General features: G+C 43.3%; 64 protein-coding genes and 1 tRNA gene (1 of these 65 only partly in view). 12 read left to right on the top strand and 53 right to left on the bottom strand.

The features are described from left to right. The 4 genes from VYM24_RS18675 to VYM24_RS18660 form a co-directional block, all read left to right on the top strand. Positions 1–269 carry the 3' portion of a 2-amino-4-hydroxy-6-hydroxymethyldihydropteridine diphosphokinase gene (locus tag VYM24_RS18675; protein WP_291553463.1) on the top strand. The gene continues 97 nt to the left of window position 1, outside the view, so only the last 269 of its 366 coding nucleotides appear in the window; its start codon lies off the left edge, out of view; it ends in the stop codon at positions 267–269. A 45-nt stretch (positions 270–314) separates the two neighbouring features. Beyond that, the gene (gene kdsB / locus VYM24_RS18670) at positions 315–1,064 is read left to right on the top strand and encodes a 3-deoxy-manno-octulosonate cytidylyltransferase (protein WP_330942272.1); all 750 of its coding nucleotides are present in this window, start codon (positions 315–317) and stop codon (positions 1,062–1,064) included. Then, positions 1,058–2,347, top strand: coding sequence for a M16 family metallopeptidase (locus tag VYM24_RS18665; protein ID WP_291553461.1), 1,290 nt, complete (start codon positions 1,058–1,060; stop codon positions 2,345–2,347). Before kdsB ends, VYM24_RS18665 begins: the two co-directional genes overlap by 7 nt. 125 nt (positions 2,348–2,472) lie before the next feature. Continuing rightward, complete coding sequence (locus tag VYM24_RS18660) at positions 2,473–3,630, top strand: MORN repeat-containing protein (protein ID WP_291553459.1); 1,158 nt, start codon at positions 2,473–2,475, stop codon at positions 3,628–3,630. A gap of 87 nt (positions 3,631–3,717) precedes the next feature. On the opposite strand, the gene VYM24_RS18655 is transcribed toward VYM24_RS18660, so the two are convergent. Continuing rightward, positions 3,718–4,656 carry a ribose-phosphate pyrophosphokinase gene (locus VYM24_RS18655; RefSeq protein ID WP_007214035.1) on the bottom strand — a complete coding sequence of 313 codons (939 nt, stop codon included), beginning with the start codon at positions 4,654–4,656 and terminating at the stop codon, positions 3,718–3,720. Between the two features lie 178 nt (positions 4,657–4,834). Between VYM24_RS18655 and VYM24_RS18650 the strand changes: the two genes are divergently transcribed. The 5 genes from VYM24_RS18650 (at position 4,835) to VYM24_RS18630 (ending at position 12,888) form a co-directional block, all read left to right on the top strand. Further along, positions 4,835–9,181, top strand: a complete 4,347-nt coding sequence (locus VYM24_RS18650; protein WP_330940629.1) for a DUF5113 domain-containing protein — start codon at positions 4,835–4,837, stop codon at positions 9,179–9,181. A gap of 11 nt (positions 9,182–9,192) precedes the next feature. Further along, positions 9,193–9,921: a DUF5932 domain-containing protein gene (locus tag VYM24_RS18645; protein WP_291553453.1), complete on the top strand. Its 729-nt coding sequence runs from the start codon at positions 9,193–9,195 to the stop codon at positions 9,919–9,921. After that, the gene (locus VYM24_RS18640) at positions 9,914–11,368 is read left to right on the top strand and encodes an AbgT family transporter (RefSeq protein ID WP_330942271.1); all 1,455 of its coding nucleotides are present in this window, start codon (positions 9,914–9,916) and stop codon (positions 11,366–11,368) included. Before VYM24_RS18645 ends, VYM24_RS18640 begins: the two co-directional genes overlap by 8 nt. A gap of 100 nt (positions 11,369–11,468) precedes the next feature. Next, positions 11,469–11,542 (top strand) — tRNA-Arg (locus VYM24_RS18635). Positions 11,543–11,721: 179 nt separating this feature from the next. Then, a complete protein-coding gene (locus tag VYM24_RS18630; RefSeq protein WP_330940628.1) occupies positions 11,722–12,888 on the top strand; it encodes a site-specific integrase in 1,167 nt (388 codons plus the stop codon). A gap of 115 nt (positions 12,889–13,003) precedes the next feature. Here VYM24_RS18630 and VYM24_RS18625 read toward each other — a convergent pair whose 3' ends face one another. The 12 genes from VYM24_RS18625 to VYM24_RS18570 all read right to left on the bottom strand — a co-directional run bounded on the left by VYM24_RS18625 (position 13,004) and on the right by VYM24_RS18570 (position 23,213). Further along, on the bottom strand, positions 13,004–13,300 hold the full coding sequence (locus VYM24_RS18625) for a hypothetical protein (protein WP_330940627.1): 297 nt from the start codon (positions 13,298–13,300) through the stop codon (positions 13,004–13,006). Beyond that, complete coding sequence (locus VYM24_RS18620; protein WP_330940626.1) at positions 13,297–13,542, bottom strand: hypothetical protein; 246 nt, start codon at positions 13,540–13,542, stop codon at positions 13,297–13,299. The genes VYM24_RS18625 and VYM24_RS18620 overlap by 4 nt, the downstream gene beginning before the upstream one ends. Then, positions 13,535–13,897 carry a hypothetical protein gene (locus VYM24_RS18615; RefSeq protein WP_330940625.1) on the bottom strand — a complete coding sequence of 121 codons (363 nt, stop codon included), beginning with the start codon at positions 13,895–13,897 and terminating at the stop codon, positions 13,535–13,537. The genes VYM24_RS18620 and VYM24_RS18615 overlap by 8 nt, the downstream gene beginning before the upstream one ends. Next, positions 13,894–14,091, bottom strand: coding sequence for a hypothetical protein (locus tag VYM24_RS18610; protein WP_330940624.1), 198 nt, complete (start codon positions 14,089–14,091; stop codon positions 13,894–13,896). The genes VYM24_RS18615 and VYM24_RS18610 overlap by 4 nt, the downstream gene beginning before the upstream one ends. A gap of 317 nt (positions 14,092–14,408) precedes the next feature. Beyond that, entirely contained in the window at positions 14,409–15,092 is a 684-nt protein-coding gene (locus tag VYM24_RS18605) for a hypothetical protein (protein ID WP_330940623.1), read from the bottom strand. A 159-nt stretch (positions 15,093–15,251) separates the two neighbouring features. Continuing rightward, a complete protein-coding gene (locus VYM24_RS18600; protein WP_330940622.1) occupies positions 15,252–15,680 on the bottom strand; it encodes a DUF5053 domain-containing protein in 429 nt (142 codons plus the stop codon). A gap of 38 nt (positions 15,681–15,718) precedes the next feature. Further along, on the bottom strand, positions 15,719–15,913 hold the full coding sequence (locus tag VYM24_RS18595; RefSeq protein ID WP_330940621.1) for a diguanylate cyclase: 195 nt from the start codon (positions 15,911–15,913) through the stop codon (positions 15,719–15,721). 105 nt (positions 15,914–16,018) lie between these two features. Next, the gene (locus tag VYM24_RS18590) at positions 16,019–17,794 is read right to left on the bottom strand and encodes a hypothetical protein (protein WP_330940620.1); all 1,776 of its coding nucleotides are present in this window, start codon (positions 17,792–17,794) and stop codon (positions 16,019–16,021) included. Next, positions 17,791–21,435 carry a phage tail tape measure protein gene (locus tag VYM24_RS18585; protein WP_330940619.1) on the bottom strand — a complete coding sequence of 1,215 codons (3,645 nt, stop codon included), beginning with the start codon at positions 21,433–21,435 and terminating at the stop codon, positions 17,791–17,793. The genes VYM24_RS18590 and VYM24_RS18585 overlap by 4 nt, the downstream gene beginning before the upstream one ends. Then, positions 21,422–21,964 (bottom strand): hypothetical protein, encoded by a 543-nt coding sequence (locus VYM24_RS18580; protein ID WP_330940618.1) that lies wholly within the window; start codon positions 21,962–21,964, stop codon positions 21,422–21,424. Before VYM24_RS18580 ends, VYM24_RS18585 begins: the two co-directional genes overlap by 14 nt. 64 nt (positions 21,965–22,028) lie before the next feature. Then, the gene (locus VYM24_RS18575; RefSeq protein ID WP_330940617.1) at positions 22,029–22,553 is read right to left on the bottom strand and encodes a glycoside hydrolase family 108 protein; all 525 of its coding nucleotides are present in this window, start codon (positions 22,551–22,553) and stop codon (positions 22,029–22,031) included. Between the two features lie 48 nt (positions 22,554–22,601). After that, a complete protein-coding gene (locus VYM24_RS18570; RefSeq protein ID WP_330940616.1) occupies positions 22,602–23,213 on the bottom strand; it encodes a master DNA invertase Mpi family serine-type recombinase in 612 nt (203 codons plus the stop codon). 76 nt (positions 23,214–23,289) lie between these two features. Here VYM24_RS18570 and VYM24_RS18565 point away from each other — a divergent pair, with 76 nt between their 5' ends. After that, a complete protein-coding gene (locus VYM24_RS18565; RefSeq protein ID WP_330940615.1) occupies positions 23,290–23,832 on the top strand; it encodes a hypothetical protein in 543 nt (180 codons plus the stop codon). Positions 23,833–23,993: 161 nt separating this feature from the next. Here the strand turns inward: VYM24_RS18565 and VYM24_RS18560 are convergent, their stop codons facing one another. The 40 genes from VYM24_RS18560 to VYM24_RS18365 form a co-directional block, all read right to left on the bottom strand. Continuing rightward, a complete protein-coding gene (locus tag VYM24_RS18560) occupies positions 23,994–24,404 on the bottom strand; it encodes a hypothetical protein (RefSeq protein ID WP_330940614.1) in 411 nt (136 codons plus the stop codon). 101 nt (positions 24,405–24,505) lie between these two features. Further along, a complete protein-coding gene (locus tag VYM24_RS18555) occupies positions 24,506–25,324 on the bottom strand; it encodes a hypothetical protein (RefSeq protein WP_330940613.1) in 819 nt (272 codons plus the stop codon). 6 nt (positions 25,325–25,330) lie between these two features. Next, complete coding sequence (locus tag VYM24_RS18550; RefSeq protein WP_330940612.1) at positions 25,331–26,365, bottom strand: hypothetical protein; 1,035 nt, start codon at positions 26,363–26,365, stop codon at positions 25,331–25,333. Continuing rightward, positions 26,358–26,705, bottom strand: a complete 348-nt coding sequence (locus VYM24_RS18545) for a hypothetical protein (protein WP_330940611.1) — start codon at positions 26,703–26,705, stop codon at positions 26,358–26,360. The genes VYM24_RS18550 and VYM24_RS18545 overlap by 8 nt, the downstream gene beginning before the upstream one ends. A 16-nt stretch (positions 26,706–26,721) precedes the next feature. Then, complete coding sequence (locus VYM24_RS18540; RefSeq protein WP_330940610.1) at positions 26,722–27,879, bottom strand: immunoglobulin domain-containing protein; 1,158 nt, start codon at positions 27,877–27,879, stop codon at positions 26,722–26,724. Continuing rightward, on the bottom strand, positions 27,876–29,291 hold the full coding sequence (locus tag VYM24_RS18535; RefSeq protein ID WP_330940609.1) for a hypothetical protein: 1,416 nt from the start codon (positions 29,289–29,291) through the stop codon (positions 27,876–27,878). Before VYM24_RS18535 ends, VYM24_RS18540 begins: the two co-directional genes overlap by 4 nt. 1 nt (position 29,292) lies before the next feature. Beyond that, complete coding sequence (locus VYM24_RS18530; RefSeq protein ID WP_330940608.1) at positions 29,293–29,769, bottom strand: hypothetical protein; 477 nt, start codon at positions 29,767–29,769, stop codon at positions 29,293–29,295. After that, on the bottom strand, positions 29,766–30,560 hold the full coding sequence (locus tag VYM24_RS18525; RefSeq protein ID WP_330940607.1) for a hypothetical protein: 795 nt from the start codon (positions 30,558–30,560) through the stop codon (positions 29,766–29,768). The genes VYM24_RS18530 and VYM24_RS18525 overlap by 4 nt, the downstream gene beginning before the upstream one ends. After that, a complete protein-coding gene (locus VYM24_RS18520) occupies positions 30,557–31,588 on the bottom strand; it encodes a DUF6712 family protein (RefSeq protein ID WP_224321557.1) in 1,032 nt (343 codons plus the stop codon). Before VYM24_RS18520 ends, VYM24_RS18525 begins: the two co-directional genes overlap by 4 nt. Continuing rightward, positions 31,588–32,943, bottom strand: a complete 1,356-nt coding sequence (locus tag VYM24_RS18515; RefSeq protein ID WP_330940606.1) for a hypothetical protein — start codon at positions 32,941–32,943, stop codon at positions 31,588–31,590. The genes VYM24_RS18520 and VYM24_RS18515 overlap by 1 nt, the downstream gene beginning before the upstream one ends. Continuing rightward, positions 32,943–33,221, bottom strand: coding sequence for a hypothetical protein (locus tag VYM24_RS18510; protein ID WP_025834352.1), 279 nt, complete (start codon positions 33,219–33,221; stop codon positions 32,943–32,945). The genes VYM24_RS18515 and VYM24_RS18510 overlap by 1 nt, the downstream gene beginning before the upstream one ends. A 10-nt stretch (positions 33,222–33,231) precedes the next feature. Further along, on the bottom strand, positions 33,232–34,308 hold the full coding sequence (locus VYM24_RS18505) for a hypothetical protein (protein WP_330940605.1): 1,077 nt from the start codon (positions 34,306–34,308) through the stop codon (positions 33,232–33,234). Next, the gene (locus VYM24_RS18500; protein ID WP_330940604.1) at positions 34,302–34,802 is read right to left on the bottom strand and encodes a hypothetical protein; all 501 of its coding nucleotides are present in this window, start codon (positions 34,800–34,802) and stop codon (positions 34,302–34,304) included. The genes VYM24_RS18505 and VYM24_RS18500 overlap by 7 nt, the downstream gene beginning before the upstream one ends. Continuing rightward, positions 34,786–35,346, bottom strand: a complete 561-nt coding sequence (locus VYM24_RS18495) for a phage holin family protein (RefSeq protein WP_330940603.1) — start codon at positions 35,344–35,346, stop codon at positions 34,786–34,788. The genes VYM24_RS18500 and VYM24_RS18495 overlap by 17 nt, the downstream gene beginning before the upstream one ends. A 166-nt stretch (positions 35,347–35,512) precedes the next feature. Further along, positions 35,513–36,103 (bottom strand): JAB domain-containing protein, encoded by a 591-nt coding sequence (locus tag VYM24_RS18490; protein ID WP_330940602.1) that lies wholly within the window; start codon positions 36,101–36,103, stop codon positions 35,513–35,515. A 15-nt stretch (positions 36,104–36,118) separates the two neighbouring features. Then, a complete protein-coding gene (locus VYM24_RS18485; RefSeq protein ID WP_330940601.1) occupies positions 36,119–36,685 on the bottom strand; it encodes a phosphoribosyltransferase in 567 nt (188 codons plus the stop codon). Positions 36,686–37,497: 812 nt separating this feature from the next. Further along, on the bottom strand, positions 37,498–39,162 hold the full coding sequence (locus VYM24_RS18480; protein WP_330940600.1) for a hypothetical protein: 1,665 nt from the start codon (positions 39,160–39,162) through the stop codon (positions 37,498–37,500). Between the two features lie 75 nt (positions 39,163–39,237). Then, positions 39,238–39,450 carry a hypothetical protein gene (locus tag VYM24_RS18475; RefSeq protein ID WP_025834342.1) on the bottom strand — a complete coding sequence of 71 codons (213 nt, stop codon included), beginning with the start codon at positions 39,448–39,450 and terminating at the stop codon, positions 39,238–39,240. Between the two features lie 10 nt (positions 39,451–39,460). Then, positions 39,461–40,156 carry a DNA methyltransferase gene (locus tag VYM24_RS18470; RefSeq protein WP_330940599.1) on the bottom strand — a complete coding sequence of 232 codons (696 nt, stop codon included), beginning with the start codon at positions 40,154–40,156 and terminating at the stop codon, positions 39,461–39,463. Between the two features lie 58 nt (positions 40,157–40,214). After that, positions 40,215–40,814: a hypothetical protein gene (locus VYM24_RS18465; RefSeq protein ID WP_330940598.1), complete on the bottom strand. Its 600-nt coding sequence runs from the start codon at positions 40,812–40,814 to the stop codon at positions 40,215–40,217. Then, the gene (locus VYM24_RS18460) at positions 40,807–41,094 is read right to left on the bottom strand and encodes a hypothetical protein (RefSeq protein ID WP_330940597.1); all 288 of its coding nucleotides are present in this window, start codon (positions 41,092–41,094) and stop codon (positions 40,807–40,809) included. The genes VYM24_RS18465 and VYM24_RS18460 overlap by 8 nt, the downstream gene beginning before the upstream one ends. Beyond that, positions 41,066–41,635: a hypothetical protein gene (locus VYM24_RS18455; protein WP_330940596.1), complete on the bottom strand. Its 570-nt coding sequence runs from the start codon at positions 41,633–41,635 to the stop codon at positions 41,066–41,068. Before VYM24_RS18455 ends, VYM24_RS18460 begins: the two co-directional genes overlap by 29 nt. A gap of 20 nt (positions 41,636–41,655) precedes the next feature. After that, complete coding sequence (locus tag VYM24_RS18450; protein ID WP_288259179.1) at positions 41,656–42,546, bottom strand: hypothetical protein; 891 nt, start codon at positions 42,544–42,546, stop codon at positions 41,656–41,658. A gap of 134 nt (positions 42,547–42,680) precedes the next feature. Further along, a complete protein-coding gene (locus tag VYM24_RS18445) occupies positions 42,681–43,280 on the bottom strand; it encodes a hypothetical protein (protein ID WP_118424663.1) in 600 nt (199 codons plus the stop codon). 11 nt (positions 43,281–43,291) lie between these two features. Then, positions 43,292–44,527: a hypothetical protein gene (locus VYM24_RS18440; protein ID WP_330940595.1), complete on the bottom strand. Its 1,236-nt coding sequence runs from the start codon at positions 44,525–44,527 to the stop codon at positions 43,292–43,294. Between the two features lie 19 nt (positions 44,528–44,546). Continuing rightward, positions 44,547–45,674: a Clp protease ClpP gene (locus VYM24_RS18435; RefSeq protein ID WP_330940594.1), complete on the bottom strand. Its 1,128-nt coding sequence runs from the start codon at positions 45,672–45,674 to the stop codon at positions 44,547–44,549. 84 nt (positions 45,675–45,758) lie between these two features. Further along, the gene (locus VYM24_RS18430; RefSeq protein ID WP_025834328.1) at positions 45,759–46,247 is read right to left on the bottom strand and encodes a hypothetical protein; all 489 of its coding nucleotides are present in this window, start codon (positions 46,245–46,247) and stop codon (positions 45,759–45,761) included. Next, the gene (locus VYM24_RS18425) at positions 46,228–46,812 is read right to left on the bottom strand and encodes a hypothetical protein (RefSeq protein WP_073314394.1); all 585 of its coding nucleotides are present in this window, start codon (positions 46,810–46,812) and stop codon (positions 46,228–46,230) included. The genes VYM24_RS18430 and VYM24_RS18425 overlap by 20 nt, the downstream gene beginning before the upstream one ends. 604 nt (positions 46,813–47,416) lie before the next feature. Next, on the bottom strand, positions 47,417–47,746 hold the full coding sequence (locus VYM24_RS18420) for a hypothetical protein (RefSeq protein ID WP_224321542.1): 330 nt from the start codon (positions 47,744–47,746) through the stop codon (positions 47,417–47,419). A gap of 59 nt (positions 47,747–47,805) precedes the next feature. Next, a complete protein-coding gene (locus tag VYM24_RS18415; RefSeq protein ID WP_224321541.1) occupies positions 47,806–48,126 on the bottom strand; it encodes a hypothetical protein in 321 nt (106 codons plus the stop codon). Beyond that, positions 48,126–51,167 carry a CHC2 zinc finger domain-containing protein gene (locus VYM24_RS18410; protein ID WP_330940593.1) on the bottom strand — a complete coding sequence of 1,014 codons (3,042 nt, stop codon included), beginning with the start codon at positions 51,165–51,167 and terminating at the stop codon, positions 48,126–48,128. The genes VYM24_RS18415 and VYM24_RS18410 overlap by 1 nt, the downstream gene beginning before the upstream one ends. 58 nt (positions 51,168–51,225) lie before the next feature. Further along, on the bottom strand, positions 51,226–51,567 hold the full coding sequence (locus VYM24_RS18405) for a hypothetical protein (RefSeq protein ID WP_330940592.1): 342 nt from the start codon (positions 51,565–51,567) through the stop codon (positions 51,226–51,228). Between the two features lie 20 nt (positions 51,568–51,587). Continuing rightward, positions 51,588–51,989, bottom strand: a complete 402-nt coding sequence (locus tag VYM24_RS18400; protein ID WP_330940591.1) for a hypothetical protein — start codon at positions 51,987–51,989, stop codon at positions 51,588–51,590. 2 nt (positions 51,990–51,991) lie between these two features. Then, entirely contained in the window at positions 51,992–52,279 is a 288-nt protein-coding gene (locus VYM24_RS18395) for a hypothetical protein (RefSeq protein WP_330940590.1), read from the bottom strand. 10 nt (positions 52,280–52,289) lie between these two features. After that, positions 52,290–53,318, bottom strand: coding sequence for a hypothetical protein (locus VYM24_RS18390; RefSeq protein ID WP_330940589.1), 1,029 nt, complete (start codon positions 53,316–53,318; stop codon positions 52,290–52,292). A gap of 19 nt (positions 53,319–53,337) precedes the next feature. Further along, positions 53,338–53,532 (bottom strand): hypothetical protein, encoded by a 195-nt coding sequence (locus VYM24_RS18385; protein ID WP_288259187.1) that lies wholly within the window; start codon positions 53,530–53,532, stop codon positions 53,338–53,340. Positions 53,533–53,585: 53 nt separating this feature from the next. Next, on the bottom strand, positions 53,586–54,146 hold the full coding sequence (locus VYM24_RS18380) for a response regulator transcription factor (RefSeq protein ID WP_330940588.1): 561 nt from the start codon (positions 54,144–54,146) through the stop codon (positions 53,586–53,588). Next, the gene (locus VYM24_RS18375; protein WP_138292308.1) at positions 54,143–54,376 is read right to left on the bottom strand and encodes a hypothetical protein; all 234 of its coding nucleotides are present in this window, start codon (positions 54,374–54,376) and stop codon (positions 54,143–54,145) included. The genes VYM24_RS18380 and VYM24_RS18375 overlap by 4 nt, the downstream gene beginning before the upstream one ends. Before the next feature lie 6 nt (positions 54,377–54,382). Continuing rightward, entirely contained in the window at positions 54,383–54,772 is a 390-nt protein-coding gene (locus VYM24_RS18370; protein ID WP_330940587.1) for a hypothetical protein, read from the bottom strand. After that, on the bottom strand, positions 54,759–55,019 hold the full coding sequence (locus VYM24_RS18365) for a hypothetical protein (protein ID WP_138292307.1): 261 nt from the start codon (positions 55,017–55,019) through the stop codon (positions 54,759–54,761). Before VYM24_RS18365 ends, VYM24_RS18370 begins: the two co-directional genes overlap by 14 nt. A 346-nt stretch (positions 55,020–55,365) precedes the next feature. On the opposite strand from VYM24_RS18365, the gene VYM24_RS18360 reads away from it, so the two are divergent. Both VYM24_RS18360 and VYM24_RS18355 read left to right on the top strand, forming a co-directional pair. Continuing rightward, entirely contained in the window at positions 55,366–55,746 is a 381-nt protein-coding gene (locus VYM24_RS18360; protein ID WP_138292305.1) for a helix-turn-helix domain-containing protein, read from the top strand. A gap of 1 nt (position 55,747) precedes the next feature. Beyond that, positions 55,748–55,945 carry a hypothetical protein gene (locus VYM24_RS18355; RefSeq protein WP_138292304.1) on the top strand — a complete coding sequence of 66 codons (198 nt, stop codon included), beginning with the start codon at positions 55,748–55,750 and terminating at the stop codon, positions 55,943–55,945. Positions 55,946–56,456 lie beyond the last annotated feature (511 nt).

The following is a 56,456-nucleotide window of genomic DNA, read 5'->3' as shown; positions in this document are numbered from 1 at the left end:
TTTCTACGGAAGAAGAGACTAAACCGCTTTATTTCCGGCGTTCATCTTTATTTTCCAATCAGGTGGCACGTTTTATTTCCAGTAACGATGCAGCGGAAATAACTTCTTGTTTGAAAGCTATTGAACGGGAAGCGGGGCGGATGCCTGAAGAGAAAAAGCAAGAAATAGTCCGGTTGGATCTGGACTTATTATCATGTGATGATACAGTCTATAAACCCGACGATTTAAAAAGGGACTATATTTGCCGGGGATTGAAAGAGATAGAATAATTTTAAATGAGTACGCGTATCTATTAAATCGTAAATATAAACATGTTGAAGTTTTTAGGAATCATTCCCGCCCGTTATGCATCCACGCGTTTTCCTGCAAAACCGTTGGCTATGCTGGGAGGTAAAACTGTAATACAGCGAGTATATGAACAAGTGGCAGGTATTCTGGACGATGCTTATGTGGCCACAGATGATGAACGGATCGAAGAAGCTGTAAAAGCTTTCGGAGGTAAAGTAGTGATGACTTCCGTTAATCATAAAAGTGGCACGGATCGTTGCTATGAAGCATATACTAAAATAGGGGGAGACTTTGATGTCGTAGTCAACATTCAGGGCGATGAACCTTTTATTCAACCCTCCCAACTGGAAACTGTAAAAGCTTGCTTCGACGATATTACGACCCAGATTGCTACACTGGTGAAACCTTTCGTTCCTGAGAATGGATTTGAAGCTTTGGAGAATATCAATTCTCCGAAAGTAGTGCTGAATAAGAATATGAATGCACTCTATTTTAGCCGCTCCATTATTCCTTATCAGCGAAATGCGGAAAAACAAGATTGGCTGAAAAATCACACTTATTATAAGCATATAGGATTATATGCTTATCGTGCTGAAGTTTTAAAAGAGATTACTTCGTTGCCGCAATCTTCGCTGGAACTGGCAGAATCGTTGGAACAACTTCGTTGGCTGGAGAATGGCTATACCATTAAAGCCGGTATTACCGAAGTAGAGACCATCGGCATTGATACTCCCCAGGATTTGGAAAAGGCTGAAGAATTTTTAAAAATATGTTAGACAGAACTATTCAGCCCCGTATTTGTGAGCCGGAACAACTGGCAGTGCCATCTCCTGAATGTCGGGTGATGAAAAATGGCGTACCTTTATATATACTCAATGCCGGGGATAATGAAGTAGCCCGAATTGACCTGTTGATAGAGGGTGGACGCTGGCAACAGAGCCAACGCTTGCAGGCTTTGTTTACCAACCGGATGCTGCGCGAAGGTACCCGGCGTTATTCGGCCGCAGCCATTGCCGAAAAGTTGGATTACTATGGTGCCTGGTTGGAGCTTTCCAGCTCGTCCGAGTATGCTTATATCACCCTTTATTCTTTGAATAAATATCTGCCGGAAACTTTAGATATTTTTGAATCTATTGTAAAAGAACCTCTTTTCCCTGAAAAAGAGTTGGGAGTGATTATCGACAGCAATATCCAGCAATTTCTTGTAAACAGTTCCAAGGTGGATTTTCTGGCCCATCGCACTTTGATAAATGTCGTATATGGCGATACGCATCCGTGCGGGCAATTAGTGCAGAAGGAAGATTATCATTTGATCAACCCTTCTGTCTTGCAATCTTTTTACGACCGATATTATCATTCCGGAAATTGCAGTATCTATCTTGCGGGGAAGGTCAGCGAAGACGCTATCCGTCGTATTGAAACTCTTTTTGGAAGTGAACCTTTCGGTAAAGATTTCCGGAAGCCGGAAAAACTGTCTTATGTTCCGGTAACTTCTTCTGAGAAACGTATTTTTACCGAGCGTGCTGATGCAATGCAAAGTGCCGTTCGTATGGGAATGCTTTCTTTGGACCGACGCCATCCTGACTATTTGAAAGTTCGCGTTCTGGTTACCTTGTTCGGAGGGTATTTCGGTAGCCGTTTGATGTCTAATATTCGTGAAGATAAAGGATATACGTATGGTATATCTGCCGGTATCATGCCTTATCCCGATAGTGGACTGTTGGTTGTCAATGCAGAGACTGCCAATGAATATGTAGAGCCGCTTATCAAAGAAGTTTACCATGAAATAGACCGTCTGCAAAATGACCTTGTACCTGTCGAAGAACTTGCCATGGTGAGAAACTATATGTTGGGCGATATGTGTCGCAGCTATGAGTCTGCCTTCTCATTGGCGGATGCCTGGATCTTTATTCATACTTCCGGCCTCCCCGATTCGTATGTGAGGGATGCCGTAGAAGCAGTGAAGACAATTACTCCTGTCGAGATACGCGAACTTGCCTCATGCTATTTGTGCAAAGAGACATTAAAAGAAATCGTATCCGGCAAAAAAATGTCATAAAAAAGGTGTGATACTCCTTCCTTTTAGCAGATTAATTGTATCTTTGTGCAAATACTATATAGGGCGTGTAACAAGTTGCTGCGTTTACACGTCTTTTTATTAAAATCGCTAATTTATAATTTTCAATGAAATATCTATATACTGCACTCATTCTGGTATTCATGTCCCAAGGCGGGGCGACGGCCCAGGAAAAGAAATCCGGTTTCTTCGACAAAGTAAAAACAACTTTCTCTTCTGAAATAAAGATAGGAACTCATACCTTCAAAGATGGTTCCGTATATACGGGTGAAATGAAAGGACGTAAACCCAACGGAAAGGGTAAGACGGTTTTCAAGAATGGCAATGTCTACGAAGGTGAATATGTGAAAGGAAAGCGTGAAGGATATGGTACTTATACATTTCCTGACGGCGAAAAGTACGAAGGACAATGGTTTCAGGATCAGCAACACGGTAAGGGCATCTACTATTTCATGAACAACAACCGCTATGACGGCATGTGGTTTCAGGATTACCAGCAAGGCAAAGGTACAATGTATTATTATACTGGTGACATTTACGAAGGAGACTGGGTAAATGATAAACGTGAAGGTCAAGGTACATATATCTGGAAAAACGGTTCCAAATATGAAGGTTCCTGGAAAAATGATAAAAAAGAGGGTGAGGGTACTTTTGTCTGGAATGACGGCTGTAAATATGAAGGCGACTGGAAGAACGATGTGCGTGATGGAAAAGGGACTTTCGAATATGCCAACGGAGATAAATATGTAGGCGACTGGAAAGATGACATGCAACATGGAAAAGGTATTTACTTCTTCCACACGGGTGATCGCTATGAAGGTGCGTATGTGCAGGGGGAACGTACCGGAGCCGGCATTTATTATCACGCCAACGGCAATAAGTATGTGGGAAACTTTAAGGACGGCATGCAACATGGAAAAGGTGTATTCACCTGGGCAAATGGTGCAGTCTATGACGGCGACTGGAAAGACAACCAACGTGACGGCCGCGGAACCTATAAATGGAATGTAGGTGATTCCTACGAAGGCGAATGGAAGAACAACCAGTTCAATGGCCAGGGAACTTTGAAAATGACAGATGGAACTAAATATAAAGGTGGTTTTGTGAATGGTATGGAAGAAGGTAACGGTATACAGGAGGATAAAAACGGTAATCGTTACGAAGGCTTCTTTAAGCAAGGCAAAAAACACGGTCCTTTTGTTGAAACGGATAAAAACGGAAAAGTAATAAAAAAGGGCACGTACAAAATGGGAAGACTGGAGTAGAATGATTGAGATTTGAAACTTTAAATAAAAAACAAAGGCTACGCAATATTAAACTGCGTAGCCTTTGTTTTTATATCCAATTCTCTATTAGATAATATACTGTGAACTGATAGACTCATTATTCACCACTCTCTTAATGGTTTCTGCAAACATATCAGCAATACTGAGTTGTTTCACTTTCGCGCATTTCTTAGAGTAGGGGATACTATCGGTAAATACGATTTCAGTCAGACTGGATTCCTGTACACGGAAAGACGCCGGATCGGACATTACACAGTGGCTTGCAATAGCGCGTACTGATTTAGCACCCGCATCCAACATAATGTTAGCTGCTTTGGTGATAGTACCGGCTGTATCTACGATGTCATCTACCAACACTACATTCTTGTCGGTTACATCACCGATAATTTGCATGGATGCAACTTCGTTTGCTTTCTCACGTGACTTGTTGCACAATACCAGGGGAACTCCCAAATACTTTGAGAATGTGCTGGCACGTTTGGAACCACCCACATCCGGCGTAGCGATTACAAGATCTTTCAATTTCAAGGACTCAATATAGGGGAGGAACACTGCCGAAGCATACAAGTGATCTACCGGAATGTTGAAGAAACCTTGGATTTGATCAGCATGGAGATCCATCGTAATCAAACGATCGATACCTGCTACTGAAAGTAAATCGGCTACTAACTTTGCGCCGATAGAAACGCGAGGTTTGTCTTTTCTGTCCTGTCGTGCCCAACCGAAATATGGAATGACTGCAACAACGCTTTTAGCAGACGCTCTTTTGGCAGCGTCGATCATCAGCAGAAGTTCCATTAAATTGTCGGAATTAGGGAAGGTGGATTGAACCAGGAATACATGTGCGCCACGAATTGACTCTTCATAGGAAACAGCAAACTCACCATCAGCAAAGTGGGTGATGTTCATCTTTCCCAGAGGGCAATCAAGGCTTGCGCAGATTTTCTCTGCAAGGTATCTCGAGTTAGTTCCGGAGAATACCATTACGGGTGCTTTTTCGCTCATTTTGTAATAGATGTTACCTATTTGTTTAATATGGCTGCAAAGTTATGAATTTCCCGCTACATTCTACAAGACTTATTGTAGAAAAATCTTTTTTCTTTCCCGGATTTATTTGTAGCTTTGCTAAGTGAAACGGTTTCCTTATATACGATTGGTGGGCTTACTGTGTTTTTGCATAGTAATGATTTCTTGTGTGGGTACTGCTCCCACCAAGGAAGTACATCTTATCGATTCGCTCAACCAAGTGGCTTATTCTTATCGTTATAAAGACCTGGACTCTTCTTGTCATGCTGCCACACAAGCTTATGGAGAAGTAAATCTGTATAGTCAGGGAAAAGCGGAAGCATCCAATAATCTGGGCTTTTGCGCTTTTATGCGCATGGATTTTGAGAAAGCGGAGAAGTTTCATAAAGATGTGTATAGTCTCACGAAAAATGAACTGGAACTGCTGGTTGCCGATATCGGATTGATGAAAATTTATCAGCGGACGGCCATGAACAAAGAATTTTATGACTATCGGAACAGTGCCCTCCGTCGCATGAAACGAATAGATGAAGATAACAAGCTTTTCGTAGATAAGCACGAACGGTTGAGACTGAACTATGCACGCTCCGAATTTTATATTGTTTCCGCAGTTTATTACTACTATCTGCAACAACGTCCGGAAGCGGTGGCTTCTATTAACGAAATATATCCGCAGGAAGAACTTGCGGCAGATACAAACCAGTTACTGTATTATCATTATATAAAAGGATCAGCAGCACTTTGTGATGGTGAAACGGCGGACGAACGTCGTTTGCGTGAATTCGACGAACTGTATACAACTTGGAAAATGGCATCCCGCGGAGGATACTTGTATTTTGAAGGTAATGGAGTGCAGGGGCTTGCTAATCTGATGGCATCTCCCGATAATTACGACTTTTTCCAGGTCAGGCGTTCTCATGCGTTGAAACAGTTTGATGTTCCCGTGGATTCTTTGTTGCCCATGCATTTAGGACAATTGGCTTTGAAGAAATTCAAGCAATATAATGATGTGTATCAGATTGCTGGTGCCTATGTTTCTATTGGTAAATATCTGAATGCGCATGATAACTACGCCGAAGCATTGGATACATTGACGCTTGCCTTGGAGTGTGTGAACAGCCATCATCGCCGTTTTTATGATTGCCACGATAGCTTGGACTGGTTGAAAACCTATGATATACGGGATACCATTTCTTCAGAAAAAGCATGGATAGAGCGTAAGTTAAGGACCGTTCCGGAATGGATTTCACGTATTCGCGAACAACTGAGTGTGACGTATGCCGGACTGGAAATGAAACAACACTCCGATTACAATCGCAATATTTATCTGGATATTCTGGAAGATACCCGGCAGGATAAGGAGTTGGAAAGCCGTTATCAGGCTTTGGAAAGTGAAGCCCGGCAACTCAATATTTTACTCTTCTTTGTGATTGTCGGTTTTATACTGGTGGTTTTATTCTTTTGGATATTCAATAAGCGGTCTAAAGAACGTAATCATGTCCATTTGCACCGTTTGAGGCAGATGTTGGACATTTGTCAGAAAATAACTGCTTCTATTCCCACGGACGCACAGACGGAAGAAGAAATTGTAGATGCCATTCTTTCTGCTGTGCAGACAGATATAGAGGAACTTTTCAGTGTAAAAGACATTCGGATAGAAAATGGGCAGTTGGTATTACCCGAACGGCTAACGAAAGATGAGAAAGCAATACTACATGTGATTGCTCCCTATATTACATGGGCGCTTGATAATGGCATGACCTCCATTTCGCTGGGTGACGAACGTCGTCGGTTGGAGAAAGAACGGTATGTGTACGAACAGCATATAGCTGGAAATAAACGTCAGAATCTTATAAAGAAAGCGTGTATGGCCATTGTGAACGGTATTCATCCGTACATAGACCGTATTATTAATGAAGTGCATAAACTGACGGAAAAGGGTTTTATCCATGACGAACACATCAAAGCTGAGAAGTATCAATATATGGACGAATTGGTGACAACCATCAATGAATACAATGATATCCTTGCTTTATGGATTAAAATGAAACAGGGTAGCCTGAGCTTGAATATAGAAACGTTCGGATTGAACGAGCTTTTTGATCTGATACGGAAAGGAAGCCGTGCCTTCGAAATGAAACAGCAACAACTGGAAGTGACGCCAATGGATACCTATGTGAAAGCTGACAAGGCGTTGACGCTGTTTATGATAAACACGCTTGCAGAAAATGCCCGTAAATATACTCCAAAGGGAGGTAAGGTAAAAGTCTATGCAAATTCGACAGAAGAATATGTGGAAATCTCAGTAGAGGATACCGGTTATGGCCTTTCAGAAGAAGATGTGACGCGTATTGTCGGTGAGAAATTGTATAATTCGCAGGAAATAGGCATATTGGATGCTGCCGATCGGGAAGAACTACTGAAAAACAAAGGGAGCGGCTTCGGCCTGATGAATTGTAAAGGTATCATTGAGAAATACCGGAAGACGAACGAAGTATTCAGAGTCTGTTTGTTCAATGTAGAAAGTACTTTAGGAAAGGGCAGCCGTTTTTATTTCCGCCTGCCTACAGGAGTGCGTAAAACTTTGATGGTATTTCTGTGCATATTCTTTTCTATAGGCATGAGTTCGTGCAATAAATCAGTGGAGGAAGCGGTGATGCAACCGGATGAAATCTATGCGCAAACGGCTCAGGATTCTTTGTCATTAACTGCGGAAAATGAGTTTGAAGCTCTGTTGAATGAGGCGTCCGACTATGCTAATGATGCCTATTATAGTAATGTGGAAGGAAATTTTGAACAGGCTTTGGAATATGTAGATTCTGCCATGTCTTGTCTGAATGCGCATTATAAAAGGTATGCCCAGGATCCGCGGCGCTACATGTCATTGAGAGGAGATGGGGAGCCGGGGGAATTATCCTGGTGGAATGAGCTTTTCAATTCGGACTTTCATGTCATTCTGGATATCCGGAATGAGGCGGCTGTCGCTTTTCTGGCTTTGAAACAATGGGATGCGTACAGTTATAATAATGCCGCCTATACTACCATGTACAAATTGTTGGGTGAAGACCAGTCATTGGAAGAATATTGTCGTCAACTGGAACGTTCTACCAATAATAAGATGGTGGGTGTTATCTTGTTTATCGGACTTATAGCTATGTTGCTTTTAGGATATTATATTCTGTATATTCGCAAACGTCTTGTAAACCGTTGGAATCTGGAACAGGTTTTGGAAATCAATAGACAGATATTTGCTGCCTCCCTGATACAAGTTCCCGAAACAGAAGAGGCATTGCAACGGGAAGAAGATACCCTGAAAGCTATTCCTCAACGTATCGTTGACGAAGGCTTTGATGCTATAAATGAGTTGCTAAGTATTGATCGGTTGGGAATCGCCGTTTATAATGAAACGACACATCAACTGGAATATGCGTCAAATTCTATAGAAAATGAGTTGTCCTCTACGGGAGATAATGGATCATCTGCGGCAGAAGATGAACTTTGGAAGGAAGTAGTTCAACGCTGTTTTGAACAGCATACTCAACTGTCCGCACCGAGATTTGAAGCTTTGCCTTTGGTGGTGGATGCTGCGGGTGATTCGCGCTGTGTGGGTGTGTTATATCTTGAACGGCAAGAGAATGTTGATCAAGAGACGGCTCATCTATTGCTGGAATTGATTGCGCGGTATATAGCGATTGTGGTCTTCAATGCAGTTGTGAAACTGGCAACAAAATACCGCGACATCGAAGCTGCGCATGAAGAAGCACACCGGGCGTCATGGGAGGACGGTATGTTGCATGTGCAGAATATGGTGCTTGATAATTGTCTTTCCACCATCAAGCACGAGACGATTTATTATCCGAATAAGATCAAGCAACTCATTGGTAAACTTCGTTCAGGTATTCTCTCAGAAACGGAAGAAAAGGAGATGGTTTCAGCTATCGGCGAATTGATAGAATATTATAAAGGTATATTTACCATATTGAGTTCGTGCGCATCGCGCCAATTGGAAGAGGTTACGTTCCGTCGAGGGATAATTTCCGTACCGGAGTTGTTTGTTTTGGCAGAAAAATATTTCCGTAAAGCGAATAAGGGAAAAGGGTTTGCTGTATCTTTCTCTACGAAAGTTATTGATGAAAGAGTGGTCGGAGATTTTATCCAACTTCGTTTCTTATTGGAGAATCTGATAGATGAAGCTTTGTCTGTTCCTCTGGATGGAGAAATACATTTGGCGGCAGCAGTAGACGGAGAATATATTCGTTTCCTTTTCACTGATATGCGAAGGACGAAAACCCGTGAGGAATTAAATCAACTTTTCTATCCAAACCTGGAACGTATGACGGCAACAGGAGAAAAAGGAGAGTTGCGAGGTACGGAGTATCTCGTCTGCAAGCAGATTATTCGCGACCATGACGAGTTTGCCGGAAAACGTGGCTGTCGCATCAATGCTGAACCGGCTGAGAATGGTGGATTTACAGTTTATTTTACGATACCGAGAAGAAAATAAAATTAAAGAATATGGAAGACAAGAAATTCAAAGTAATTATTGTAGAAGACGTCAAGCTTGAATTGAAAGGAACGGAAGAAATCTTCCGTCATGAAATACCCAATGCAGAAGTTATCGGTACGGCCATGACCGAAAGTGAATTCTGGACATTGATAGAAGCCGGAGTTCCTGATTTGGTATTACTGGATTTAGGTTTGGGTGGTTCTACTACTATTGGTGTGGATATCTGCCGGAATATATTTAAACGCTACCCGGGAGTACACGTACTCATATTTACCGGAGAAATTCTGAATGAAAAGCTTTGGGTGGATGTTCTGAATGCGGGTGCTGACGGTATTATTTTGAAAACAGGTGAGTTGCTTACGAAAACAGATGTACAGGCAGTAATGGATGGAAAGAAGCTGGTTTTTAATTATCCTATTTTGGAAAAAATTGTAGACCGTTTCAAGCAATCTGTTGCGAATGATGCCAAACGTCAGGAAGCGGTTATCAGTTATGATATTGATGAGTATGACGAGCGTTTCCTACGCCATCTGGCATTGGGGTATACCAAAGATATGATTGCTAACTTGAAAGGTATGCCTTTTGGAGTTAAATCTCTGGAAAAGCGTCAGAATGATTTGGTAAACCGTCTGTTTCCACAAGGAGAGCGGATAGGAGTGAATGCAACCCGTCTGGTTGTGCGTGCTTTAGAACTCCGTATTCTTGATATAGATAATCTGGAAGCAGATGATGAATAACAAATGGCGTCTGCCGCATCCGGCAACAATGTTTCTCTTGTTGACGCTGGCTGTCATTGTCTTATCATGGATATTTGACATTTACGGCCTGAGCGTGTTTCAACCGCAAACAGGGGAGGAAATACGGGTACAAAGTTTGCTTAGCCCGGAAGGTGTTCGTTGGCTGTTGCGGCATGTGGTTACTAATTTCACGGGGTTTGCTCCGCTGGGCTTAGTAATTGTGGCTATGTTTGGTATCGGGGTGGCACAACATTCAGGTTTTATAGATGCCTGTATCCGCAGTGGGGCACGTCGTAAGCATAATCCATGGCGCATGGTGATACTGGTTATTTTCTTGGGATTACTTTCCAATGTAGTAGGGGATGCCGGATACATTATTCTTTTACCGATTGCAGCAACTTTGTTCCATTCGGTCGGGCTGCATCCGGTTGCAGGTATTATTACGGCATACGTTTCTGTTTCGTGTGGGTATAGTGCTAACCTGATGCTAAGTACTTTGGATCCTATGCTTGCTGCCAGTACCCAAGAAGCTACGGATATGGCAAATGTGTCACCTGGAAATACAGGGCCTTTGTGTAATTACTATTTCTTGTTTGCATCTACTTTCTTGCTGGCTTTTATTATTTATCAGGTAACTCGCCGTAATCTTCTTCCGGCTTTGGGGGAATATGCCGGTCATATTCGTTTCAATGGTTATAAACAATTATCCCGCAAAGAACGTCGCGCTATGATAGGTGCAGTATCTATCGGGGTGATTTATACAACCGTGATTCTTTGGGCTACTTTCTCTTCATGGGGTATTTTGCGTAGTGTGAATGGTGGGCTGATCCGTTCTCCTTTTATAGAGGGCATTCTGTTTCTGCTTTCTTTTGGTATCGGGCTTATGGGGATGGTTTATGGCTTTGCTTCCGGTCGTTACCGTACAGATGGAGATGTGATTGAGGGACTTACTCAACCTATGAAATTGTTAGGTGTTTACTTTGTTATCGCTTTCTTTGCTGCTCAGATGTTTGCGTGTTTCGAGTATTCTCATTTGGATAAATGTATAGCCATTATGGGAGCGGACATGCTTTCGTCCATTCATCTTGGGAGTTTATGGATACTCATTCTATTTATTCTCTTTACAGCACTTGTGAACCTTATTATGGTCTCTGCCACTGCCAAGTGGACTTTCATGTCCTTCATCTTTGTTCCGTTCTTTGCTAATATGGGGATTTCTCCAGATATGGTACAATGCGCTTTTCGTATTGGCGACAGTGCCACCAATGCCATCACTCCTTTCATGTTCTATATGCCTCTTATCCTTACTTACATGCAGCAATATGATAAGCAAGCGACCTATGGTTCATTACTGAAATATACCTGGAGATATTCTCTATATATATTATTAGCTTGGACTTTGTTATTTATTTTATGGTATGTAACTGGTTTACCATTAGGATTATAACATCTAATCGGATATAAAAGCATCTATTTACAAAATATTTTCTGCGTAAAATCTTTGCAAGTTTCACAGAAAAGCGTACCTTTGCACCGCAATTAAGGATGGTTCCGTAGCTCAGCTGGATAGAGCAACGCCCTTCTAAGGCGTGGGTCAAGCGTTCGAATCGCTTCGGAATCACAACGAAAAGGCAAGTAGTCGATAAAAAGACTGCTTGCCTTTCGTCATTTTACAGGTTATCAACAACTTACTACCTTGGCATTCCTGGCAAAATTCGTGCAGAAAGTAGGTAACATGGTAGAAACATAGCTTTCCGGAGATACATTTTTAGGCTGGTAGAAATAATTTAGAAAACAAAAATGAGTACGGTAAGAGTCATCCAGAACAAGCAGAGATTGACCAAAGAAGGCAATGCTCCGCTATATATAACCTTTTATATTGGCAAAGAAAAACTGATGCTTCCTTGCAAAGTATCCGTGTCCGCCACTAAGTTTGACGAGAAAAGCGGACTCCTCAAAGGGAACAGCAAAGAGGCTAAAGATATTAATCTCATTGTGAACAATATGAAGGCACGTGTCAATGACATACTTGTCAAGTTCCGCCTAAGGAACCAAGCTATAACTAAGGACATCTTCATGCGGGAGTACAATAATCCCAGCGATTATAAGACCTTTCATGATTTCGTGAAGGAATATATGAAAACTTACAGCAGGCGTATAGAGATGGGAACATTTAAACACCATCTAAGTTGCATGAAGAAGTTCAAGGCATATAATGAACTGCTACAGTTTCGGGAACTTACTCCGGATTATCTGACAGATTATTTGGTCTACATGAAGAAAGAACTTGGCAATACAGAGATAACCGCACAACGGAATATGTCCACCATCAAGATATATGTTACCGCAGCTTACAGAAAAGGTTTCCTGGATGAAAATCCTTTTCAGGACTTCCATATTAAAAGGATAAAGAGTGATGTTGATTATCTTACAGAAGAAGAACTGATGCAGTTTGTGCAGTTATACTACCAACGAACCTTGCCGGAAAAGCTTCAGTTGACTTTGGCATTTTTTCTTTTTATGTGCTTTACAAGCATGCATATTACGGATGCCCGCATGTTCTGCATAGAGCAGGTAAACAATGATGTACTGACTTACTACCGTGTGAAGAACCGGAACTGCAAACCGGAACCGATAAAGATCCCGATGCCGGTACCCGCTAAAAAACTTTTGGAAGAATGGTCAGAAGGTAAGGAAGAAGGACGTTTATTCAGGAACGTTCAATGTGATCAGGTCATTAACCGTCAGTTGAAGACCATTGCAAAGGAATTAGGAATTAACAAAAAGATATCGGCCAAAACAGGAAGGCATACGTTTGCGACTATTTATCTCAGAAAAACGAAAGACTTGTCCAGCCTGCAAAAACTGCTTGGGCACAGTAATATCCGGGAAACAATGATTTATGCACATGTCATGGATGAAAGCAAACGGGAAGGCATGCAATGCTTCAACAGCTTCACCCTATAATAAGGCTAAAAAACGTGCAATCGTGCGGATGAATCATAACCTCTTACTTTTCAAAACAATGCGACTGCACCAATTTGTACAAGTTCGTACAAATAAAGGTGCAGCCGCACGAATTTTATTTCTCGTACATCACCCAGTAGGGTTGACCTGCCAGGTATTCCACATGATATCCGGCATCTGCCAGTTGTTTAGCCAGTTCGTTTGGCCGCACTGATATGATGTTGGATAAATCATATATCAATTCTGCGGTTGTCTTATAGCATTTGGCAGAAGTGGAACCAATAGGGGAATAGTTCTGTCCTAAGAAATTGGCTATAGCTTTCTGCCGTTCGGCTTGTTGCTTTTCCTGTTCATTCTGCTTTTCTTCGTCTTTTACATTTTCATAAGAACGGAATCCTATAGGCTTTTTCATTGGGCACCTCCTTTCTGATTAGGGATAAGGCTTAAAAATTCGGTACGGGCATTATGTAATGTTGCTAAAACATCCAAAAATGTTTTTGAATTGTCATAGAAATAACCACTGTATTCAAGAAGAAAGCCGATACTATCATCCAACAATTCTGCAAGAGATGCTGCTCGATTATTTTGCAATTTCAATAAGCAATTAGATATGGAATCGTTGAGTACAATTCCATTAACGGTAGTATTATCCATTCTCGCCTCCTTTCTGCTCCAGTACATTAGCCTTCTCGCTAAATTGATAAACGGAACGAACCTTGCAAATATCGAGAAAGAACACAAGATCCGGACATCCGCCACTTATAACGCGAGCCTCTATACGCGTGGTGCGACTCCCATCAAGAGGACCGGCAGAATATTGTATGCGTTTCAGTTTGGGATGATCCGCATTGATTCGGTTAATTACGTCACATAATTCATGCTTGAGCGCATCCAGGGAAAGTTCATCCTTGATAAGAACATACTCGTACTTATTCACATAATCGATCACCTTTTTCCATGCCCGGTTCTTCGGAGCGTATGTCTGTAAATGGTAAACAAAGAACATCATGCTTTGCCCCCTTTCTCATTAAAGGTGATGTTGACTGTTCCACCATTGACATAGATGGAAATGGATTTTTCACTTTGTGTTGCACGGATCCGTCTACGTCCGGCGCACAATTCAATGCCCAGCTGAGCAAATGCTTGCTGGATCTTCTTCGCGGATACATAGCGTTCGCGGGCGCTTTGTTTTTGATTACTCATACTACTTGATTGTTTCGCTTATAGACAGAAAAACGGCTGTCATTTCCCGTGTCGCGAAACAATCAAGTAGTGTCACTCCGTAGAGCAAACAAATTGATGGGAAAGACAGCCGTATGCTTTTGTTAACAAGCAAACTTCTACATATCTTCAGTATGGGCATAAAAAAAGCCCACTATGTCATGAGCATTAACCGCGCTCTACGTGTATGACAAACATACTTGATTATTTCGCTGATGCAAAGATGAGAGTTTCTTTTGAAACAGCAAAAGAAAAGCGGAGATTTTTTTGTTTCTCCGCTTTCAGCCATATTATCGTTATTATTCTAATGGAATAAACTCGTTTGTCTCATAATTAACAATTTGCCTATCAATAAAACTGGCATAAGCCACTTTATCCGCGAGGCCTTTCTCTGTATAAAATTGGATTTGTGATTGATTATAAAAGTATTTTTTCCATGCCTGGCGCAATTGCGAAACATTCAATTTTTGAGAGGTTAAAACACGTGTGCCATTAGAGTAAGCTTCTAATATCTGCAAAGATATGCCATCTATTTTTCCTATTATCCGTCGTGCAGTAGAGACCTGAGCATTTATCTTACCTGCATCAGTTTTACGAATAGCCATCCCTTCCAAGCTGTATCTCTTAGTTCTATCTGCAATTCTTCCACTTACATTTATTTTCAGGTTAACAATGCCATTGGCATTATATGCAGCCAGTTGCTTCAATACTTCATTATACAAAGCATCCAAGGATGGTTCTACATAGGTCTTATTTATCCACCCACCATCACTTATCGCGTATAAGCTGCCTATTGTCTCATAATCAAAACTTACAGAATTAGATTCTGTTACGAAGACTCCTTTTGATGTCAACGGTGAATAATCAAAGACTCCCGCAAAGGCATATGGAGCCGGTAGTGGTGGTGATGGTAATGTAACACAAGATACTAAATTCAGGCTTAGTATAACCAATGTAAAGATTAAAGTAAATAGTCGTTTCATATTCAATATTTTATAGTGTTTAAAATCATAGCATAAAATCAAATCCTTATGTTCGTTTGTAATGTATATTGCAAAGATGTTGATTCTATTTCACATATACAATATAAAAACAAAAAAAGGCTTCCAACTCGTGGAAGCCCTTCTAATTGTCATTAAGACTTACGGTCTCGCGATAGACCGAGAAGTATCTTTCATTATGTCTCCAAGCTCGGATAAAGCCATGGATAATGTGTTTAGTTCATCAATTGTAAAATTGGCCGGTTTACCGTTAACTGCACTTCCATTAATCCGCTGATACAGCCATTGACGTGTTTTGCCAAAATAGTGCTGGGCAATATATGACATGGAAGCAAAAGGCAATACCTTTTCTAAAGTCTTTCTGATTTCTACCGTTTTTACAATAACCTGTGCTTCATTGATAGCTTGCCTGGCACCATCTCGGAACGCTTGTGCAAATACCTTTTTGTTTTCCGGTGAAAGTGTCTGCAAAAAGGCTCTAAAACGTTTCGTATGGTCCGCCAATTCCTCCGGAGTATTGCATGCTGCATATTCCGATTTCCATTTTTCCAATTCTTTCTGTACGTCCATAAGCCTAAAAATTATATGTTAGAGAAAAAGTAGCCCCCTCAAGGAGGGCTACCGTTTTCATTCAGCTTGTCTTGAGCATCATTCAGATCATCGAGACAATCGTTGATGCCGTTTTCAAGCTCCTCATCGGAAATCCAATCAGTACTCTGAATGTCATCCCAATAGAGGGAAAAGAAGCTGAGGTCTTTTTTCGCAGCTTCAATCCGAGCCTTTAGCTCTTCTTCTTCAGTCATAAAAAGATCGCGATACTTAATGACACTGCAAATATAATAACCTTTTGGTAATTATGCAATAGTTTGAACATAATTTTTTGCGGAAACAGATATATTTTGAAATATTTATTCTACCCTGTAAAAAGTACCCTCAAATGCTTTGTCCAAACCATAAGCATCTACACTTACCTCTATTTTTTCACATAAATACTGTTTGTTTCCTATGAGAAATACCTTGTTCACGTCAGGCAACCTATTAGCTTGGAAACGTATAGTATAAGGTACATCAGAGTGGAATAGATTGAGTATTGAAAACCGATGGCCAATGCTGTCCGGACAAACATCATTCAGACTGAGCGAATACGGAAGAAAATCCGTGAGCTGTGCCGTAGTCTTCTGCTGATAGTCTGTAAAAGGATACGCATAATCATACGAATGTACCTGGCCGCTATAAGTCACATCCTGCCGGTTGAACTTGCCGGTATTGATAGCCACCTCCATATAATCATTCTTCTCCTGCTTCTCCTGCAATTCCACATCACCGTTAATTGCTTCCTGAATATTAAAGCGTTCTTGATGGACAGTAGTAGCCTGATATCCTACAGCCGGAATATTGAGATACATAGCTGCATAAGGACGATTTAATGTATATTCAGCAACAGAACCGTAGACACCAACATTGAACTGAAGGATTTTGGCAGGTATAATCTTTAGTGGGGTATCTATATCGGAAGATTCCGGATTACGTATCAAATCTGCATACAGGTTGACTTCACGCAGTTTGTTTTGATCATTCTCATTATAATTGATATAATAGCGTTTACCAACGACAAAAAGAGTGCTCTTCTTGTCACTGTCATTCATTCCATTGTAAGCGGCTACCATTGCATCATAAGTATCACATTCGAGCTTATAGGCTGCATCTACAATATCCCTTTCAATACGCAGATAACCATCATCGGTATGTGAAGGCAAATCATAACCTATGTTCCCGGAACTGAGATCCTTTTCGCTTTTTTCGTCTTCAATTTCTACGGTAAACTCACGAATCAATGCAGAACTATCAATGATTTCTTTTTCAGAATTGGCAAAGTAATCGTTGAGTCCAACAAGTCGTACAACTTTTGTGCGTTCATCAACTACCGTAACCGCACAAAGAAACCTCTCCAATTCATCGAAAAACTCGGAAATGGTCCAATGTGGTAAGGCATCAGCTATTTTATTGGAGGTAACGGCACTACAAATATAAACGTTACGTAGAAAATTATCATTGAAAAATGATGTATCAAACGTATAACCGAAGTGTTCTACTATCCTCTTGATGACAGTTGTCAGGTAAGGTTGTACGCACCGATTACGCGCATACGGACAAAGCGTAAAGTTGTTCGTTCCAAATTCATAAATAACATCATTATTCAGATTCTTCCATTGAGCTTCTTGATAGAATACCGGAAGCCAAACAACTTCAACATCATCTACTGAGCCATAATAACCCACCATGTTAGCGGGTGGTTGGAAATAGTTTTGGTTATTGTTAGGCCAACCAACACTACCTAAATCAAGCTCATCAATATAGGTACTGTCGTTTGTCAAAAGGTTGAACTCCGCATTGCCCGATACGATCTGTACTTTAACAAGCGTGTCTTCAACCGACAATAAAACTGCGCTGCCATAAAGCAGACACCTGGTATCCACGATGAGCATAGCCGGAAGGATGGTCTTTTTCTTCGTCACATCCAGCCTGTTAACATGTTTGAATATGGCATGATTAGCCGGCATGGGGAGTTCTATATCCAATGAGTAATTGGAACTACGGGTGAAATAGGGATTCTCCGAGGTAAAAGTAATATTGAACCCTTCAGGAAGGGCGGCCAACTGTCCGTCAATGTATAATTCGGTCATTGCTTGTTACGTGATTTGTTATTCTCTAATTTTTTATATTCTCGTTGCGCTTGGTTAATACCCCGTTTACCGGTAACATAAGTCTCCGCCACTAACGGATCATCCAGGCGATTTTTAAGCTTACGCAGCACGCGGGTACATTCTACCAGCATCGCCACCATAGCCGGATCATTGGTGGTGGTTGTGGCACTGGCTCCGGGTGCCTTAGCCGGAACGGTACGCGTACTCTTTTCGGATCCTGCCACGGCTGCGATATCTTCAGCTGTCAAGTTGCCAACATTGCCGGTACGTTGTGCCACATCGATAACATCGAATATCGGCCGTAAATTCGGATTGGCCACAGCAAAACGGTTGGCTACAAATTCATTGGAATGAACAATACCTTGCGGTTGATCCCAGTTACCAGGTCCAGTATAGCCACCAGTATAAAAATTGCCTATAGCGGACTTGGCCGTTTCGAAAGCAGCTGTAATCAGGGCGATTTCGGCAGCAGCTTTAGCCAGTCCCCAAATACCCATTTCTCCGACATTCCGAATAGTTGTCATAGACACATAAGCAATAAGCAGTTTCTGAACAGTATCAAGCACCATAACAACAAGATTCTGCAAAAACTCTCCCATAGCTTCCTCTTCACCAGCCAAAGTCTTACCCAGTGCAACTCCGAAATCCTGTGCAATACTCGACATCAGCATAAAAGTAGCTTCCATTTTTTCTTCTACATTTTCAAAAGCATCAATAGACTCATCTCGAAAATCGAAAATATCAAGCAACAACATACCTAATGTTGACATTTGTTGCTCAGTCGAGATGTCTGACCATTTGGTAATGTCATTCCAGCCTTCTTTTACTCTTTCCTGCCATGTTTTCTCCTCCTCTTCTGTTTCTTCAAAAGCCTTTTGGAGCTTCTTCATAACATATTCAAGATATGATTCTACAGCTTTTTCTTCTTCTCCTGTTGCGTCTTCTGTTATTTTTTGAATATCCTTCTTATATTTCTTTAGTAGCTCAAGAATTTTCATCAAATATTCCTCACGCGAAATATATCCTAACCTATACCGCTGATTCTCTTCTGCCAATTCTGCGTCCAAAGCTTTTTGTTGATTACTTAGGAATTGTTTCTTTTCATCAAGATCTTCTTTTATACATTGCTCCTTCAGCTTCAGCTGTAACGCAAGAATTTGGTTCATTATTTCTTCTCGCTTTTTAGGTTCTAAACCTGCAATCTCAAGTTTTTTATTTAAGGACTTCATTTCCAGATCTGATAAGAATTGCAAGTATTCTGCCTGTGTCATTTCATCACTGGCTAAATACTGTTTCTTCAGTTCCGCCTGTTCTTTAAGGGATTCCGTCTCAATCTGTTCCAATCTTTTGCGAATACGTTCTTTACGTTTGGCCTCGTCTTCTTCACAAACACAAGGCTTTTTGCCACATTTCGGACATTTTCCACCACCATCGCCTCCGGTGGGGTTGTTTTTAGGCGTGCCTGGATTCAATGCTTTCCATTTTTCCTGTACCAGTTTCTTATAACGTGCAGTTAAAGATGCAACAATCTCTTCTTCTTGGGAAATCTTGTTGCGAACATCCTCACGAGCCATCGACCCCATCGGTGAATTGTCATTTAATGCCGGGGATTTTTGAAGGCGCATTAAGTTGATCCGATGTTTATCCAGTTCGTCGGCAACCTCTTTCAATTCGATATTGGTTGCCAACACAGCATTATACTGGTCAAGCGCTTCTGTATTCTCATTAATGATTTTTCCTTCTTTATCAATCTCAGCATTATATTCTGGAATAATGGCCTGTAATTGCTCTATTGCCTTTTTCCGTTCGGAATTTGAGAGATTATTATTATGTATCTTTTTTGTTAGTTGCTCAACAAGAGATGATTGGCGTGCATATTCATCATTTGACTTTTCTGTAATTTTTTCATTGACTTTATTGAGATCATAATAATCTTTGGTGCGTTGCGTCAATTTATAGGACGCAGTAGCAGCAGCAAGAACTAATGTTACCAGCAAACCAACCGGATTACTGGCCATGATAGTCCAGGCTGCTTTCATGGATTTTGCAGCCAGGTCAACACGACCTCGTAAAACCTGCACGGCAGCAGCATATAAATAAGTGGCAATACGTAGTGACTTTAGCAAGACTGTATGTCCCTGCATGAGAGTTGACAATTTACGCAGGTTTCCGAATGATGTCACAGTATAACCGGATAGTGTATTCATTGATGCGGCATAAGCCAAATTGAGAACTGTTGCAACTTTAGTAAGCGAGTTCCAAATTGAATACCATGTTGTTATTATCTTCAGCCGGGTAGCATATACAAGCAATATCGTACTAAGCCACAATACAGTACCACCCCATTCTTTACACCAATCAATCAGTCCGGGCAGGAATTTGATGACATTGGTGAGCATATTGGTGCTAACTGTTAAAGCCGGATTCAACTTCTCACCCAGATCAATGGCGGCAAGTTTCATCTTATTACGTGCCTGTTCCAATTTTGCCTGTGCCGTATCACTGTTTATTGCGGCCTGTTCATACGCCACATTCGTACCGGTAACGGCAGCTGTGAAGTCCTTCACCATCTCTGTGTTCTGAAGGATTACGGATGCAGTATTATAGCCTTCTTCACCGAACATCTTCTTAATAGCACCGGCATCCATATTCTTATTCTTCAGGTTCTCCAGTGCCTTATCCAACCCTACAATTTTGGGATTGATTTCATCCACTCCGGTCTGAAGTACCAGGAAAAACTTTTTCAATCCCGTTCCGGCCACTTCATCCTTTATACCCCGATAGGCAAGCGTTTCAATCAAAGCAACCGTCTGTTCAATGGGAACATTGGCTGAAGCTGCTGCCGTGCCTGCATTCCGGATTGCCTTTGCCTGGCTTGCAATATTGGCGGAACCGGCCTGGGAACCGGCAGCCAACACATTAGAAAAACGCCCTGCCTGATCAGCAGCTTCGCCATATTGATTAAGCGACAAAGTAAGCGAATCAACCGCCTCATTGAGAGTGATATCCTTAGCAGCCGCCTGTAACCGCATAGCTTCTTCTGTTACTTGCTTCAATGCCTCCTTATCTCCGAGTAATTCCGGTTTGGCCGACCCCACCAACATGAACGCATCAAGAATTTCAGCTGCCGACTGGCGGACGCGTAACCCCTCTTTTGTCATGGTGGTGGAAAGCGTCTTTGCCTGTTCGGTCAGCCAGGCAATGTTATCATCATCAAGTCCGGTCAAAGCTTTCAGCCCGGCTTGTGACTCTTCTAACTTGTTGCGCTCATCTCTGATGGCACGCAAGGCAAGAGTAAAACCGGTCAGAAAACCAATCACCGAAAGGATTACCCCCCCAAAGCGGTTAAACCAATCTACCATACTGCCGATACTGATCGTTGCTTTCTTGGTCTCGGTAGTGATACCTTTGATCTCCTGGCGATGCTGTTTGAGTATGCCTTGAAGATGCTTTATCTTCGCCATGGTGCGGTTGTATTCTTCGGAACCACGTGTCATTTCCTTAATGTCACGCTGGAGACGCTTCATTTCCAAATCAATGGAATTTATGTCATTCTTGATCTCTTTTCCGTCAATATAGAGATACACACCTCTCTTGACAGTTTTGTTATTTTTTGCCATAACGTTTCTCGATTGTTATTTTATCAAACTTCTGAAGTACTTTTTTGAGTGCCTGGTCTCCGTAATATTCTCCGGAGAGGTCGGCCAATGATTCTATATTTTCTACAATGGGCGGATCCAACCAAGGTAATGGAGTACGGCGGATAACCGCATAGTGTTCGTCAATTGTGCGCATACGCCTGATGCGGTATTCCGAAACACGCAATGAGCGAAGCTCCTGACGCTTCTTTTTGTCACTCCATGCCGAATGACCTTTCATAATGATACCATCTTTAACAATGTATCCACGTCCGGCACCGTATTCTCGATATGCTCCATAACGTTCAAAGCGAAAGCCAAGCCCTACATAAGCCGGTCCACCTTCACGATCATTTAGCAAACGTGCTTGTAGTCCACTACGAAGTTTGCCTGAAGCATGAGTACGTTGTAGGATATTTATAGATATTCCCCGAACTTTATGAGTCCAACTTTCCACCCCCTTATTATATTCAGCGGGACTCATTAACCTGTTTTCTTCTATGATAGCCATAAAAAAGCCTTTAGTTTCAGGCACAAAACTAAAGGCTGAAAAGAATGAGAAAAAGGACAAGAAATTAGCGAATGGAGAACTTGAAATCATTGATCCGGTTCAACCATCCTTTCCGGAACACAAGCTGCGACGGATCCTTTTTACAGATTTCTTCAACAAACCGGATCCGGTCTGCCTTGACAGCTTCAAACAACTGGCGCTGGTTGGCCAGATTAATACTGGCAACCGTCTGAGGTCCTACAATGCCGTCCACCTTAATTTGCAGGAGTTGCTGTACCTTTGTGATTCCAGGACGTCCGGAAGCCCATACCCAGTCCACACAAATGTTGGCAATGGACTGGTTATGTATAAAATCAGCCTGATAACGATCCCAATAATACTTTTTGAAGATATTGAATACATCTTCCGGAGTAATCAATCGTAGATCATCCGCATCGATATCGCCATCGCCGTCTTTGTCATAACCGCATGATTTCCATGTAGACAAAGTAATACCCATGTTGGTTTTACCACCTTTGTCATTTTTGTGATCACTCCATCCGCCTTCCCATTTGCGGATGATCTTGAATAAAACTTCTGCTTTTGCCATATGTATAAATGAATGAAATATAGGCAAAAGTAGCATGTAGCCCATTTATTATATAGGACACTGTTTGTACTTAATCCTTTCAAGATGATTATTCAATGTTACCAAGTGACATTTCAACTTCCGGCAAACAGCAGCCTTCGATTTGCCCTCAGATAGCATCCGGCTAATAAGTTCTGCTTTCTTGTCAAGCTTGTAATGCGTATTCTTTTCACCAGCTTGCCGGCCCAACTTTTTCCCGGAAGCCTTGCGCCAAGCAAGTGCCTCTTTGGTTCGTTGACTGATTAGGTCACGCTCGATCTGAGCGGACAAACCAAAGGCAAACGCAAGTACCTGGCTATTGATATTGTTGCCAAGCTCGTATCTTTCTTTAACCGTAAGAACGTAAGTCTCTTTAGTCATGCAGAGATTGAGCATAGACATTATACTCATAAGGTTACGACCCAAACGGCTGATCTCAGAGATTACCAAGGTATCACCTTTCTTCATTTTCTTAAGAAGTGGCCCAAGACGACGTTCTTTCGCAGCCTTGGTTCCAGTAACTTGCTCTGATACCCAGGAGTCTATTGTTAGGCCTTTCTCTTTTGCAAAATTCTCAATCTCAAACTTCTGATTTTCTTTTATCTGTTTATCAGTTGAAATGCGGATGTATGCGTAAATCATTTTTTGCCTGTGAAGATAGCAAACTAATCCATCTTGGACAAACAACGAATCAGACGTCCGTTAAAAGTGAATAGGTATGGGAAAATTAAACGAAGCTGCTATTGTGAATAGCATTAATAGTGAATATGTGCTACTGACAGATAGTAATGGGTTACCAGTACGGATCAGCAAGAATAATCTTGCAGAAGCCGTTCGTAGCGTGATGAACGAGGCTAATATTATCAATAAAGGTTTAATGCCTGCCGGATTAATAGGTTTTAAAAATGTAATGACAAGCGTTCTGTTATGTGAAACTACGGCTTTGGCCATAACTGGATCTATTCTGTTATCTGTATCAGCTACTACGTCGGGAATACCTAATCTCTATTTCATATCAATGGGGCGTGCAGGAGGCAGTACTGGTAATCCGACTGTAAGGGTTAAGGTGTTATCTGGTGATTATACTATTAAAATTATAGGAAAAACGGATGCAGAAGGCAAATGCAAGATATATGCAGAGCGAACGCAATATACTCCGGTTCTCAATATCCTTTCAATGAATACAATTGGCATTGCTATAAAAATGGAGACTGCCGATAATTCTGATTTTGCAGGTGGCTTTGAAGCTACATTAATATGATTATAGGGGCTTAACGCCCCTATAATCATGTTGTTTCAATTAATACAGCTCCTTCCGGTAATGATTCTTGTTTAAGATGGTAGGAAAAATTTCCTGATTCTAATAGAGGAGATATATGTGTAATTGAATAGTCAACAGTTGTTACTAAATATATTGAAACCTCATTTCCGTCCTTCACATAATAGAATTTTTCCTATAATTTTAATAGTATAATCACCAGATAACACCTTAACCCTTACAGTCGGATTACCAGTACTGCCTCCTGCACGCCCCATTGATATGAAATAGAGATTAGGTATTCCCGACGTAGTAGCTGATACAGATAACAGAATAGATCCAGTTATGGCCAAAGCCGTAGTTTCACATAACAGAACGCTTGTCATTACATTTTTAAAACCTATTAATCCGGCAGGCATTAAACCTTTATTGATAATATTAGCCTCAGGAATATTATCCCGAATTGCTTCTGCAAGGTCTGCCTTATTGATCTTCAATGGGCTACCGTTAGCATCCATTAGAGTTATAAATTCGCTCCCGATAGTATTCACATGTGCAGCTTCATTTAATTTCATACCATTCACTTTTAACGGACGTTTAAACTATAGCGAAAAACGCCCAAATTCAACATTTATTTTTTGATCTCGTTTTGTAATTATAAATTCTCGTACATCAATTAACTATTACCATATGTTTTAGTTATAACATCATTTTTTCGAAATTGAATGCCGATGTAAGGAGATATATGAACCGAATATTTATCACCGAAATATAAAGATTCCAACGATATACTACCCGGCATAATTGTCGTCTTACTACCTATAACACCTGTTGGAGCCATATCATATAGTTCAATTACAGCAGAAGTATAGTCTTCTACAGTAGAAAAGCTAATCTTTCCAACAAGATTTCCAAGGAAATCATACATCGCAATACTATTAGTAGTTGGATCAATAACAATTCGCTTACCTTCAGAAGCGGTAGAAATCTGTCCCGTCAACTCTACTTTACTCCCTTTGAATAAGCCCGTGGCAAAATCCAGAAGCAGATTAGGAGTAAAAGTTCCCGTATTAAATTTTTCATAATTCGATGTCGAATTACCGTCAGCATCAACACCTTGTTGTGAGAATATATAATCTCCTGAAAAGACAGCACTCGCCAATTTTGCGAAGTTAGCCATCAATATCTCTACATAGATAGCCTTGTAACTTTCAAAGGGTATCCAAGTGGCTTTTTGTCCGTTCACTGCATAGTCCTTTTGAGGATTATTTATGTTCGATGGAACACCTTGACCTACCCAGGTGGTAATCTGATTCATCACATAATAGATGCCGTTATATAGTACATACGGAGCGACCATATCCGTACATATATAAGAAGTATGTAGGTCGTATTCGCCTGCCGGATAAGGCAGCTGGCCCCGAGACCCTTTTGCACCATCTTCAGGAGCCGCTGTAACGTTAAAAGCTGATGCAACTATCTGATTCTTTGCCATGACAACTCACGATTTAGTTCCCTGTACATAACCGGTTATATTCCCTCCCGCACTCTTCACATCAGTATAAGTAAGCTTACAACCGGTGGTAGTAGGTGCATTGGCCGGAGTAAAGGCCGTACCGTCAGCCTTCGTGAAAGCTGTTGTAAAGGTAAACCCGCTCACCTCTTCACCCGTTCCTACCCGCTTTACTTTGTAAGTAGCTGTAACCTCACTGGTAGCACCGCTACTGGTAAGCATCGTCGGACCACTGTAGTTTATTGCCAGGAATAACGGATCAGTCTCATCACTCACTTCGCAAATGGCAGTAGCAACCACCTCACCACCGATGATAAACTCAGCCCTCACGCTTAACTTGGAATCGACATCGTCCGCTACCAATGAAACACTGTTGGCCGTTGACCATGCTGTGGTTGACGGCATCTTATACCATTTCAGGGAGTAGTTGCTCTGAGGCACCAATGAGCCACCCTTGTAGAGTTCCTGAGTCACTTTAACGGTAGCTGTATCACCATCAATAATACCGCCATCGGAAGGATACAGGAAACCGTAATAGGCGGAGTTGCTAAACTCCGAGATGGCAAGCGGTATCTCAGAAGTATAGCCAAGATTATGCCCGGAGGCTTCAATCTCTCCGTCCATGCGGATGGTGTCTGCGTCCATGTTGGAGGCACTGGCCAAATTGCCCACTATTTTCAATGCCGGTACATTCACAGAACCATTATTGTAAGTAGTGGTCTGCAACTTGCTGGCAACGGCAGCCGGAGCGGTAGAAAGTCCAGAAGCGTTGAACGTTACTAAAGTGTTGTTGTAATACCACTTCTCGGAACCCGACACAATCGGCTTGATCACGTTTTCATTGCCTGAGCGCATGACCGGATAGATGACAGGCTGGTTGGCCGCTACGCTCCAGTCCGGCACACATTTACCCGTATCTTTCTGGTACATCTGCACAAGCGGCTTAGTAGATCGAATATTCCCTTGAGCACTGTCACCGTCTATTATCATCCCGACGTAAAGAGAACCTGCAACATCACTCATCTTGTGCCTCCTCTCCGTTAATTGGGCTATCTTCCGCCACAGGTTCTTTATCACTATCCTGAACCGGCAAAGAATCCCCGGCAGGTAATTCATTACTTTCTTCATTTAAGACCTCCTCTCCAATTTGATTTCCACCTGCTTCAATTAGCCTGGCAGCTTCCTGTTCTGTCAGAACCTGCCCGGCAATGCCCCTCACATATTCCTCAGGTTCGAACCTCACCATACGAAGGTCACTCTCGTTAACGATAAAATCACCGTCAGCAGTCCGATGACGGACAGCGATCACACCCGCACGCCGAGCGATATCGGCGGAAACTTTCAAATACTTCATTTCTCTCATATGCTTAATTTTTAAATTAGCCCCTGGCTATTATTACTTCATTCGTACCTGTACGGATAGGATCACCACTCTTGGTAGTAAGCACCGTATAAGGACCGATCTCATACACTTCCGGGTAAACCGACATTTGCAAGCCACCACTCAGGCGTAAGCTGTCGGCTGTAACCGATATCGAACTACCGTGCCCGATCTCCACGGCTGTAGCACCTGCGGCGGACGACTTCTTAAACCACTTCACAAAAAAGTATTTATTGATCTGTTCCGTTGTCAACTCCTCTTTGTTCGTCAGTATCTTCACATAAAAAGTCATGTTAGCCATTCCCTTACGGATAATGCTGCCGTTCGGACTGTAGACAAATGCCCTGATCGGTGGAATCTTATAAACAATGGCCGTCTCAGCCATCAGGGTATCATCCGCAGGTGCCGAAGGCTTGGTTCCGGTATAATAGGCTGCACGGCAACGGATGACGCTCAGATATGTATTGTCGGCATCGATACGTAATGTCTTTGTACCTTGCCCTGCCACATACTCGATGTTCAGATCGGAAGAGTCGATCAAAGTCTCTTCACCATTCACAACCTTATACCACCAGTACGCCACATTGGCATCCGCAACCGTCTCGCTGCCCATTTTCAATGCGGCAGTGATATCTATGTACTGGTTATCCTTTAGGGGGTTATAGGTTATCTTGGCAGGCTGATTGATACTCAGTGAAAGCTGGTCATCACTCTTCTGGATTGAGTTCAGAGTGAATGTATCATTATACACGAGAGTATTGTTATTCCTGGTATCAATGAAAGTAGCCCGGCAAAGAATCTGCGCCGGTGCCGTCGGGATTACATTCTTCTTCACAAGCAATGTACCGTCGGCATTCAGAATATAATTACTATTCTCCGAGGTTATCTGGTTACTCTCACTATTTTCATACCAGGTGACAGTCAGTTGACTACTCTTATCCCCGTTACTGATAATCTTATCAGGATCCACAATATTGAGGAACGCCCTCAGCTTCATTGGAGTTACGGCACGGTTAGGAATGTACGTATTGGCATTGGTATAGTAGAACTGTGTCTTGCTACCTCCACCATCAATTACAATTCCAAAGCTCGCCTTCAGAGGCGTATAACTGGTTCTGATCGGCTGCGGTTGAACCGAGGTTTTAAGTCCTTTCATACATTTATATAATTTTGAATATCAATACTTCCAGCACCGTCGCGGAGATATGCCGTACAGGTGAATTTCACTTTTCTCGTAGCTCCCCAGTTGCTTGGCATGTCTTCATTCGTCAGGTGTAATACCCGCCCGTTATTGGCATGAGCGACCGACCAGGCGTTATCTTCCGTCACCTGACCGCTGTCACGGATCCATGACCAGTCACCGGGCAACACATCCTCAGATATATCATTGTAACCCCAATACAGAATAGGGGTAAATTCCGCATCGACTTTACCGGCAAAGAAGTTATAGCCGTTATTGGAAGAGAACTCAAGGGTTAGTTCTGAATTACCCTCAATCATTGCCCAGTCGGTCGCATTCCATTTAGGTTCCTGCATGGTTCCGGTAACCAGACACATCCATTTGCAGCCAACATGATAGACTGCATCGAATACTTCCTGCGTGGACTGGTAGGGATCGTTCACTGCATCCTCAGCCGACCACGGCCCCCGATTATTCTCCGAGCGAACCGGTGTACCCTGATAGCCTAAGCGTAACAAGTCCTGAATAGCAATACCCCGACAATAGATATAGCTATGCCGATAATTTATAGGTAGGTTGTCAAACAGAGATAATTGCTTCAGCTTGCCTATGATAATGGCATAGTTGTTTTCTTCCAATATAGGTTTCGTAACCCCATCGAGCATGCAGATGCACTTCTCGCGGGATGACAAGTACCAGTATGCCTGACGATCTTCATTCACCGGATTACCACGGTGAGAAAGAATCATCAGCGGTTCCGGCGGATAGTTCTTGCCACCCGGCACCTCGGCATCCGGGTACATGACGGCAATAATAGTATTGGCCACTGTATTCACGTGAAGAACACGAAGCCATGAAGTATAATAATCTCCGGTGCCTGAAGCAAGATTATTCACTATACCATAAACGACATCATTTTCGTCCAAGTCTGTGAAATCATTATCCCAGCGTTTACGAAGTGGTAAACGGTAGGTACCGTCTTCCAGGAGTTCGACGCTCTCAATCGTGCCTGACTCGGAAAAAAAATAATCACTCTCCATAGCAGACAAACGGTTGAATATCACTTCCTGAACAATGAGAGCAAAACGAGCTTCCAATGTATCAGCCTGTACACGGCCATCTTTAAGTAGAATCCCTTGCCCGGCAACTAATGAATCGATGGTTTCACCAACTTCGGCACCCCCTAATAACTTCAGCAGGAAAGGGGTTTCATCAGGCTTGGATTTATGAAGGAAAATTTTATTCAGTTCTTCTAAAGAACACTGTGATAACAGATTCAAAATGCCCACCAAGGTACGTCCGACACGTTCTCCTGTATTTTCTCCCTCCTGGGTAGCATACCGTACCTGCCGGGCTAATTCTTTAAGTGTTTCAATCGTATCTGCCATATCAGTTGAATGCCTTCCTACAGTTAACAGCCTTATAGGGTTGCGACAAGTGTATTGCCGCGACCACCCCATAAAGCTGGCTATCAATATTCACCACATAATCCGCTTCTACCTCTTCAAGTGAAAAGGCGATCCATTGGCGGTTCTTCCTTTTGTCTTCAAGTACCTGGTTCAGCATCTCATCAAGAATGCGCTCGCACTTATCAAGTGCGGCCTCTATCTGTTCGTAGTCTGAAGTATCGGACACATGTTCCAATACAAAGAGCAGATAATCACGATCCTTCAGGTATGCCCCCGTAGCACCGCCATATCCGAACCCTGAGCCACGGTCCAGAATCACCGCCGGATAGTGAAGCACGCTGTCCAGTGCCGTGTGCTTCTCCCGTTCGGATGAGAGGAAATGTACCTCGTCATTCTCCTTGTGCCGGATATCGACATGGCGTTCGGCCAAATTCTCTATGTACTCTGAAAATGTCATTTCTTCTGTTTTTGAGCGTCACGTATTCTTTTATTGAGCAGGCGGAACGCCGTTGCCACTGGCATCGCCTGGTATTTCTCCATCACCGCCACATCATCACCGACAAAGGCATCGAAGATATCAAGCCAGTTGACCGATGGTGCGGCCGGTTTCTTGTTGTTCTTCTCCGGTTCCGGATCTTCATTCAATGGAAACAGGAAAGGGAACGCCTTGGAAAGCCACCTTTTGACAAAAACGTAGTTCAGGAATATGGCATACTTGACATGTCGGTCTATCTTCGCCACCTTCACTATTCGTTTTTGCAGCATTAGCGGTTTCTGCCTGCTAAATAAGCCGTTTTTTCCACCCGCCGGTAGGACAATATATTCGTTATGCTTCAGGTACAGCATTGATATGAAAGCATCCAACGAGGCATCCTTACCATCACGCGCATAGCGGTTGAAAGCCGTGTCCACGTGCATGAAGTGCTCGAAACACATCCCCTTCAGGCGCTCACCCGGTGCCTTCAATCCGGACACATCGGAAAGGATAAAGCGATCCATCCGGACACGGCAATCGCTAATGAACTCTATCAGCTCACTCAGCTTATACCTGTAATAGCTGTCCGCAATGACACCGGAAGGCAGGGAATAGAACTCCTTCAGGAAAAATAATTCATCCGTCTCCTGAAGGTAAAACCGTGACACAAGCAGGAACTGCGACGGTGTCAGCTCTTCCCATTTCTGAGGCACCCGGCGTATAACCTCACGCCGGACTCCGAAGCTGCGATATGCAATACGAAGCTCTCTCATACCCAGAATGTACGTTTACGGTCATTGTCCCGGTCGAATATCCTACGGGGATCACCGGCATAGTAATCAGTAAAATAACTACGGGCAATCCGCAGCAATGCGGTCATATACATGTCGGCATCCGCCTTCAGGTTCTGTATCTGTACGGCTATCCGTTTCGTATCAACCGGCTCTTTCTGTTCATTACCCTTTTCACCTGACCGGATTGTTGTAAAGTACAGTCCGCGGTCTGTAATGCTGCCCGTCTCCATCAACAGCCGTCTGACCGCCATTGTCCCAATATAGCGGGAACAAGCCAGACGCAAGCGTTCCACATTCTTCTGTTGTTCTTCATCTTCAGGGGGATTGACCAACCCGTCAATCAGATGCTCATAAAGCCTGTCACCGATAGCCGGCTGAAGTAACATTTCCTCTACAAATTTCAGATGCGGCTGCAACCGCAGGAAGATGATCCGGCTGCCGCCAATGAAACAGACATCATTCACATCCGCAGTACTGCGGACAATGGCGGATTTCCGGTCTTGGTAGGCTTTCGAGGCGGCAAATTCCGGATATTCCGCTATATGGGCATACAGGAACTCAAGCAGCTCATCCAGCGCATTGAACCCCTTGTTGCGGAAAGACTGCCGAAGATTGTCTTCCTGGTACTTATATACCCCTTGAAAGGTTTCATTGTCGGACTTCTGCCGTTGAAATCCCGCATCCGTAATCCGGACACTGATTTCATCGAAATCATTCCAGAACGCCAGGTTCGCGTTCGCGCGCTGGCAGATCTCAAGCAGCCGGGCATCCAGTTTTTCCCGTTCAGTTGCCCCTTCAGTATTCGGTTCCAACACATCCGGATTCGGACCGAAATTATATATCTCAATCACTTCGGCCGCCATCGCATCCCCCAGTAGTGGAAACAGGAATTGCCGGAAGGCACCCCGAAGCGGTGCTTCCATCATATCAAACGAAATCGCGGTATTCACCTTCATCAGTGCCTTGAGTTCGGCACCCTTGTTCCATTTCTCTGCACTGAATATCATTAGCTCAACGTTTTTTTGGTACCGCTTCCGGTATCGAGGGTTACTAAAATGGTATTGCGGAAACGCAGTTCACACTCCGGCATACCGTTCATTTTTATGTAGAGTTCAATCGGATCCAGAATATTCTGCCGGTCAATCCAGGCATTGGCAATATTCACAAGGAACGCCTCACGTATATTGGAACCGCCCTGATTGCCGGCGTATGTACCGCCCGGCATACCGGCACCGAGCACATTGGGATTGACCATGAGGGCGAACAAGATCTCCGAGTTAGCGGCTGCCGATACCGGAAGGTTATCGCCCCCTTGGTATTTATTCTCCAACGGTTTGATTTTCCATTCCTCTTCAATTCTGCCGTTCATCTCATTGACGGCATAATGTGAGAAAATGGGTTTATCCGCATTATCCGGACCACATAGGTTCTGTTCCAACGAATCCATATTCTTTTGAATAGCCGCTTGGCGTTCATCAACGGAATAGTCCTTGGACGGGTATTTCTTCTCCCAATAGCTGTAAGGTATCTGTACATGCCACTTCCAGGTAACTTGATTCTTATAGGCTTTCTTGAGGAAATGGGGGATGAGATGGGCGATCTCCACCCATCCGCAAACGTATGCCGGCCACCATACAGGCATGCCGTAAAGGTCATCATTGCTCCAGCTGTCACGTACCGGCAGGATGAATCCGTTCTTCATCTTCCCGGCAAACTTCAGTACTTCGGCGTGCATCTGCGGATCATATTCAGATAATACCTCCAGCTTGGTGTACTGCCCCTTGCCCGGATGCTGCGGCCAATATCCGGAAACAATACATTTACATGCTCCGTACTCATCCACTTCGGAATAGCGCCGATAAAGCGCATTTATCGGATTAACTCCTGCAAAGGAATTACCCGCTGCCGATGGAACGAACTGGACAGCACCGTTACCGAACTTCAGATAATCCCGCAGTACCTTCTCCATGTAGCGTCTTACATTCCGGGAAGCAACAAAAGCCTGTACCCGGCTATCCGTAACGGGCTTCAGTATCTCGTTACCGCCATCATCGTAACCGTTCACCGTACAAGGATAAATGCCCTGCCCAAGTGTCAGGTTACGGAGAAACTTCAATCCGGTATTAAGCACACTGGTGTTGCCAATCTCTTCGGCCGCCTTCTGCGGGAAATCATTCTCATCTCCCCATGGGCGCACCTTCACCCCGTCAATGTCTATGTAGCTGACATTCGACAAGTCGTATGGCGACAGGATCCGGGCACGGTCCTTCATCTCGTTCTGCGGTGCCCCGGTAGTCTCTCCGAATATGTACGTGGACTGCATCAGCAAGGGAATGCCGCTTGAATTAAACAGTATGTTCATCAGAATACGATTTTCATTTTGTTATACTCCAGTATCAGGTCTATATCCACGGGATAGGGATGCCCTTCGGGATTGCCCTTGCAGTCGCAGGGCTGTACCCCCCGAAGCTGGTATTCCTTCATGTTCATGCGTCCGGCACCACAGGCGTATGCCTGCGGGATAAAGTAAACCTTACCCTCCTTGCTGACGAATTTTATCGAAAAGACGCGCCGGTTCCCGCGTTCATCCCTGCGGATATCCATGTCGGCCAATGCCAAATTTCTGCGTATTGTTTCCATTGTATATTATTTATTCAAATGTCCTGTCAAATGTATAATCGAAAATACCGCCACCAAACGAGTATCTGTCAAATACCTGATGCTTCCGGCTTGCCGGGCAGAAGGTCAGATTCACGTTTACCCGCTGGTTACCCATTTTCGTATGGGTAAAGTCAATATCTGTGATGATGATCTCCATCGGCAACGAAGGCGTGTCGTACCATCGCTGTACCGGAGAGGTAAGCATGTCTATCAGGGCCTTGTATTTGTTTTCGTCCAAATACCCGGTGTTGACCGTGCGCAGATCATTGAAAAACGGATTGAATCTTCTTTTCAGCTTCACCATATCCGCGATATCACCCTCCAGTTCCGGACTATACTGCACCAATCCTGAGAATGATATGGATTCCGGCAACCCGAATACGTTGTAATAGAGGAACTGGTGCATTTCACGGTGGCTTTTCCGATCCATGACATACCTTACAATATCCGTCAACGTGCCATCGGTGATACGTGCATCATACGATAGGATATTGTCGGTCCTAAGCCCCGCAAGTTTACCCACCTTGGCTGGACTCAGGTTGTATGCCATCATCCGGTTGGCATCGGAGAGTTGCAGTTCAACGGTTTTCTTGACGCTGCTGCCGGACTCCTGATAGATGATATCCAAATATACTTTTGTCTTGTCAGACACAAAGAATGAAAGGTAATCAATCGTATTCTGCCTGATATGCTTGATCTTATAGCGGGAATAAAATATGAAGCCGGTCAGCGGCTCGAAAGACACACGGTATCTTGAGTGAAACACATACAGCGTGTAGTCAGCGGTTGCCTCGCTGTCTGAAAGAGACAGTTGTACTGTCATAGGAGCCAATACGATCTGGTCATCACCGCCTCCCAGTTCCGGACGAACGAAATACTCATTGATGATATCACCCGGATCGCAAATGAAGACTGCGTTCCCACTGTCCGGATAGTACACTTCAGAAAGCGCTTCCTGTCCGTCAACTGTCATCTTGAAAACCAGTTTTTCGTGTACGTCCGTAATACGGATATCCTCCATATCGGCGGAAAACAGATACGTGTTATTGACCAAATTCGCTACCATCTCCACAGATCTTTAGATACCCCCAACACCAGTGATTTATTGTACAGGTTATATCCCACCCGGATCTCCCACGATCTACGCCGATACCCTGCGGACAATACACAGCTGTAACGCCCGGCATCCAGCCCCAATGTCAAGGCATTGTTGTACATAACCGGCTGCCGGTAATCCACCACTACGGTACGGTCAAGCAACGCATTGCGGGATATGATATCAGTCATTTCCACCCGCAGGTATGGGCGTTCAATAATCGTATCGAGATAATGTTTCTCCGAGAAATAATCGGCCAGTATAGCCGCCGTATCTACTTCTGCGGGTACCTCACGGACAATCACCTCCGGTTCAGGAATGACAGGTCGTATCGTGTCATGTTTGACCACCGTTTCCGGAGTGTAAACAATACTCCGGTGGCGAGAACCCAGCCAGTGACCTGCCCAACCGGAAAGAAGTGCTATAAACGCACATAGTAATATGCAACTAACGTTCCGTCTCATCTACCTTTCTTTTAAACTTGTCTGTAACCATAACCCACAACATGCCCACCTGCTTGATCAGCGTATCTTTAGGTTTACCGTCAATAACTGCCAGGTTCTCCAATATGCTTGTCACATGCTCCACACAGAACCAGGTCATGACGAACACTTTGACAATTGAAAAGAACAGAGTCGCCAGCAGCATGATGAAGCTATCTTCCGCCCCTGCCTTGCTCTCCAGATAGAATGAGTGCGTGATATAAATGATGGTCAGCCATATACACAGTTTGATGATACAGCGTGAGAAACGGAAGGATTCAAATCCTATGCCCTGGATCTTGCTTGCCTTGATACCCGTCCACATTTCGGAAACAATGGCGATCAGCATAGCCATCGCCAGCAGCGGAGTAATACCTATCCATTCACTGACTACCGCAGTGATTGCACTGAAGGAAATAGCCGGCAGTTGCAGGTTATATTTAAAACTGGGTGCCACTGAAAGAAAAAACTCCTTCAGGGAATCATATCCATAGGTACCGACGAACTTGGTAATGAAGCGTATCATATCTTTTTTTGTCACAAAGGTAAAATCATACCATCCGCTTTCATAGGACAAAAAAAGCCCCTCCGTGGTTGAAGGAACGGGAAACATAAAACAAAATACCGCTTTGGGTCCCATTCCGTTTGCGAGCGTGCGAGCAAACGGAATGGGTGCGCCCGCACCCCATCCGTCAAATCATTCCTTCATCACAAAAGCTATAATATCCGTCATTCGTTATAATTACGTGGTCCATCATCCGAATATTGAATAACGCTGCCGCCTTTTTAAGCTGTTCCGTCAGCCTCTTGTCCTCATTGCTCGGTCGGCTGTTGCCGCTCGGATGATTGTGTACCGCTGCAAACTGCGAAGCTCCCGTATTTATCAACACCTGCATTATCAGCCGTACATCTGCCGAAGTCTGGTCTATACCGCCTACTGAAACCTGTACTTTCTTGATTATTCGGGATGCATTATTAATAGCCACTACCCAAAACTCCTCATTCCGTAAATCACCAATTAACGGCTGCATCAAATCATATACATCCTTGCTCATTCGTATAAGCCTGCGTTCAACCTGTTGAGACTGCTGTCTCTTGTATATCTCCACTGCTGCCACGGCTACTTTCTTGCGTCCAGGCGTCAAGGATGCAAACAGCCTGTCTATATCTATCTCCCCGTTGCTGCGTTCAACGTCTGAAACAATCTGCCTATTATTGCTTATCTCGTAAATCAGTTCACTATCGCTCATGTAGCGGCAATCATTATCGAATAAAGTATTCATAACAAAAAATATATATTAGTTATAAGAAAGAATTGTTCTACCCAAGAAATAACCTCCCACCACTTCCGCACCTAATTGCTCCAGTGCGCACGCAAATTGTGCGTAGCTGTGTCCTTTCGTTAGTATGTCATCAAAAACGAGTACCCGCTTTCCGTTGAAAAAGTCAGTATTCAGCGTAACAGTTTCCGTGTTCTGTATGCTTTTGCCTTTCTTGGTTTCGTGGATGGTCATACGTTTTCCGCCCACTTTCACGGCTTTGTAGCCATTCATACACCCGCAAAGGTTGGAAACCTCTTCGCAAAAGTCCCGATAGCGTTTTTCCGTCCGTTCTGCCGAACTTGCAGGAACACAGACAAACACAATGCTATCGGCAAACGAACCGAATTTTTCCGCTATCTTACCCGCTACGATAGCCGCTACCTGTTTGCTGCGTTTCCCAGCCTTGAAGTCCCATATCAGTGAGCGGATTTGTTTTTCCCGTTCTGTAGCCTCGTATCTTGTCGGTATGTAGTCAAATAAGGAAATCATCGGTTTATGCCACTGATTTTTCCATGATTCGGGAATGTTTCTTTTTGCTACCATAACTTTAAAATTTTATGTTGAACCTTGAGCTTCCGGGTGTGAGCCTTTTATCGGCTGTTTCCCTGATTGGAGCTTTTTTTTTCTGCGTCGCCTGTCACTACGCGGTATGTTTCGCCTTTTTTACGCTGCATCAAAAGGTGTTGTAAGACACTGGAGCAAGTTTTTCAGAAAAGCGTAGCCTTGAATACTACCCAACGGGTGGAGATTTTTTCTGAAACGTAGCTTGAACTTGAGCCGGTGACGTCAACATTTACCTTTGCAGCACAAAAAAGCGAAACTGCGTAGTGATAGGAGACAGAAATAAAGGGCGACAATCAGAAAAGGAAACAGCCTGAAAATACATAGTTGAAAACTATACCGCTCTACGGTCCCTACCTTAGAATTTGAAACAGAAAAGACCGGGGACCTGCATGGGTGCAAAAACAAACACAGGAAGCGTCGCTTCCTACCTCTATAAGCGCGCAAAATCCGTACTGGGGAAATAGATTTGCCTGCCTATTTCTTCAGTACGGATTTTGCGCGCGCCGGGGACTCTGTTAATGAATGTTATAAGAAAACTACCTTCTTGAGAATGAACACACAACACCCCATTTTCCATCCGAATGGAAAAAGAAACGGAAGTTTCTTCCTACCGCGCCCTAACAAAAGTCGCAAAAAAAGCCGCAAAAAGTAAGGATATATGACAAAAGTAACAGATTTTTACACCAAAGAAAACACCCTCCGCCTGTCCTCCGATGCGGCATCCGGTCCTCAATCGTTGCGAGTCCTGTTATAAGTATTGCGATAACTGTTGCGAATGTATGTGCAGTGAATCAGATACGTGCGTCCACGAACCCGTATGCCTGCCTGAGCAGATGCCCGTACTTCGTCCAGACACGTTTATCGACTGCATCCCCGAAGTGTGTTGCCTCTTCAGGAAGGATGGACTGGTTGCGCTCACTACGCTTATCCTTGGCAAACCGTCCTTCACGATCCTCGATAACGCGCGTGTTGTTCATGGAGATCAGCGTGTATTTGCATTTCGAGCCGTTGAAACGCTTCTTCGGAAAACGTTCGTCTTTCTCCGCCAGGATAGAAGCCCACAACAGATATTTATCATGCTGCGGCGGCTCCATGCCCGCATGGGTGTGCTGTTCCACTGTCCAGCCGTGTTTCTCCAGGCGCTCAATGGCAAGTTCATTATAGGATTTTTTATTGTTGGCGCGACGTGCATCCCCGTAGCGGTCACGGTAATAATGCAGGTGCTTGTTGATATGGTTACGGTAATAGTGGCAGAACTTATCCATCAGCGCGTTGACCATTGTATCGTCTTCCTCGTCACGCTTGACAAAGAACTCGTTGATATTGTTATCCACCGGCTCACGTGTCAGCAGCTTCGTCACGAAATCATAATTGCGTTCCTGCGCCACTTCAAGGAACGAGGCGGCAGACCCCCAGTCAGGCGTCAGCTCTATCGGCTGGTTCGGATTGCAGTCCAGATCACGCCGGCTGTCATCATTGTTGGCAAGCTGTTGCCAATTGTAGTTATGATCTTCGGCAAAGTCACGTATATAGCTGTCATTGGTCGCATTGTAATACACGTGCCGTTCATCCAGTTGGTAATAACAGCTATCAATCTTATCCACCATGAAGTTCAGTATCTCGATCATGAAAGAAAGCTTATCCATCACCTTGTGCTGGTTCAGGATATAGTTCATGCCCACATTGGCGATATTGTCGAAGATGGAGCCAAGGATAAAAAGCGTGCCGTCGCGTGAAACGAACGGCGTGATGCTTTGCCTGAGACGAACGGTTTCATTCCAGATTTCCTTGAAGAGTCCCGCATCATTCGCAATCCTTGCATCAATGAGCTGCATCTGTAACCGCACAATCTTATTCCAGACATCAAACAGTCGGATGCCGCGTTCTTCTTCGTAATACTTGGCCGGTTCAAGCAACCATTTCTGTTCAGGCGTGTAAGGCATGGAGGAAAGGAAGGTGTTGCCGTGATGTTTCAGAACGGGATTCTCGGACTTGCGTCCGAAGATGTGTTCATTGCCTCGGTTGGTCGGTGCCGCCTCCTGATCGAACTTCTCTTTATCGAGCGTCAGCGCTTCGTCAGTGATGTTGTAGTCAGCATTCGGTCCGCGGCTGTTACCGCCCTGGGTAAGTATGTAGAGCATGTGACCATTGGAGAAGCTGATGCCATACTCAAACGACATGATGTGCTCATAAGGCTTATACCAGCCCTCAATGGGTCTGCGACAAACCACATAGTCACCGGTCTTGCTGACCGGATCCCATTGTTTGTAACCGAGCATCTCCAGCATCTTGAATGCCGAGGGCAACGTTTTAGTGAGCGCCTGCCCAATGGTAGCCTGTGTGAGTGTGGTAATACCTCGCGGCATGAGCCGGATATTATCATCTATCACGGCACCGGTAATGAATGATTTACCCGTTGCACGTGAATAGATGACATACCCGTTCTTGTACGGCATTACCAAAAATGCCGCCTGTGCCGGATTGACCTGTATGACCTCTTCCCAAACGTTTTCGTCCATTGTCCTGCCGTATCAATAACGTGGGAAAACAATGTAATTCACACCTTCGGAAGAAGTCATACGGGGCATCGGCTGCCCTGTATCGTCTAATAGTTTTTTCACTTCATCCGGCTTAAACTTGGCGGATACGGTGCAAACAATTTGTGTCTTGCTGACCGATACCATATCAATATGTTTGTGGTCAACCAGATAAGAGATCAAGCGTTTATTTGTCAGTTTCTTCATGATTTTATTGTTATACGCCAAATAAACTTGGCTGAAGTAATATTCCTTTACTCGTTTTAGTTTCTCCAAAGCATTCGGAGCGAAATCTTTCATCTCCAGCTTTGAAGTAGTGTTCATCTATATCACAGCCCCAAAAATCAAAGCCGAGCTTATACGCTGCAATTCTATCACTTTGACTACCCATGTGAGGGCTTCCAATCTTATAACCCAATTTTGCATAATTGTTGAGCAACCAACCATACAAAGCCACAGGTTTCTGGTTAGGATGAATACGTTTTTCTTTATGCTTCATATTTTCCTGCCACATTCCATTCCATCTGTATTTGAATTTTCTAACAGCCGTTTGGAATGATGTCCAAGCAAGTTCACAATCTGCAAAATCACTTGCTCCATTATCCTTGTCCCAAACTATCCAACAATGGCTATCAATCGGGATTCGGCTTATAAAGTGGTTTGCTCCCCAAACAATTTGATTCTTTGAAACCCTAATAAGCTCTTGGAAATATTCTTGCGGGGGTGGATCAGCGTCATTTCCTGAATAAGCAACATATGACTTTGCTATAGCTATTTTATTTCGGGAATTATTCTTTGAACCATCTTCTCCAATTCCATAGGGAGGATCATCAATTACAAGATCAAAGAACTTGTCAGGGAACTTAGATAAGAACTCCATCCTGTCGTAGTTGTAAATTTTACTTATTGGCATATTAGCTCCTTTCCTTATCGTATATGGGTTTTACAAAGCCCGCACAAGGCTGTTATATTTATGAGTTCATTATTTCTTCTGCCTGCACATCGTCAATAGGCGTGTACATTGAATCCACAAGGACTTTTTGCTCTTCCTGTGAAAGATTACGGATCGCATTCAGCGGGATATCTACTGTTTGCCCCATACTGTTGATCTGGATGTAGAAGACATTTTTCTCCATACGTCGCGGATCCTCAACCGAAGCCGGTTTCTCACCAATCATCTGATGCAACACTTTCTTAGCGTTGTTCCAATTCTTCAGATCACCTCTGAGCTTACAGTCCCGGATAAGCTGAATCTGGTCCTTGATCATCCAGGCAAACCAGAAATCCCAGTCAAACTGGTGCTGTGTCTTGAACAGTTCTTTTGCCAGGGCGATATCCTTACGTACCTGTGTACGTGAAATCCGGTATTTCGCCAGCATGATGTTGATGATATGGCTCTCATTGGGATAATCATCCAGCAAACGGGCTATCTGCAATACCCGGTTGCACTGCACCCGAAGATGCTCCGGCAACGGACTGTTTTCCGGATCAATAATGTGCTGCCGGATGAGTTCATATGACTGTTCCTCCAGTGCAGATTTACTTTTGGATGTTGTCAAGCTGTTACTCATACTCAAGATATTGCTTTTGCGATTTAAAGAACTTGATCAGTTCCTGTTGTGCTGGATTGCTGCCGTTGATGGCGGACTTGATGATAGCCTCCCGTACTTCAACCATTTGGCTGAGATGCCCACGATAAAAAGCCGTCCGGACTTCAGTGCCCGGAGTACGGAGCTCTGCAAGAAAATCCGTCTCATCCACACCGATATTGATTGCGATCATTCCCGGAGGGATAAGGCGGTACGCCATTTTCTCAATTTCTTCACGTTGTTCCTGCGTCAAACTCATCATTCAGCATTTTAAAATCAAAGTCAAAAATATCTCTGCCGGTATGGATGATTCCACGTTCCAACTTCGGGTTATGTGTGGCGTTCTGACTGCCTACTACGGTGATGTTCCAGTCTTCATTATACAGCAACGCCACCTTCGCATGCAATGCCAGGCAACGGTAACAGTCTGGAAATGTAGTCACCAGATAATCGAACGGTTTGGGCGAGATGCTGCGTACACGGTTATCGATCAGGAACCGTACCGATAGCAACTCACCGGTCTCAACCTTACGACGAAGGGTGTTGATACTATCCATCGAGATTGAGTAAGTAGTCAAGAACAGGTGTGCCGGACCGGTCTGTTTCAAAATATATAAAATCAACTGGATCAGGTTAAATGCTCCGGAAGAATAGAAATGCTTATCCCTGCCGGGAACCAGCACTCCCATAGCGTCCGGATGCAGCAGCTTCTCCGAAACCCGATCATGGTCGGAGGCTGCCACATCCGTTTGGCGGAGAGGGAGCGCATTGTCCTTCATTCTCTCCGCCGGCATCTCATTCATATCGCTGCAACATACCAACATTATTGCAGCTCGGCCAGTCTATACTCTATTTTCTCCACCAGTGCCTCCTGATCAGCCACCTTCTTCTCGTATCTCACACGTTTGGGGCAGTCCGGAAGCGGGTTTTCCTTGCCGTCTTTAGGCTTGCTCTCTGAAGAATACAGCAACATGTTTTTTGCCTTGGTAATCTTACTCTTGGCATTGGATTTCGCTTTCTTCAGTTCTTCGACGGAAAGGGAACTGATATCGGTCTGTTCATCTTCCTTTTCCGGCTTTTCTTCAGCAGCATCCACTTTTTTATAAAGCTCGTCCAGCTGCTCATCAGTCGGCAACTCCTTGTTCTGCTCATATTGCTGTTTGATGGCAGCCAGCAATGTCATACGATTGGAGAGAGAGGCTATACGGGTAACAATATCCTTGCGCTGTGAACATACAGCCGCTGTATTGCTCTCACCCTGTTCGGCAAGTAACCGGTGCAGCCGTGAACGTTCATTATAGCAATCCCGGAAATCATAGATAATTTTGGCAATAACAGGCGGATAAGCGGGCTGTTCATCCGTTTCACGTGCCAGTTCTTTTTCCGCAATGGTAACGATGGCCGCCGCCGTTGCTTCCGGAACAGTCTCGGAACGTCCATCATTACCGGGCACCGCATCATCCGCCAGGTCCACATCCTCAAAGCGCGGATCATCCGGATGATACCAGACTTTAATCATTTGCCGGATCTCGTATTCCAGCTTCTCGCGGGTATGTGGCTTTTCGCCTAATTTAGCCAGTTTGGATGATACGATTGTCTTGTAACCTGATTTAGCAAGGATAGCCACACCAGTATTGTATTCTCTCTTAGCAGAGTTCAGCCAGGCGATACCTTCTCTGCGGGCTACGATATAAGCATTTGTAATTTCAGCCATGATTCTTGATATTAACGTTATACAAAGGTGTTGCGAATTTTATTGCTGTGATAGGACAAAACAAAATGTCCGCCTTCCGGAAAAACTCCGGAGACGGACATAAACAAGCAACTAACCAAACGAAGAAACAAAAATCAACCTCCAGGTGCGTTCTTTACAGTGAGAATGTCTTCCGCATCACCTTCATACACACATTTACGCGGTGCGGTGAAAGTATAATGAAGTGTATTCTGATTACGCGCGGTAGAGTTTGCCCCGGTGGTAGAACCGTCTCCGGAGGCACGCATGGCACCACGCCGCTTGTCACCCATCAGGTAATTCGTGCCATTGTTGTCGGTCACGATGAAGAACATCTTGCGGCCTTTGGTCGCATTCTCAAAGCCGAATATCTTTTTCCGCATCTTGGCCGAAATGATATTCAAGTCCATCAGGAACGATTCACCACCGGTTTCTCCCTGATCCGTAATCTTGAACTCAGCCAGTTCGTCAGTGATATCCATCTTATAGGCCCGGCAACCTTCTTTCATAACAAGATCACCGACCAGTGCACCGGCGGCCTCCAGTGAAAGCGGATCATCCGTCTTTTTCGGGTAGTCCGGCCATGTCGCCACATCTGCATGATAACCGAAGATAACGGACGGTATGATACCGCCCATATTATCCTGGTTCTCGCAGTCCATTGCCTCGTTGATATCATCAAGGGCAATACATAATTTAGGATCTACTTCTGCCATAGTCACAGGATTTATTCAGATTTAACAACGTATGTACCCGTCACTTTCTCTACTGCACCCGCAGCAGGAGTTTTCTTCTGCACGGCAGGAGTGGTATATCCGGCGGCCTCCAAGAACTCGACGGTATATTCCTTACCACCGGGAACCGCTACATACGTACCGGAATCACGCCAAGCCTCTTCACCCTGAATGCGCCATTTGCCACCGTTGGCCTTCGCTTCATCCGGTGCAATTGTGACCTCGATATATCCGAATGGATTGGTCCCTTCAGGATCCACCGGACGGTCATTGACGCAGAACTCCGATTTATGCACCGATACGAACTGGAAGCCAATCACGTACTTGCCCGCAGCATCGAACGTATAAGGATTGCCGGAATTGAACGGCTTGATAGACTTGAAATCGCTCTCTTTGTCAAATCCGTAGCAAATGTTATTTTTAGTACTCAGCATGATAAACTGGCTACCATCGGGAAGATTTGGAACACGTACCAGCTCACAACGGTTGTTGGAACCGAGCAGGTGTTGTGTATCGGAAGTATCTTCTTTTAATCCGATAACGATAGTACCTTCATCTTTGCGCCAGTCATCATACATGTCGCCCAAATCGTCGGAAATGAACATCTTGATGTTCTTCTTGCGCTTGAAGGTACGCGGCATGTGACGCCACATCTCCAGCAACTTTTCGCCAATGTTGGCACGAGTCAGCTCACCGGTGGCATATACGTTGCCTTCAGCACTGGAGATATCTCCGACTGCCTCGCCTTCGGTAACAATGGTACCGATACCGTCGAAAGAGTCCTGAATGTCCGTCTTGTTCTTATCAGCGCTGTATTTCGCTGTGAAGATGGCAAACAGCAAATCATTGGATGCCAGTTCGTGCCCGTGGTTGATCAACCACAGCTCGAAGGGATGTTCTTTGCGGAGCGTACCGGGTACCTCAGCAATGTAGGTGCGACGGTAACGTTCCGGCTCATCGGACATCTCCATCACGACGGGACGAACGACCAGACGACGCGGAACAATCTTACCCAGATATTTGCCGGCTTCAAACTTGCCGGTGTACTTGCTTGAAATGCTTCCGCCTTCTACCTTGCCCAATTCAAGGGAATCGGTAATGCCCGGTACCGGAGTGAAATGTTTCAATACCTCCGAAGCGTCGAGCTTATCGACCGCCTTCAGGATGTCTCTGTGTTTTTTTACCGCGGTCAGAACCGTGGTAATGTCAATAGGTGCTTTAAAATCCATAAATAGAATAGTTTAGATGTTATTCATTCTCATAACTGTTGATCGGATCCGTGGCGATATCGGCAAACTTGCTGTCCTCATTCGATTCCTGATGACTGGCGGTTGCCGTTCCGGGAATCTTGGCCACGATATCACGGATAACCTGTACCTTAGTCTTGTTGTCGGCTGCATTCCTGACGCTATCACTCAGGCTGTCGAGGTCGTTGACAACTGCCGTCAGATTATTCTCGGCCGTCTGTCTGGCTGTATTGGCGGCTGTCAGATCGCTTTCAGCTTTGGTTTTCGCCTCATTGGCTACCTTGATGGCGTCATTGATAGCCTGCAAGTTCTCTACGGTAAGCGATGTCTTACCGTCTTTTTCCTCAATGCCTTCACAGTTGAGGATCTGATTAATGAAAGTAAATTCTTTACGCATGGAAATAACTGTATTTGAATTAGAAATGTCTTCAGATTTATTATTGGCAGGAAACAACCCTTTGATACCGTCAATGATTTGGGAAACAAGGTTTCTGTCATTGCCTTTGGGTTGCGTTTCCGATTCGGAAGCATTGAGTACCGGCAATGGTAAACCGATGGCAGTAAAGCAGTCGGTTATTTCATTGGTCACCTGAGGCTTTTTATGCACACCGGGAATGATCCTGTCTATGAAGCCCCATTCCTTGACTTCAGCGGCAGGCATCCAGCGTTCTTCTTCCATCAGGGCAATAACATCCTTCAGACTCTTGCCGCTGCGGTTGATGTACTTTTGCGCAATCATTAAGTCAATGGCTTCGGCGCTCTTCTTCTTGTTCTGCAACTCCTTAATGGCACCTTCAATCTGATCGGCATTGAGCTGTCCCCAAATGTCCACGCCCAGGCTGCACTTATGCGCCAGCCACATACCGTCCTCATGCATCTCAATGGACTTGCCACCGAACGCCAGTATGGTAGCCGCCGAAGCATTGAAGCTGATAAATTCCACCGTCACATTGCCATGCTCAGCCATAAGGTTTGCCATGGCGACCGCTTCGGCCACATCACCGCCAAAGCTTGAGACTTTCAGGCGGACGGGTTGGCCTTTTGCCTTATCTAAATAGTACTTCAGATAATTTTTGTTGTAACAATACCGGTCAATACTGCCGAATAATGTGATAACTGTCTCGTTCATATAACTTTTTTGCGCAAAGAAAAGCGCAAAAAAAACGGTACCCAAGGACACAGGGCACCGTCAAACAGGGAATAAGCGTTGTTTTTACGCTTCCAGTTCTTCCAATCCGGATATATAAATGGTGGGTTCATCCTGTACGCAGGTGAATGTAAAAGACGTGCCGTTCCGTTCTGAAACGGAACGCCCGCTTGTCTTGTTCGTGGCGAATAACATAAGTGCGTCTTCTTGACCGCACCAGTGGACCTGGCCGTTACCGTCCACTGCCAGCACATACCACAAGCCACGCTCCAGCGTCTCCATCAGCTGATTATTCACTGAGGAGAGTTTAGGAATCACCCCTTCAATGGAAACATTCCAGCAATCCCCCGCATCATTCACTTCCTTGTCCTCATTATATATATAAGTGTCATTGGCATACACCGGAATGGAAATAATATTCTCCCGGTCGCGAAGCTCCAGGTAGTTCAGACCGGCATTGTAATCCTTACGGATCCGCAAAAACGAGGTCGGGGAAACGGCAATCACCTGCAACAGTCCTCCGACGTTTTCAAAATCATAATTTATCACTTTCATACGCTAATCTTCCTTGCTGGGAAATTGTCCCAAACTCGGACAACTTCCCCAATATTATACGGTTAATAAAATCAAAAATAGTAGTATTCTCCACTGTCTTCCGATATCCGTGTCGGTTATACTCCCTGCGGATGGTGTCATAAGACCAGGTGTCTTCAGTAAATCCGAACTTCGTCTGGAAATTACGGATGGCGGCTGATAGCGGAAGCCCCATACTCACGTGCGTATCAAGATAGAGGAACAATATCTGTTTGATCCGCCGTTCAATCTTGGTACCGAATGCCACCACTTCGGTGTTCGACATCGACCAGCCATAACGGTAGAAGTCATCACGGCGTATCTCTACCGCTACATTGGCCGTATAGCGGTAGAGGTTACGGTATTTGTTCTCGTAGCGTCCAGGCTTGGATAGCCGTGAAAGGAAATCGTTCTGCAACTCCTTGTCGGAAGACAGGTTAACGATTTCAGTCCAGGTATCATCAGGCGTATTGAAATTATGCAAAAGGAACTGCTTAACATATGGTTTGCAAGGTAGCCAACAGACAAATCGGTCTTTCTTTATCATTTAAAGTGTTGATTTTTACACAAATATACTAAATACCGAGCATATAACCAAGTCCTTGCACGGATATAGTATAAAATTCGTGCGGCAGTACTTTTGTACATGTACACATTTATACACACCTGTATATCAATAGATTATACCCGCACAAAAATCGTACATTCCCGCACTAATTCTTCCGTTTGCGTACTTTTCGGCCTTTTTCCCGAAAAAGTACAATTCGTGCGCTATTTGTGCGCAATTCGTGCGGATTTTGTGCGCCTGTAATTTGTTGCATATCAAATTGATATAAGAAAACAACAGTACTTCTGCACGAATGCACGATTTTTTTTCTGTTTTTTAAGGTAGTCTCTTTTTAAAAAGAAGAATAAAAAAAAGAATAATATACCCCCTCCGGCAGTTCCTACGACTGTCGCTCATGCACGTTTGTTCAAATCGTTGTTGTAATGGGTTGGGGGAAAGGGGGAAGGGGCAAAAGAAAGAAAAGATAGCATCCGACTGTACTCACGTACCGCCGGATGCAGGCAAACACTCAATATGTACTTTTAAGAATACTCCGTGTTATGTTTTCTCGGAATGACCGGTAATCATCAAAAGAATACTTCTGTTATGGAAGGTCCTCCGGATAGAATACTCTGCAAATGAACTCGTACTCACGGGGAATTGAACGGACTCCTACAACTACACACAGGCCCCGTGCAGCCATTTCATATAAACGTTGGTTAGTGAGTACGGCCCCACGAAAATTATAATTACTACAGAAAACGAAATAGGCCGTTGCCAGGTCTATACTGAAGATATCATTCGATATGATTTTTGCCGCATCTGAAGGAATGCGGGCAAAGCCAAGCCGTACTACCAGGCGACTCAACAGCTGCTTGCGTTCGACCGGATCCGGTGAAACGACCACCAATATTTTATGCTCTTTTTTTAGCATGATTTCTTGCGTAATTCATTGAAAATATGTATCTTTACATCGTAGTAAATTGGCATAATCTACTCCTTTTCCCGTCTCGGAGTGAAGCGATTTACAGAGGGGCTAAAGCCCGTTGTCCGTCTCACGTACTCCACATCATCCGACAACTCCAACTGTCCTGTATGCACATCGTATGGTTGTTCCGCAATGAGTATTTTTACGATATCCTGAAACAGCTTCAGGTCTTTTTCCTGACAACGATCTGAAATACGGAACTGCTCGCCTTCCGGTAAGTCAATACACATCAGATATACTGCATCATAGAACGCCATGAAACGTTCAGGTGCCATCTCGTAGAGAGGCATAAGCCGGGCTATAATATCGGAATGTGTATCGTTCATCAGAATGCAAGCTTATTAGTTGATGCTTCAGGAAGATCACTCTGCGGTGTCAGTTCGCCAGCTGCTTTTCCTATGGTAAAGTATTCAATACCTCCGGATTTATCATCTATAACCGGTTTTCCGTCTTTATCCAGGAAGAGGGGTAAACCGCTTTTTGCATCGTATTTATGCGGATTGAATATCCAGCCTTTCCATTCGCAATATTTTTTCAATTTGTCCTTAAATGCCGTAGCACTTATGAATTTGCGTTGCTGCGGATCATAGTTACAGAAATTGTCGTAAATCTCCTTACGGGGAGTACGGCGGTGGTTTTCTTCGCTGCTAAAATATTCATCCGCCCAGGATATAAGGGTTTCGCCAATTTCTTGTCTGAGCTTACGTTGCTGCAAGCGTTCGCCCGGTGCCTGTACAACTCCAAATTTCAAGTAAAGCTGTATGCAGTTGGCCAACATGTTCCAAGTTAGGTTCCACTGCGTGAAGTCCCATTCGGAAAAGAACAATACCCCGAAATCATCCATAGGCTTATGCTGGTCGTTATAAAAATCGGAAAAAGCTATCAGCCATTGCCGATCAGTATAACTGGAACCCGTACCACGGATAGCATGGTTCGTTGGAATATATACTTTAGGAGACTTTGCGAAAGGATAGGTGATACGCGCGCCTCCCTTCTTGTTTACAGTCCAGTCACCGGTAAGGTTAGGAAACAGGAACTCAAAATTGAAATTCTGCATAACATCATCAATAAACACCAGACGGGTCTGTTCATCAATATCATTCCAAATGAAACTGTCATTGAAGATATCCGTCCGTTTTCCGGATATATAGACTGTATCGACTACCTGGCGCATTAATTCGCCAACAAGCGATTTACCGCTACGGCCGTTACTATCGCCCACTTCCGACTGCTTGCCGTCCATGCCAATAACGGCACGTGTCACGTTCGCGTCCTTGCACTCCATCAGCATATAGCCAATAGCACACATTTTACTGAGCAGGTGGAGATTATTTTCATAAAGTTCGCCTTCTTCAATCTCTTCAGGCTTTTTTCTCCAGGTAAAATTACTGGTATTGATCAGGAATTGCAGATAATGACATTTCTTTCCTTCCGGAGAGAGTTCATAATCATATTTGCCGTCTTGTTCTCTGAAGGCAATAAGGGGATGGCCGAGGTATTTGGCATCGGTGTTTTTCCGCTGTTCTTCCCATATCTGGTGAGTAATACTTTCGTAGCCCACTTCTTTGACTTCATGCTGGGTTATATGCCAACAGCGGTCACGGAAATAGAAGTATTGTTCATCACGGGACGGGGATATAAAATTGGGTTGGATGAAAGCAAGTCTTGACATCTGGAATGGTCCGACATATTGCGAGCCTCCCTTGAGTAACTGATTATTGACAAAGCGGCTACAATTCTGTTCGGCAAAGGCAAACATGAAATCGCGTGCATCTTCTACGTCAATAGTCCGGACTATTGGCGGATCCAGATGGATATACGTCCATAATTTGGTATCGAGCAAACGATATCGCCCGATCCCCCGGTTTTGAAAAAAGGTTTTGGCGGCCACATAATCGTATTCAAACACAGGTATTCTGTTGCCGTTCGTTTCCTTATAGTCTTCATTCCAGAATTTTTCATCTTCATCATAGGGTAGGGCGGATACCACCCTGCCGCTTTCGTCAAACTTATAGGCATACCGGCCAAAGATAAACTCCGGAAGTTCCTGTAAAACTTCGCGGTGTTGCTCAGCAAATTTTTCGTGACTATGCAGATTCCATAACTCACGTAGTTTCTGATCGTTCCATGTAGTAATTTTAAATATTTCTACATACTTGCCAATTCCAGATTTCTCATTGCAGGCAAATTCTATATCCTTGGCAAGTTCTTCTTCATGGCCGCTCAGTTTGTTTGCCAACAGATCATCCAATCCCTTGTCACCTTCATCATTCTTATTAATGTGGCCAATGAATATTTCCACCATGATACCGCGGTTCTTCAGCATCCGCATGTATTCTTTGAAATTTCGGGCGGCAGAGAAAAAACACCGGGGGCGTGTATCAACAGGAGTATTGAACTTTATATTGTTGGACAGATCATTCCAGTCTGAATCAAAAATGAAGGCCACTTCCTTAACACCGCAAACGGTGATAATCTTGACAAGATCTTCCGGCAATGCCCCTTTCTGTCCCAGGTTCTGAATACCGCTAACCGCTATTGAGGGAATGCCGTGTTTACAAGCCTTCTCCGCCTTCTTTTCCCCTTCCTGGATGTAGAGTCTCGGAAACTGCTCTTTCTTTTTATACATCTGCCTCATGCGTTCCGGAATGTATATGGGCGTACCACTACCGGCAGGAGATTTGTATTTGAACGGTTTCCCTTCCTTGTCCCGGTGTTCGTCCGGGAACTGCCAGCGGACCCGATAATACACCTTGAGTTCCTGCTTGCCACGTCCCGGTAATTTGCGCATATAGGTAACCGGCATACCGTCCAGATCATAGTATTCGATAATGACATCATCCCCATCAACGATATTACCATATTCATCAATGGTTCCCGGACGGAAAGTTTTTGCCTCAAAAAGACTCTGTGTATCTCCCTTCTTGAAGATATGTGCCGTTACATCCTGATATGTCAGTCCGCTACCGGCAAGCATACGGGCGCAGAATGTATCAATGCTTTCTCCTTTGGCCTCTTTGCTTTGTTTCTTCATTTTAGCAGGCTTGGCTGGCTTTTTCTCCGGTTTGGGATCAAGTAGTACATTAAATTTGCGTGCCAGGTGGTCGAGGGCTTCCAGAAATTGCATATCTTCCGCCCTCTGCAAATAGTCCAGCGGTTCCTTGCCCTTTATATCCGGGCAACTGAAGCATTTGAAAATCTGTTTGGCCGGAGAAATATGTAGCTTCTCCTGTCCGTGGCATTTGGGACATTCGCACTTATATTCAGCGCCTCGTTTCCGTAGTTCGTGAAAGTCACCGATAACATCAAGAAGCTTCCCTTTGGAAGCTTCCTTGATCCGTTTTATATCATCTTTAGTAAAGTACATAAGAGTTTTATATGTTGCCGCTACGAATTACACTGTTTTTAGGATTAAGTAATAGGACTTAAATTTTGCCAAGAAACAGCATATACGTATCGAGTTCATTTTTCAGCCGGGCATTCTCATTTCTGAGTTGCTCAATGGTATTGTTCCGGCAGGAAACAGCCTGGTGTAGCTGGCTGATTTCTTGCGAATAATCAATTTGTTTCTCACTCCTTTCTATCTTCTTCAGTAGCTGCTGTTTTACCTTGCCGATTTCCTGTTCCAGGTAAGCATTCCGCTTCAGCACACTTCTGATTTGCCCCTCCAGATACAGGGTGCGCTGTTGCTCTCTGTGATAATCTTTGAGCAGGTATTTGAATAAGGTCTCGATAGGGGTATCGAGTGCAAGATTGTCTTCTGCCATAGTTGCCCTATATATAAAAGTTAATCACCTATTAGCTGCTTAATCGTATAATTTTGCTTCCCTTTGAATTTAGAGAAATCCACTAAAGACTGTTTACGATAAAGGCCGATAGCCACTCTCCGGAATCTTTCATAGTTCCGACCGTCGATAGGAAGTAATTCTTCTTTATGCATAGCTTCATTCAGTTCTTCACGTGTATGAGCATAATGACCATAGCAACTGTTTTCTCCGAAGTCATGCTTCATAGTGTGACAATGATAACGATCGTCCTTTGATAGAAAGATTCTCAATCTTTCCAACCGGGTAAAGCTTAATCTGCTATAACCCAGCCTTGATATTTCAGTCTCTTCCAGCCAGGCCACAAGTTCAAGATTGTAAAACCCTTTGTTATATTCTCTTCTATAGAAATAGTGTATTTTCATCTTTAGTTTTTATGATATTCTTTTAATAATTCATCTATATCAGAATCATCAAGCTCATCCAAGTGTTTCTGGTACTCAACGGCAGCCTCTATTATTTTTGCCATTAGAGGTTCTTCATTCATAGCCTTTATTATGGCCATTGCAATATCTACCGGGTTCCCACACACTACAGCTGCTAATGCAGATTTATCCTTTTCCTTTTGAGAGAGGATACAGAGGCCATTCAATTTGTAATTGGCGCAGTCAATTGCAAATTCTTCTATTTTTGCTTTAATATTAATATTTTCCATTTTTATTCAATTATACTTTTGAGAAAGAAAAGAACTCAGTTCCATTTGAAATTTGTGTGCTAAAAGCTATCTTTTTTGCATTGCAATATTTAGCCAGCTTGTGTTTGAAAGCTGTAGATGAGACACATGTACGTCTCTTACCATCCTCTTTCAAAAATAGTTCATATAACTTTTTTCTGGAGATGGTCTGATTTAGATATGAAGGATTTGAAAAATAGATGTCTGCCCAGGAAACAAAATCCGTTCCTATTTCAACTTCTATTTTACTTTCCCATAGAATTTCCTGAGTTAATACTGGCCCATAATTCAAATAAAGTTGTACGCAGTCAGCGATCAACATATAAGCATACTTCCAGTCTTCGATATCCCAGTCTGTGAAGAAACATTTTCCGAAATCATCAATGGGGCTATGGCTGGCATTGTAATAATCAGAAAAGGGAAGTTCCCATTTCCTATAATCGACACTAACTCCTTTGCCAGCTATCTCCGAGAAAGTTGTGATAACTATTTTGGGAGAATATGAATAAGGGATCATATCTACTTGTTTTCCTTTTCTATTGATCACCCAGTCTCCATTAATACATGGAAATAACCAATCAAATTCAAAGTTTTCCGGTAGATCATCAAGCACAACGAGTTTGGTCTGTGAGGATAGGTCATTCCAAATAAAAGCATTATTTATATCGATGAATCTACCAGTTATGTGTTCTGCTTGAATGAACTTGGCTATGAAATTCACAAATAAGGTTTTCCCACTCCGTCCGGGTTCTTTGTTCATGTAATCGGTTGCAATGACTGCACGCGAAACATCCGGTCTCTTTTTCTGAAAAATCAAGTACCCAATAGCACAAAGTTTGCTCAATAGGATAGAGGCTTCTTGCCGTTTGTCTTCTTCAGTGATTTCTTCCGGTATTTTGCGCCAAGTGAAGTTACTGGTATTAATCAAGAACTGGAGGAACTGGCATTTTTTACCTTCTTGAGTTAGTTCATAATGACAGACATTATCTGTTTTGTGAAATTGAATTAATGATGTAGTCATGATATTTTCAATAATTTTATTAGGAATTTATTAACTCATATCCCTTGTTAGTTGGACGATAAACAACATCTCCGAATGGTCCAGCCGATTTTGTCAATAAACCGTTTTCTACCATTTCGTCTAATTCATCGGATGGTTTGCTATAACCACCCCATCCTTTTTTGCAGATATGTTCTAAATGAATAAACTGCATCTTGCTTAATTTTATATCCATTTGATTCATTGTTATTTAGAATTGATAGTTTGTAAGCAGTCTAAATATTATTGCTATTTCATTTGATTCTGATGCCAATAAGTTATCATCTCACCCACATTTCGAACTTTGATTTTCGCTTTAATATTCTCGCGATGGCGATTCACCGTATAAGGCGATATGTGCAAATCTGCTGCAATCTCATCCGTTTGGTAGTTGGAGACAATGAGCCGAAACACCTCCATCTCACGCTCACTCAGTGCCGTATCAAGTTCCGGGCGACAAATCACTCCTTCATGCTCGCACTCCCCCCGCAGCGGACACTTTACCTCTTCGAATACAAACTGGCCATCTTTGTTTATGTCAAGGTTATACTGATCATACTCCCCGAAGTTGCAACGGATGAAACGGTGTACCACGCGGAACTCGTAATGCCAGCGGTTCATCGTACTGGCTGGATAGAGCTTCATCAATCTGGCATGTGCCTTGGGGTAGCGGTCGCGGATGATGGAAAGCATATATTCGATGGTCGGACGGTTGTTCTCACTGAGCACAACCGCTGGAAAACCTAATTCTTTCATCATCACGTCACCTTCGGGGGTGTTGTAGAATTCGATGTTGGCTATCTCATTCATAAAAAACTCCATCTTATAGTACATATAGGATTTGATTCTCCTATAAATTCGACTTTATATCCAAGTTCTTTTAGTTCGGTCACAATTTCGTCAGAAATTTTTTCTGATAGATATAAGCAATATTTTCCTATGAATGCTTTTTCAAAGATTCGATCCAATAAATCATCCAATTCTTCATTGTTATCAGCAATCTTTTTTGCTTTTTCGGCTGTAAGTAAAGTTAGTTTCATATTCTGTTATTTTTTAGTTGTTGGAAATAGCTCTTCTACACTCATGCCAAGGTATTCTTCATGCTCGCACTCACCCCGCAGCGGACACTTTACTTCTTCGAATACAAACTGGCCATCTTTGTTTATGTCAAGGTTATACTGATCATACTCCCCGAAGTTACAGCGGATAAAACGGTGCACCACACGGAACTCGTAATGCCAGCGGTTCATCGTACTGGCTGAATAGAGCTTCATCAATCTAGCATGTGCCTTGGGGTAGCGGTCGCGGATGATGGAAAGCATATATTCGATGGTCGGGCGGTTGTTCTCACTGAGCACAACCGCTGGAAGACCTAATTCTTTCATCATCACATCACCTTCGGGGGTGCTGTAGAACTCGATGTTAGTTATCGGCATGAATTCCACAACGTGATGAGTTTGCAATATTTGTGTGCTCCATTTCGTGAACTTGAACTACAGCTTTGCGAATTAGTGAGGGATAAAATGTACCTTGTACATCTACTTTGCACCCGTTTATGAATTCAAAGTGTGCATAAATCTGCTCTGGGGTATATTTTATTTCACTCACTTTTAATTCTAATTTGAAAAATTCAAAATCCGCATAGGGATTACCGCCAAAGGGTATTCTTTTAAATTCATCCATAATTTGATTGATTCTTAATTTTGTTGAATTATGAAAATGTTCTCATATAGTTCTCTTTCCAAAGGCTTGAAAGAGTCTTTTCTTAATTTGTCATAGAACGTAATTAATGACATACCGCTTCTTTTTAGGAACTCATCACGGAGCTTCAGTCTCGTGGCTTTCTCCATTTGGTCGTAATGGTATTTAGGTACCATTTTTGATGTTTTTTCGTTCATAATCTTAAATGTTACAATTATTGTTATTATATTTATAACGCAAAGGTCTAAAATAATAATCCAATATCAAAATATTAATCTTATTATTTTAACCCAATCCCGTTATTTAAACCCAATATAAATAATATAGCATGTTTAATCCTGATAAAATAAGAAGATTATTGGAAGATAGAAATATAAGCCAAGCACAGTTTATAAAAGATACAAGTATATCTAAATCAAATTTATATGTTTGGCTTAATAACACTTCAATCCCTGGTGCTGACAATCTAGAAATTATAGCAGATTATTTTAATGTACCAATAGACTATTTTTTTGATAGAGAAACTAATTCTTTAGGGGTAAGTATTGGGCATCAAGTTAAAGGTAATGGCAACAAGATATCAGGAGATATAACTTTAAGTGAGTGCCGCAAAGAGATAGAGCATCTTAACGCTCTTTTAGAAGAAAAAGAGAGGGTGATAACTGAGAAAGAGAGAACAATTCAAATATTAATCCAAAAGCAAAAGTAATATGGATAAAAAGTCGTATCTCTATATCGTTGAAGCTGGTCAGTTCAGCTTTGAGGTGGAAATAGAAGAGCTATTAGGGAAAGTAGGAGATAGTATTTGCATCAGCACAGACGGAATTGACCCAGATGGATTTGACGTTAAAATAACTTGTATTAAGGAAGGTTATTATGTGTATTGTTCAATGCCAGGTGTTGATTAAACATAAATGAAACCTTTATAGGAAAATGAAATTTAGAACTTTGTTTTACATCCCGTTTGTGTCCCGTCAGATTGTCTATTTGTTGGGCATAAACGGTGTACATATTATGTTAGGAACTAAAATCTGTTTGGATAGGTTACCCCCCCCTCTTCTAAAAGTAATTTAGGCAACAAAAGATATACAACTGACTATCAGCCAATAAGAAAAGTAGTGGCAACGGAATCACAGAAGAAAAGTCGCAAATCGCTAATAAATAAGCATTTGCGACTTTTCTTTTTCATGAATTAGGGTAATTCTGTAGAATACGGGGATTTTTCTGTATGATTTATTTTCATTCTGAATATAATCTATTTTGATTATGTGCATAATTTGTTTTTCTCATGCTGTTGGTCTCTAGATAGTCCCCCTTGAAATTTACGTAAAATAACATTTGTTACAGCTGTCCTAAAAACTACAAAAAAGTTAAAATGGTTTTGCTTCTATAGCTATGAACACTAATTTTGGGATATCA

Source organism: Bacteroides sp. MSB163 (assembly GCF_036416795.1).
Classification (GTDB): Bacteria; Bacteroidota; Bacteroidia; order Bacteroidales; family Bacteroidaceae; genus Bacteroides; species Bacteroides maternus.
This window is presented reverse-complemented; position numbering and strand designations above follow the sequence as displayed.

Excerpts from the sequence above, each read along its gene's own strand:
- VYM24_RS18665 (WP_291553461.1), top strand. The coding sequence starts at position 1,058 with ATGTTAGACAGAACTATTCAGCCCCGTATTTGTGAGCCGGAACAACTG.
- VYM24_RS18660 (WP_291553459.1), top strand. The coding sequence starts at position 2,473 with ATGAAATATCTATATACTGCACTCATTCTGGTATTCATGTCCCAAGGC.
- VYM24_RS18655 (WP_007214035.1), bottom strand. The coding sequence starts at position 4,656 with ATGAGCGAAAAAGCACCCGTAATGGTATTCTCCGGAACTAACTCGAGA.
- VYM24_RS18650 (WP_330940629.1), top strand. The coding sequence starts at position 4,835 with ATGATTTCTTGTGTGGGTACTGCTCCCACCAAGGAAGTACATCTTATC.
- VYM24_RS18645 (WP_291553453.1), top strand. The coding sequence starts at position 9,193 with ATGGAAGACAAGAAATTCAAAGTAATTATTGTAGAAGACGTCAAGCTT.
- VYM24_RS18640 (WP_330942271.1), top strand. The coding sequence starts at position 9,914 with ATGAATAACAAATGGCGTCTGCCGCATCCGGCAACAATGTTTCTCTTG.
- VYM24_RS18630 (WP_330940628.1), top strand. The coding sequence starts at position 11,722 with ATGAGTACGGTAAGAGTCATCCAGAACAAGCAGAGATTGACCAAAGAA.
- VYM24_RS18625 (WP_330940627.1), bottom strand. The coding sequence starts at position 13,300 with ATGAAAAAGCCTATAGGATTCCGTTCTTATGAAAATGTAAAAGACGAA.
- VYM24_RS18620 (WP_330940626.1), bottom strand. The coding sequence starts at position 13,542 with ATGGATAATACTACCGTTAATGGAATTGTACTCAACGATTCCATATCT.
- VYM24_RS18615 (WP_330940625.1), bottom strand. The coding sequence starts at position 13,897 with ATGATGTTCTTTGTTTACCATTTACAGACATACGCTCCGAAGAACCGG.
- VYM24_RS18610 (WP_330940624.1), bottom strand. The coding sequence starts at position 14,091 with ATGAGTAATCAAAAACAAAGCGCCCGCGAACGCTATGTATCCGCGAAG.
- VYM24_RS18605 (WP_330940623.1), bottom strand. The coding sequence starts at position 15,092 with ATGAAACGACTATTTACTTTAATCTTTACATTGGTTATACTAAGCCTG.
- VYM24_RS18600 (WP_330940622.1), bottom strand. The coding sequence starts at position 15,680 with ATGGACGTACAGAAAGAATTGGAAAAATGGAAATCGGAATATGCAGCA.
- VYM24_RS18595 (WP_330940621.1), bottom strand. The coding sequence starts at position 15,913 with ATGACTGAAGAAGAAGAGCTAAAGGCTCGGATTGAAGCTGCGAAAAAA.
- VYM24_RS18590 (WP_330940620.1), bottom strand. The coding sequence starts at position 17,794 with ATGACCGAATTATACATTGACGGACAGTTGGCCGCCCTTCCTGAAGGG.
- VYM24_RS18585 (WP_330940619.1), bottom strand. The coding sequence starts at position 21,435 with ATGGCAAAAAATAACAAAACTGTCAAGAGAGGTGTGTATCTCTATATT.
- VYM24_RS18580 (WP_330940618.1), bottom strand. The coding sequence starts at position 21,964 with ATGGCTATCATAGAAGAAAACAGGTTAATGAGTCCCGCTGAATATAAT.
- VYM24_RS18575 (WP_330940617.1), bottom strand. The coding sequence starts at position 22,553 with ATGGCAAAAGCAGAAGTTTTATTCAAGATCATCCGCAAATGGGAAGGC.
- VYM24_RS18570 (WP_330940616.1), bottom strand. The coding sequence starts at position 23,213 with ATGATTTACGCATACATCCGCATTTCAACTGATAAACAGATAAAAGAA.
- VYM24_RS18565 (WP_330940615.1), top strand. The coding sequence starts at position 23,290 with ATGGGAAAATTAAACGAAGCTGCTATTGTGAATAGCATTAATAGTGAA.
- VYM24_RS18560 (WP_330940614.1), bottom strand. The coding sequence starts at position 24,404 with ATGAAATTAAATGAAGCTGCACATGTGAATACTATCGGGAGCGAATTT.
- VYM24_RS18555 (WP_330940613.1), bottom strand. The coding sequence starts at position 25,324 with ATGGCAAAGAATCAGATAGTTGCATCAGCTTTTAACGTTACAGCGGCT.
- VYM24_RS18550 (WP_330940612.1), bottom strand. The coding sequence starts at position 26,365 with ATGAGTGATGTTGCAGGTTCTCTTTACGTCGGGATGATAATAGACGGT.
- VYM24_RS18545 (WP_330940611.1), bottom strand. The coding sequence starts at position 26,705 with ATGAGAGAAATGAAGTATTTGAAAGTTTCCGCCGATATCGCTCGGCGT.
- VYM24_RS18540 (WP_330940610.1), bottom strand. The coding sequence starts at position 27,879 with ATGAAAGGACTTAAAACCTCGGTTCAACCGCAGCCGATCAGAACCAGT.
- VYM24_RS18535 (WP_330940609.1), bottom strand. The coding sequence starts at position 29,291 with ATGGCAGATACGATTGAAACACTTAAAGAATTAGCCCGGCAGGTACGG.
- VYM24_RS18530 (WP_330940608.1), bottom strand. The coding sequence starts at position 29,769 with ATGACATTTTCAGAGTACATAGAGAATTTGGCCGAACGCCATGTCGAT.
- VYM24_RS18525 (WP_330940607.1), bottom strand. The coding sequence starts at position 30,560 with ATGAGAGAGCTTCGTATTGCATATCGCAGCTTCGGAGTCCGGCGTGAG.
- VYM24_RS18520 (WP_224321557.1), bottom strand. The coding sequence starts at position 31,588 with ATGATATTCAGTGCAGAGAAATGGAACAAGGGTGCCGAACTCAAGGCA.
- VYM24_RS18515 (WP_330940606.1), bottom strand. The coding sequence starts at position 32,943 with ATGAACATACTGTTTAATTCAAGCGGCATTCCCTTGCTGATGCAGTCC.
- VYM24_RS18510 (WP_025834352.1), bottom strand. The coding sequence starts at position 33,221 with ATGGAAACAATACGCAGAAATTTGGCATTGGCCGACATGGATATCCGC.
- VYM24_RS18505 (WP_330940605.1), bottom strand. The coding sequence starts at position 34,308 with ATGGTAGCGAATTTGGTCAATAACACGTATCTGTTTTCCGCCGATATG.
- VYM24_RS18500 (WP_330940604.1), bottom strand. The coding sequence starts at position 34,802 with ATGAGACGGAACGTTAGTTGCATATTACTATGTGCGTTTATAGCACTT.
- VYM24_RS18495 (WP_330940603.1), bottom strand. The coding sequence starts at position 35,346 with ATGATACGCTTCATTACCAAGTTCGTCGGTACCTATGGATATGATTCC.
- VYM24_RS18490 (WP_330940602.1), bottom strand. The coding sequence starts at position 36,103 with ATGAATACTTTATTCGATAATGATTGCCGCTACATGAGCGATAGTGAA.
- VYM24_RS18485 (WP_330940601.1), bottom strand. The coding sequence starts at position 36,685 with ATGGTAGCAAAAAGAAACATTCCCGAATCATGGAAAAATCAGTGGCAT.
- VYM24_RS18480 (WP_330940600.1), bottom strand. The coding sequence starts at position 39,162 with ATGCCGTACAAGAACGGGTATGTCATCTATTCACGTGCAACGGGTAAA.
- VYM24_RS18475 (WP_025834342.1), bottom strand. The coding sequence starts at position 39,450 with ATGAAGAAACTGACAAATAAACGCTTGATCTCTTATCTGGTTGACCAC.
- VYM24_RS18470 (WP_330940599.1), bottom strand. The coding sequence starts at position 40,156 with ATGCCAATAAGTAAAATTTACAACTACGACAGGATGGAGTTCTTATCT.
- VYM24_RS18465 (WP_330940598.1), bottom strand. The coding sequence starts at position 40,814 with ATGAGTAACAGCTTGACAACATCCAAAAGTAAATCTGCACTGGAGGAA.
- VYM24_RS18460 (WP_330940597.1), bottom strand. The coding sequence starts at position 41,094 with ATGATGAGTTTGACGCAGGAACAACGTGAAGAAATTGAGAAAATGGCG.
- VYM24_RS18455 (WP_330940596.1), bottom strand. The coding sequence starts at position 41,635 with ATGAATGAGATGCCGGCGGAGAGAATGAAGGACAATGCGCTCCCTCTC.
- VYM24_RS18450 (WP_288259179.1), bottom strand. The coding sequence starts at position 42,546 with ATGGCTGAAATTACAAATGCTTATATCGTAGCCCGCAGAGAAGGTATC.
- VYM24_RS18445 (WP_118424663.1), bottom strand. The coding sequence starts at position 43,280 with ATGGCAGAAGTAGATCCTAAATTATGTATTGCCCTTGATGATATCAAC.
- VYM24_RS18440 (WP_330940595.1), bottom strand. The coding sequence starts at position 44,527 with ATGGATTTTAAAGCACCTATTGACATTACCACGGTTCTGACCGCGGTA.
- VYM24_RS18435 (WP_330940594.1), bottom strand. The coding sequence starts at position 45,674 with ATGAACGAGACAGTTATCACATTATTCGGCAGTATTGACCGGTATTGT.
- VYM24_RS18430 (WP_025834328.1), bottom strand. The coding sequence starts at position 46,247 with ATGAAAGTGATAAATTATGATTTTGAAAACGTCGGAGGACTGTTGCAG.
- VYM24_RS18425 (WP_073314394.1), bottom strand. The coding sequence starts at position 46,812 with ATGATAAAGAAAGACCGATTTGTCTGTTGGCTACCTTGCAAACCATAT.
- VYM24_RS18420 (WP_224321542.1), bottom strand. The coding sequence starts at position 47,746 with ATGCTAAAAAAAGAGCATAAAATATTGGTGGTCGTTTCACCGGATCCG.
- VYM24_RS18415 (WP_224321541.1), bottom strand. The coding sequence starts at position 48,126 with ATGAACGATACACATTCCGATATTATAGCCCGGCTTATGCCTCTCTAC.
- VYM24_RS18410 (WP_330940593.1), bottom strand. The coding sequence starts at position 51,167 with ATGTACTTTACTAAAGATGATATAAAACGGATCAAGGAAGCTTCCAAA.
- VYM24_RS18405 (WP_330940592.1), bottom strand. The coding sequence starts at position 51,567 with ATGGCAGAAGACAATCTTGCACTCGATACCCCTATCGAGACCTTATTC.
- VYM24_RS18400 (WP_330940591.1), bottom strand. The coding sequence starts at position 51,989 with ATGAAAATACACTATTTCTATAGAAGAGAATATAACAAAGGGTTTTAC.
- VYM24_RS18395 (WP_330940590.1), bottom strand. The coding sequence starts at position 52,279 with ATGGAAAATATTAATATTAAAGCAAAAATAGAAGAATTTGCAATTGAC.
- VYM24_RS18390 (WP_330940589.1), bottom strand. The coding sequence starts at position 53,318 with ATGACTACATCATTAATTCAATTTCACAAAACAGATAATGTCTGTCAT.
- VYM24_RS18385 (WP_288259187.1), bottom strand. The coding sequence starts at position 53,532 with ATGGATATAAAATTAAGCAAGATGCAGTTTATTCATTTAGAACATATC.
- VYM24_RS18380 (WP_330940588.1), bottom strand. The coding sequence starts at position 54,146 with ATGAATGAGATAGCCAACATCGAATTCTACAACACCCCCGAAGGTGAC.
- VYM24_RS18375 (WP_138292308.1), bottom strand. The coding sequence starts at position 54,376 with ATGAAACTAACTTTACTTACAGCCGAAAAAGCAAAAAAGATTGCTGAT.
- VYM24_RS18370 (WP_330940587.1), bottom strand. The coding sequence starts at position 54,772 with ATGCCGATAACTAACATCGAGTTCTACAGCACCCCCGAAGGTGATGTG.
- VYM24_RS18365 (WP_138292307.1), bottom strand. The coding sequence starts at position 55,019 with ATGGATGAATTTAAAAGAATACCCTTTGGCGGTAATCCCTATGCGGAT.
- VYM24_RS18360 (WP_138292305.1), top strand. The coding sequence starts at position 55,366 with ATGTTTAATCCTGATAAAATAAGAAGATTATTGGAAGATAGAAATATA.
- VYM24_RS18355 (WP_138292304.1), top strand. The coding sequence starts at position 55,748 with ATGGATAAAAAGTCGTATCTCTATATCGTTGAAGCTGGTCAGTTCAGC.